Source organism: Paenibacillus sp. RRE4, from assembly GCF_031844205.1.
GTDB classification, from domain to species: domain Bacteria; phylum Bacillota; class Bacilli; order Paenibacillales; family Paenibacillaceae; genus Paenibacillus; species Paenibacillus xylanexedens_B.
Map to the genome: position 1 here is coordinate 173015 of NZ_JAUZUT010000003.1, position 57671 is coordinate 230685.

The 57671-nt window shown below is 44.3% G+C and carries 36 protein-coding genes (2 of these 36 running past the window's edge); 10 read left to right on the forward strand and 26 right to left on the reverse strand.

All coding sequences use genetic code 11. The features are described from left to right. The 4 genes from Q9R46_RS19510 to Q9R46_RS19525 form a co-directional block, all read right to left on the reverse strand. A protein-coding gene (locus Q9R46_RS19510; protein WP_311281490.1) for an InlB B-repeat-containing protein crosses the window boundary here: on the reverse strand, positions 1-1142 show its 5' portion. It extends 2620 nt beyond the left edge of the window; the window shows 1142 of its 3762 coding nt (coding positions 1-1142); its start codon is at positions 1140-1142; its stop codon lies beyond the left edge, outside the window. A 146-nt stretch (positions 1143-1288) separates the two neighbouring features. Then, a complete protein-coding gene (locus tag Q9R46_RS19515; protein WP_311281412.1) occupies positions 1289-2158 on the reverse strand; it encodes a response regulator in 870 nt (289 codons plus the stop codon). Beyond that, positions 2130-4637 carry an ATP-binding protein gene (locus tag Q9R46_RS19520; RefSeq protein ID WP_311281413.1) on the reverse strand — a complete coding sequence of 836 codons (2508 nt, stop codon included), beginning with the start codon at positions 4635-4637 and terminating at the stop codon, positions 2130-2132. Before Q9R46_RS19520 ends, Q9R46_RS19515 begins: the two co-directional genes overlap by 29 nt. 170 nt (positions 4638-4807) lie before the next feature. Beyond that, positions 4808-5353, reverse strand: coding sequence for a 50S ribosomal protein L25 (locus tag Q9R46_RS19525; RefSeq protein ID WP_311281414.1), 546 nt, complete (start codon positions 5351-5353; stop codon positions 4808-4810). 337 nt (positions 5354-5690) lie between these two features. Here Q9R46_RS19525 and Q9R46_RS19530 point away from each other — a divergent pair, with 337 nt between their 5' ends. Beyond that, a complete protein-coding gene (locus tag Q9R46_RS19530) occupies positions 5691-7163 on the forward strand; it encodes a hypothetical protein (protein WP_311281415.1) in 1473 nt (490 codons plus the stop codon). 161 nt (positions 7164-7324) lie between these two features. Then, positions 7325-8197, forward strand: a complete 873-nt coding sequence (locus Q9R46_RS19535; protein WP_311281416.1) for a hypothetical protein — start codon at positions 7325-7327, stop codon at positions 8195-8197. A 171-nt stretch (positions 8198-8368) separates the two neighbouring features. On the opposite strand, the gene Q9R46_RS19540 is transcribed toward Q9R46_RS19535, so the two are convergent. From Q9R46_RS19540 to Q9R46_RS19555, 4 genes are all read right to left on the reverse strand, one after another. Next, the gene (locus Q9R46_RS19540) at positions 8369-10234 is read right to left on the reverse strand and encodes a hypothetical protein (RefSeq protein ID WP_311281417.1); all 1866 of its coding nucleotides are present in this window, start codon (positions 10232-10234) and stop codon (positions 8369-8371) included. Between the two features lie 11 nt (positions 10235-10245). Further along, positions 10246-12537 (reverse strand): glycosyltransferase family 2 protein, encoded by a 2292-nt coding sequence (locus Q9R46_RS19545; protein WP_311281418.1) that lies wholly within the window; start codon positions 12535-12537, stop codon positions 10246-10248. Continuing rightward, entirely contained in the window at positions 12537-13631 is a 1095-nt protein-coding gene (locus Q9R46_RS19550) for a GtrA family protein (protein WP_311281419.1), read from the reverse strand. The genes Q9R46_RS19545 and Q9R46_RS19550 overlap by 1 nt, the downstream gene beginning before the upstream one ends. Positions 13632-14003: 372 nt before the next feature. Then, on the reverse strand, positions 14004-15272 hold the full coding sequence (locus Q9R46_RS19555) for an L-lactate MFS transporter (RefSeq protein ID WP_311281420.1): 1269 nt from the start codon (positions 15270-15272) through the stop codon (positions 14004-14006). 247 nt (positions 15273-15519) lie between these two features. Here Q9R46_RS19555 and Q9R46_RS19560 point away from each other — a divergent pair, with 247 nt between their 5' ends. Both Q9R46_RS19560 and Q9R46_RS19565 read left to right on the forward strand, forming a co-directional pair. After that, the gene (locus Q9R46_RS19560; protein WP_311281421.1) at positions 15520-16242 is read left to right on the forward strand and encodes a YheC/YheD family protein; all 723 of its coding nucleotides are present in this window, start codon (positions 15520-15522) and stop codon (positions 16240-16242) included. Between the two features lie 127 nt (positions 16243-16369). Continuing rightward, on the forward strand, positions 16370-16858 hold the full coding sequence (locus tag Q9R46_RS19565) for a GNAT family N-acetyltransferase (protein WP_311281422.1): 489 nt from the start codon (positions 16370-16372) through the stop codon (positions 16856-16858). 114 nt (positions 16859-16972) lie between these two features. On the opposite strand, the gene Q9R46_RS19570 is transcribed toward Q9R46_RS19565, so the two are convergent. Both Q9R46_RS19570 and Q9R46_RS19575 read right to left on the reverse strand, forming a co-directional pair. Then, the gene (locus Q9R46_RS19570; protein ID WP_090923530.1) at positions 16973-17308 is read right to left on the reverse strand and encodes a hypothetical protein; all 336 of its coding nucleotides are present in this window, start codon (positions 17306-17308) and stop codon (positions 16973-16975) included. A 142-nt stretch (positions 17309-17450) separates the two neighbouring features. Next, a complete protein-coding gene (locus Q9R46_RS19575; protein WP_311281423.1) occupies positions 17451-19580 on the reverse strand; it encodes a 5'-nucleotidase C-terminal domain-containing protein in 2130 nt (709 codons plus the stop codon). A gap of 503 nt (positions 19581-20083) precedes the next feature. Between Q9R46_RS19575 and Q9R46_RS19580 the strand changes: the two genes are divergently transcribed. Further along, positions 20084-20710 carry a hypothetical protein gene (locus Q9R46_RS19580; protein ID WP_311281424.1) on the forward strand — a complete coding sequence of 209 codons (627 nt, stop codon included), beginning with the start codon at positions 20084-20086 and terminating at the stop codon, positions 20708-20710. A 186-nt stretch (positions 20711-20896) separates the two neighbouring features. Here Q9R46_RS19580 and Q9R46_RS19585 read toward each other — a convergent pair whose 3' ends face one another. After that, on the reverse strand, positions 20897-27199 hold the full coding sequence (locus Q9R46_RS19585) for an Ig-like domain-containing protein (protein WP_311281425.1): 6303 nt from the start codon (positions 27197-27199) through the stop codon (positions 20897-20899). Positions 27200-27599: 400 nt separating this feature from the next. Here Q9R46_RS19585 and Q9R46_RS19590 point away from each other — a divergent pair, with 400 nt between their 5' ends. Both Q9R46_RS19590 and Q9R46_RS19595 read left to right on the forward strand, forming a co-directional pair. Next, complete coding sequence (locus Q9R46_RS19590) at positions 27600-28148, forward strand: DUF6199 family natural product biosynthesis protein (RefSeq protein ID WP_311281426.1); 549 nt, start codon at positions 27600-27602, stop codon at positions 28146-28148. Positions 28149-28537: 389 nt separating this feature from the next. Then, entirely contained in the window at positions 28538-29830 is a 1293-nt protein-coding gene (locus Q9R46_RS19595; protein ID WP_311281427.1) for a hypothetical protein, read from the forward strand. A gap of 188 nt (positions 29831-30018) precedes the next feature. Here the strand turns inward: Q9R46_RS19595 and Q9R46_RS19600 are convergent, their stop codons facing one another. The 6 genes from Q9R46_RS19600 to Q9R46_RS19625 form a co-directional block, all read right to left on the reverse strand. Next, the gene (locus Q9R46_RS19600) at positions 30019-31410 is read right to left on the reverse strand and encodes an ADP-ribosylglycohydrolase family protein (RefSeq protein ID WP_311281428.1); all 1392 of its coding nucleotides are present in this window, start codon (positions 31408-31410) and stop codon (positions 30019-30021) included. 1 nt (position 31411) lies between these two features. Continuing rightward, complete coding sequence (locus Q9R46_RS19605) at positions 31412-32371, reverse strand: nucleoside hydrolase (protein ID WP_311281429.1); 960 nt, start codon at positions 32369-32371, stop codon at positions 31412-31414. Between the two features lie 10 nt (positions 32372-32381). Further along, positions 32382-33317, reverse strand: coding sequence for an ABC transporter permease (locus Q9R46_RS19610; protein WP_145335079.1), 936 nt, complete (start codon positions 33315-33317; stop codon positions 32382-32384). Beyond that, a complete protein-coding gene (locus Q9R46_RS19615) occupies positions 33310-34359 on the reverse strand; it encodes an ABC transporter permease (protein WP_311281430.1) in 1050 nt (349 codons plus the stop codon). The genes Q9R46_RS19610 and Q9R46_RS19615 overlap by 8 nt, the downstream gene beginning before the upstream one ends. After that, positions 34356-35912 (reverse strand): ABC transporter ATP-binding protein, encoded by a 1557-nt coding sequence (locus Q9R46_RS19620; RefSeq protein ID WP_311281431.1) that lies wholly within the window; start codon positions 35910-35912, stop codon positions 34356-34358. Before Q9R46_RS19620 ends, Q9R46_RS19615 begins: the two co-directional genes overlap by 4 nt. A gap of 152 nt (positions 35913-36064) precedes the next feature. Then, positions 36065-37192 carry a BMP family ABC transporter substrate-binding protein gene (locus Q9R46_RS19625; protein ID WP_311281432.1) on the reverse strand — a complete coding sequence of 376 codons (1128 nt, stop codon included), beginning with the start codon at positions 37190-37192 and terminating at the stop codon, positions 36065-36067. 267 nt (positions 37193-37459) lie between these two features. Here Q9R46_RS19625 and Q9R46_RS19630 point away from each other — a divergent pair, with 267 nt between their 5' ends. Both Q9R46_RS19630 and Q9R46_RS19635 read left to right on the forward strand, forming a co-directional pair. Next, the gene (locus tag Q9R46_RS19630; protein WP_311281433.1) at positions 37460-38221 is read left to right on the forward strand and encodes an AraC family transcriptional regulator; all 762 of its coding nucleotides are present in this window, start codon (positions 37460-37462) and stop codon (positions 38219-38221) included. Positions 38222-38665: 444 nt separating this feature from the next. Next, entirely contained in the window at positions 38666-38905 is a 240-nt protein-coding gene (locus Q9R46_RS19635; RefSeq protein WP_311281434.1) for a hypothetical protein, read from the forward strand. 575 nt (positions 38906-39480) lie between these two features. On the opposite strand, the gene Q9R46_RS19640 is transcribed toward Q9R46_RS19635, so the two are convergent. Both Q9R46_RS19640 and Q9R46_RS19645 read right to left on the reverse strand, forming a co-directional pair. Beyond that, positions 39481-39732 carry a hypothetical protein gene (locus tag Q9R46_RS19640; protein ID WP_311281435.1) on the reverse strand — a complete coding sequence of 84 codons (252 nt, stop codon included), beginning with the start codon at positions 39730-39732 and terminating at the stop codon, positions 39481-39483. A gap of 70 nt (positions 39733-39802) precedes the next feature. Then, positions 39803-41605, reverse strand: a complete 1803-nt coding sequence (locus Q9R46_RS19645) for an AIPR family protein (protein WP_311281436.1) — start codon at positions 41603-41605, stop codon at positions 39803-39805. A 226-nt stretch (positions 41606-41831) separates the two neighbouring features. On the opposite strand from Q9R46_RS19645, the gene Q9R46_RS19650 reads away from it, so the two are divergent. Further along, entirely contained in the window at positions 41832-44927 is a 3096-nt protein-coding gene (locus Q9R46_RS19650) for an HD domain-containing protein (protein ID WP_311281437.1), read from the forward strand. A gap of 369 nt (positions 44928-45296) precedes the next feature. On the opposite strand, the gene Q9R46_RS19655 is transcribed toward Q9R46_RS19650, so the two are convergent. From Q9R46_RS19655 to Q9R46_RS19685, 7 genes are all read right to left on the reverse strand, one after another. Next, positions 45297-46547 carry a TerD family protein gene (locus tag Q9R46_RS19655; protein WP_311281438.1) on the reverse strand — a complete coding sequence of 417 codons (1251 nt, stop codon included), beginning with the start codon at positions 46545-46547 and terminating at the stop codon, positions 45297-45299. A gap of 163 nt (positions 46548-46710) precedes the next feature. Beyond that, complete coding sequence (locus Q9R46_RS19660; RefSeq protein ID WP_311281439.1) at positions 46711-47121, reverse strand: VOC family protein; 411 nt, start codon at positions 47119-47121, stop codon at positions 46711-46713. 258 nt (positions 47122-47379) lie between these two features. After that, on the reverse strand, positions 47380-48018 hold the full coding sequence (locus tag Q9R46_RS19665) for a hypothetical protein (protein WP_311281441.1): 639 nt from the start codon (positions 48016-48018) through the stop codon (positions 47380-47382). A gap of 202 nt (positions 48019-48220) precedes the next feature. Continuing rightward, entirely contained in the window at positions 48221-48997 is a 777-nt protein-coding gene (srtB, locus tag Q9R46_RS19670) for a class B sortase (RefSeq protein WP_311281442.1), read from the reverse strand. 22 nt (positions 48998-49019) lie between these two features. Beyond that, on the reverse strand, positions 49020-55085 hold the full coding sequence (locus Q9R46_RS19675; protein ID WP_311281444.1) for a DUF7601 domain-containing protein: 6066 nt from the start codon (positions 55083-55085) through the stop codon (positions 49020-49022). A 356-nt stretch (positions 55086-55441) separates the two neighbouring features. Beyond that, positions 55442-56932, reverse strand: coding sequence for an aldehyde dehydrogenase family protein (locus tag Q9R46_RS19680; protein ID WP_311281445.1), 1491 nt, complete (start codon positions 56930-56932; stop codon positions 55442-55444). A gap of 16 nt (positions 56933-56948) precedes the next feature. Then, positions 56949-57671, reverse strand: partial view of a 5-methyltetrahydropteroyltriglutamate--homocysteine S-methyltransferase gene (locus Q9R46_RS19685; RefSeq protein WP_311281446.1) — the 3' portion only. 363 nt of this gene lie beyond the right edge of the window; the window shows 723 of its 1086 coding nt (coding positions 364-1086); its start codon lies off the right edge, out of view; the stop codon is at positions 56949-56951.

Here is a 57671-nt window from a genome sequence, read left to right on the forward strand (position 1 = left end):
TCCGTATTATTAATCGTATACGTAGCTCCTGGTACAAACTGGGTCAGCTTCTCGTTATAAAAATTGATCACACTTTCAGGTGTAAGCTCCTGCTCCGATTCTTCTTCACTATATTGGGCATAAACGACTGTATCCTTATTGAAAATGTAATCCGTTGTGATTTTCGTACCGCCAGTTCTAGCTGTATACCAGCCCATAAAAGTTAATTCCTCATGACTTGCCGTAGGTAAAGTTTGAAGTTTACCTGATCCATTCGTTTGCAGACTTGCGGTATTCACTTGGCCACTGCCAGCATCAAACGTAATGTTACGTGGTGTTGTAAGATGATATCTGTACTCGGTATCCCCGGACATATTATGTTTTACCGTTGGGTTAAGCTCGGTTACAACGCCATCTGTCACAAAGTTTTCAATCAGTTTCAAGCTTCCGTCACTGTAGGAGTTGGACGTGAAATATCCGCCGGTAATACTCCAATATTGCGGGTCCAGTGTACTTCCACTCCAGATCAGCAAAGCTTTTGAATTATAAGTTCCGAGATAACCACCCGATACCGTTACATATGCCCCATTTCCGGCATCCAGCGCCTCAGATCCTTCAGCATCGAAATAACCGTATACAACCCCTCCGCTCATCTCGAAATGAGCTCCTGCATCATGGACATATACGCCCTGCCCCGCGCCGATGATACCGCCAGACAACAGCTTAACTGTACCGTCCTGCCCGACATTCAAGCCAGATCCGCTACTGCTACTGTTAACATATTTGATGTAACCATTCTCTTCAGGAGAGGTATCCTGAATAATTAATGTTCCTGCTTTGGCGAAAATGGTGGAAGCTTCTCCTGTTTCACCTGATACTCCAGTAGCATCCCTTGTTATGTTAAAGCCGTTCAAATCCAGTGTTACACTTACTCCAACGCGCTCATACGTAATGTTGTTTCCTGTTGAAACGTTATCAACCAGCTTGATGGTTTGTCCGTCCGACGCCTCATTCAAAGCCATAGATACATCCCAGTATTCTTGGTTGGTCGTTGTATTCACTGCAACAACGGGTACAGGCTCCGCTTGAACCCTCGTCCCCCATCCACCGCACAAGCTCAACGTCAGCACCATAATCAGGGATACGCTTAGCCATTTTTTCATTGTTCTCACGATCCTGTTGTTCCCCTCTCTGCTCTCTGAATTTGTTCATCATGTCTGATGCCCATTCTATAAGAGAACACTCGCAAAACACTCGCAAAAAAAGACAGGAATCTACATATTCTGCAGATTCCTGTCTTCAATAGGAGTTAGTCGGCTTGTTTCAACTTCTCTGCCTGCTGTCTATAGGCTTCCCTCGTAATATCCGACCACAACCAGTCTTCCCCCTCCAGATACTCCCCGCGATACACAGCCAGCGCCTGCTGTCTGGCTTCCTCGGAATATGTCTCATTGAACTGACGCACGGCCGAATCAAAGGTACGAAGATCCCAATCTGCATGCAGCACTCGCAGAATATATCGATCATTGGCATACTCAATCTCAAGCTCCGTACAACCTGCAGCTTTCAAGTTTTTACGCATGGCATATAACGAAGTCTGCAAATACGCCAGTGCTCTCTCAGGCTCATAGTGACCCCATTGATCATCACACAGCTTGTATTTGGACAACCAACGGCCTTCATGTTGCAAAAAATAGGCTAGCAACTCTCTCGACTTCGATCGCGCCCACTTGATGGACATATGGCCTTGCTTCACCTCAAACGGGCCAAAGCTATGAATAGAGCATTGCCCTTGAGTCAACCCGGGCTTCTGGGCAACCTGTTTGACCAGTTTATCTACCGCTTTACGAATTCGCTCGGGGCGAATCGGTTTAAGCAAATAATCGATGGCGTTCACATCAAAAGCCTGTGCAGCGTAGTGATTATAGGCTGTAATAAATACAATCTCCACATCGATCCCCTTAGAACTGAGTTGCTCTGCAAGCTCGATCCCGCTCATTTCTGGCATTTCAATATCAAGAAAGATACACTCCGGCCTTAGGCTTGCAATATCCTGCATCAGCAGCAGCGGATCTGTATACGCACCGATAATGTCGATTCGTTCATCTTCTTTCAGGAGCGAGACTAATTCATTTAGTATAATAGGCTCATCATCCAGCAATATGGCTCTCATTGTCATCCGTGCTGTTCTCCTTGTTCCATGGAATTTGAAGTATAATGGTTGTCCCCTCATTCGGGCGGCTACGAATCTGTATCCCTGTGCCATAATGCAGAATCATTCTGCGCTGAATATTCATCAGTCCCACACCTGAACGGGCCGCAGGCTGTCCCAAAAGCTGTTGCACCCGTTTGGGCTCCATCCCAACGCCGTTGTCCTCTACTATAATGAGTGCTGTATCCTCTTCACGTCGCACCGTCAGACGTACAACACCACCCGCATTTCGGGTCATGATGCCATGACGAATCGCATTTTCCACCAAAGGTTGGATGATAAGCATGGGAATTTTCAGCTCCACACGTTCATCGATGTCATACTGCATATCAAGCCTGTCTTGGAACCGTTCCTGCTCAATCGATACATAAGCTCGAACGGTAGCAAGTTCGCTCCCAATAGAGGTGAACTCTTCACCAGACTCGAAGCTGAAGCTGCCCCGCAAATAATCGGACAAATCATAAAGCAACCCCTTGGCTCGCATAGGGTCTACCGTACTAAGTGCCGCAATTGTACTCAAGGAGTTAAATAAGAAGTGGGGTTTAATCTGTGCCTGGAGAAATGAAAGCTCAGCTGATATTCGATTTCCTACCGATTCTTTGAGCTGCACCAGTGTCTTAACCCTCGATTTAAGCTCCAACGACTCGAAGGGTTTGGTTAAATAATCGTTAGCCCCTGCTTCAAATCCGATCTGCAGGTCTTCAGGTCTTGCTCTCGCAGTAACCATTAGTACAGGTAGATCCAGCGGTTGAAAACGCTGGCGTATTGTACGAAGCACATCATACCCTGATATTTTTGGCATCATAACATCCAGGATGACCAGATCATACGTAGGGGATTGCTCTAATTTGGCCAACGCTGCCATTCCATCCGAAACAGCGGTCACATCATACCCATCGTTATCCAAAACGTGGAATAGTGCTGCAAGACTCGCCGGGTCATCATCCACAGCCAAGATGGCATAACTTTTTCCTTTTTCCGTTTTGACTCGCTTAGTCGTTAATACATGTTTCTCCGCAATTAGCGTAGCTTGCACATCTGGTTGTTTTCCATATACCTTTTCCTTACGTTCGTTACTGATCGGAAGCGTAAACAGAAAAATACTCCCTTCACCCTGCCTCGATTTAACCCAAATAGTTCCACCGTGGAGTTCAATCAGTGTTTGTGTTATGGACAACCCCAATCCTGTTCCGCCAGCTTCTCGAGTTTCAGTGGAATCCAATTGGTAGAACGGGTTGAAAATATCCTCTAACCGATCATTCGGAATGCCCATTCCGGTATCCTGTACCCAGATCTCGACATGATCCTGCTTAAGCACAGCCCCAGTCCGAATATGTCCATGCTGCGTGAATTTCAAAGCATTGCCAACCAGGTTATAGAAAATCTGATAAAGACGCTCTTCGTCCGCATATACAGCAGGAAAATCGGTAGGAATCTGATTGATGAATTCAATCGGTTTGCCATCATTAAGCTGACTTATGACATATAATGATGCATCTGCAATGGAGTGAAGGTCGATCGACCGCAGTGTTAGCTTCATGCCTCCACTCCTCATGCTGGAGATATCCAAAATGTCGTGTATAAGGCGATCTAATCTGCGCGCTTCCGACAGAACCGTCTTAAGGTTGTGTCGCTGAGATGTATCCTCAGCCCCCGCTCTATCCTCCAGTATGGAATTTGTAATATTAATAATGCCATTAAGCGGTGTGCGCAGTTCATGCGATGTATTGGCGAGAAATTGATCCTTGAGCCGATTCAGCTTGATCAGTTCCTTATATACCTGTTCACTCTGCAAATTCAAATAAACAATTAACAAAGAAAATGCAAGGGCGATCCATAGTACGCTTAATCCAAAAAACATACTTTGCAAAGCACCGGCGACTAGTGGCGGAAGTGCTGCGAAGAGCAAGGCCCGAAACTCCTGAACAGATACATGTTTTCGTTTGAGAATAACCAGCCCAAGATAATAGAATAGATAGATATAACACATGGCGGGCATCAGCAGAAAGTAAGGGCCTCGGTGATATACATGATCTGCATCCACGTAAAAGAGATACCCTCCTGACAAGCTTCCCAAGGAAAGCACCGCATTCACCACAATTGGAAGACAGATCACAATGGCCGTTAGCCTGCTCATGCCCTTTCGTTTGTTCCGGCGTATGACCGCATCCAGATAGAATATCCAGAGTGCCTCTGGCACCGGATTCAATATGTAAAATACACATATAACAGCCGGGAGAAGTTTGCCTACCAAGGCTGCATCGCTCCCAATAAGCATGTTGAGCACCATTTCCAGCAACAGCAATGACATATTGGAGAACAGCAGCACCAGAAAAACACTTCTTAGTTCAGACTTCTCTTTATTTCGCCTGAGCATATGGAAACAAATAATAAGTGTAATAATTAAACCAATGACAGAGGTTTGGACGTAATATAGGAGCGGCATGCGGCTCCCCCTTTTCGGCTGTAGTATTTTAATAGATTAAAGTAAAAAATGAATGTAGACAAGAAATAAAAGAGGAATGAACATGGATAGATAAAAAGAAAAAATACCCCAGCTTGGTTAAGCTGAGGTACCACAATAATCTCTAACTTTATGTTTTTAGCAAACCCTCGTCAAGGTTTAATCACAGAGAGAAGTGACTCGTTGCCCTCTGAGATCACCGTTACTTCCGGCGCGAACTCGGCATCCTCAACATGTAGGGTTTGACCGATTTTCATTGCACTAATATCAAACTCGACCACGGTTGGCAAATGACGAGGTAGAGCCTCCACTTCGATAGTAGCTAACTGAATCTGTACAACCCCGCCGTACTTCGCATCCTCTGGGGTTCCGTTGAACTTGACCGGGATTTTGGTACGTAGCACCTCATCGTTCTGTACCTGCTGAAAATCGACGTGAATCAAATCTCGTGTAACCGGATCACGCTGCAGATCTTCCAGCAATACGGTAAGTGAAGGTTTTTCTTCGAATTGCAGTTCGATGAATCCGGACGCACCTTGGTTCAACCATTTTTGAAATGGTACCGACGGGATATGAATCATCTCATTCTCTGTGTTTTTGCCAAAAACAATACCCGGCAGGCGTCCAGATTGGCGCAAATTCTGAAGTCCGGACGGCTTTAATTTGATACGGGTCTCCGCTTGTATATAAGTAGTCATGCTATGTTCGCTCCTCTGTATTCTATGATTTTCTGTACACGTTCACTTTCCATCATCCAACATTCCCCTACGGGGACTAAAGAGAGAAACATAGCATCACCACCTCCACACGGCTTCATTTTAAAACCATTAAATGTAAACTCCCATAATATACAGCAAGGCACTCTACTTGGAAAAGTAGAATGCCCTTGGGATGCTTCCAGCCTATCATAGAAACCCCTGTTTGTCGATGAAGCAACTACCTGTACTACCATGATATTCATCACTTAACAAATGCATATATTTGGTATATTATAGAATTGTAGCAAAAAATTATAAGAAGAGAGGAGTTTACACTTTGAAAAAGACACTCTCCATGCTTATCGTCATGAATCTGGTTCTGACCTTTGCTTTTAGTTTCAACGCTTCGGCTAACAATGATTATGAGGGAAAAGAACTCCCTGAGGCACGCATTACGGAACAGGTCATACAGCCAGACACTGAGATTATCACTGAGCTGACCAAGGCTCCCACCGAGTTGGATTCCACTCCATTGAAGGAACACCGGCTCAAGGAAACGGTCAACCTGAATGAATCTTCTGCCACTTCCAAAACGCATAAGCAACAACGTTTGCTGGCTACTCCGCAACCGGAGGATACAGATAACACAACAGCCGCAGCTGAGACCACTACATACACTGGCTACATCCAGGAGCAAGGCACCTCAAGCTACTTGTATCCGATCTATGTACAACCCGGGCATATTCTGCAAGTACAGATGGATAATCCCGCATCCGCGCAGCTTGATTACGATCTATATCTCTATGAATTCGATATGTCCACCGGGGAAGTGAATCCGAACCCTATTGATTACTCCATATACGGGACGTATTTGAATAATTACGGTAACGGGTCCAGAACGTTATCTGAAAATGTAGGCACGAAAAATAACACTTCTGGAGCCAAAGCCTACTTAATTGAAGCCTACGGCAAGGTTGGTGCCAGCATCAACGAACCGTTTACCCTGACGGTCTCCACAAGCTCGACTTATGATGCCTTCGAGACAGACGAGAACGCGCTTCGGGCCTACCCACTTACAGTCGCTATTGGCGGCTCTACACTCGCTACTCGTTCATTAAATTCGGAGATTGATCAGGATTGGTACAAAATCACCGTTCCAGAGAACAGAAACTATGATGCGATGCGCATCACGCTGGATCAATCTTCAACGGCAAATGGTTACAAAGCTGAATTGTACGGAGCTTTAAGTAACAATCGAATGGCCTTGATGCCAACTACGAACGGTAATGTATCGTTAGGTACGGGCACTTATTATTTGAAGGTCTATACAACCAACACGTATTCCGACACCAACTATTCACTGCATTTGCAGCCTGTATTACGTGCAGACAAAATTGTCATTACGGGCTACAACTCCAACGGCGGCCCCAATGATTACCCTTCTTATGCCTATGGACGCTACTACCGAATCACGGGATCAAGCTTCACGGTGACAGGGGTTGCGGCTACTTCTGATAACTATGCCGTTGCTAATGCGGAAGTCGAGGTTATCTGGGCGAATGATGCCTGGTCTGAAAGCAGCAACAACCGTTATCGCAGTGCCAAAGTCATGACCAACAGCAGTGGGCAGTTCACTGCAACGTTGTCCCTGCCTCCTTCCGCCGGCAGCCTCAGTCAGTACTTGCCAGGAGCCATAAGCTTCACACATTATTATGATCTTTGTGCTGTGCTGGCCAGAGTGACAAGTCTTCCAAGTGTGAATACGACCGATATTGTGTATCACTTCGCCTACAGTATTTATGGCGGTTGATTGAATCAAGGAGAGCGACGAGCGGTGAAAGATAGCCGTTCGTTGCTCTTTTTTTGTCCATTTATATTAAAAATATGGAATATTATTCCGATAACATAAAGAGACATGTCTGAGATGGAAAAATTAGAGCGTTTATTTTTAACGAATAGGGGTGTTTACGAATGAAGGTTCAAAGCACAACGCCGTTTGACCTCAATGCCTACACTCATTCACAACAACGCACAGGACAAGCGAATCCATCAAATCAACCAACGATGATTACAGGGAAGTTCGATTTGTCTCATGACACAGATACCGTAGAGATCAGTAACGCTTCCCGGCAGCTTGCCTCCTCGGATGTCGTGAACCATTCAGCCGTTTACTTTGGCACCGTTCAGATCAACGAGTCACTGGAACGTCTGCTTAAGGGCCATCCTTCCGAGGTTAAAGAAACGGTGTATGGCATCATTCAATCTAATCTGATTACGGATGTAACAGATGAGGGCCATCGATCCGCTTTACTCGAACTTGGTCTAACTCAAGCACAATACATAGCGGACAACTACATGAAGGGCGATCAGGCCACCGAGTTCATGAATACGATCCGCCAGATTGGAGCGATCTCCACAACCAGAACAATTAACCCCGAAACGAAACAAATTCAGTATGATACACCACCACAACGGCCGGTTGGTGCACCGGAGGATTACGTGGATCTTAATTACATGATGCGCAAATTCCAGCCTCAGACCTATGATAAGTTGCAAGACGCCATCGTAAACAACAAGGACTGGGGCAACATTCTACAGAACTTTGCGAAACAGGCATCCACGAATCAAGCATGGATCAAAGAATACCGTGAGGATGCGACTCGCCCTGCGGGTAACCTGCCCGCCAAGAACCGATTTGAACAGGCTGACACGACTGACCTGGACTCATTTGTCCATGCGGTGAAAGAGATGATTACCCGGACCGATTCACCAAACAACAAGCTGCTGATTGATAATATCGATGCCTTTATGCGAAAACTTAAACCCGAGGGTAAGGCTACCTAAGCAGAAGTTAGGTCTTTATCCAGGATATCAAAAAGCTCCACTCACCGGTTTCATGGGAGTGGAGCTTTTTTAGCCTGTCCTCGTTACTACCATAGCGTGATCATAAGACGGGGACGCTTCCTTTTTTTGATAAAGGAAACGTGCCTTGGATCACTGGGTGGTAGGCTTCATTTAAACGGAGGTTAATGTCAGCGTAATCTGATCACCGGATCGGGTGATCTTATAGATCCCTTTTTGCATATCAATGCCGTAGTGCTTTTTCAGTAACATTTTCGCGTTGAGATCCGTCTCAATCACCACAAGGTAGTCGTAGTTACTTAGCAAGTTGTCCATATTATCCTCGTAGAACAGCACGATACCGTCCACATTGGGAGCGTATAAGAAGTATCTACCCACGTATTGCATATAATAACTTGTCACCTGCTGATCTCGGTCAGAACCATAAAACAAATACTTGCTTCGATCCTCTTTGCCGCCGGTATACCACCGATCCCCTGTCACCGTATGAACTTCGTAGGGAAGGGTTTTGTCGTACGTCCTCGTGATTGAAATCATACCGTTATATTCGGACAAGAGGGTTGTTGCCGCGAGTGCCATACACGCGATGATTCCCTGTTGATAATGCCTCTTCGTCTGTACCGTCTTGAATGATTGATAATCAGGAACCTCACCGATGCGGTAATGGAACGTACGCTCAATGTCAACAGCTGCACAGAGTACCAGTCCACCAGCGAACAATACCACGATACTTGATGCGTAACGCTCGAACCCAGCCAGTCGGACGGCTTCATCCACAGGCATGGAGAACAGATATAGTGCCAGAATCCCGGCATAGTACAGTACAACGATCACATTCAGTGCAATCAGCACTTTCCACAGATTCCACTTCTTCTTGAGCACCACGTAAGCCACAATCGAAGCAGCGATCGCAGCAACTTCAAAAAGAACAATACCCAGCACAGGTCTGGATGTAATATCCACGCTGGATTTCAAGAAAAGCACAAGAATGTCCCACTTTTGCTCTGCTGTTTTACCCGACTTTAGGGCAGCGGCTGCTCCCTCGAACTTGTTATTCACACCGCGGAATACCGTTGCCATACGCCAGCTCCAACTGAAATAAGGCAGTAACGCCCCTGCAATCGTACCAAGCACAGCGAGTCCAATCTTCCAGTTCGCACGTTGCTTATTCGTAAGCCAGATATATACGAGAAAAATCAGGCCCACGGCAGCAAAAATGATGCCTGTACTTTTGATTACCGTCAGCAGACCCGCCAGAGGCAGAATAATGATGCAAGCTCGCTTAAGATCATGACGATACTGGTATATCGCCGCCACAATTGCGAGTGCAAAAATTGGAAGCAGGAAGTCTACGAGCAGGTTGGTGATACGGATCGTCAGGTTGAAAAAGGACAAGGTCGATAAACCTAACCCGAGAAAAGCATATAACAGGAACCGTTTTTTCTCTGACACGATGCCAAACATGGCGTAGAAGCAGGAAAAGATCAGCAACCCCTGCGCCAGCAGCATAATCGGCTGGGCATGTCCCATAAATCGGCAGATATAGTAGATAAACGACGACGTGCCGAGCGGGTAATTTTTAAACTCAATCAGGTCCGAATTCGGTGTTGGAAACGCATTGGTGCTGAGCATCTCCTTCACCACAATCGCCCAATGTGAGAAATTATCGTAGTGAGTCAGCTCCGTGTGGAACAGAATGAGCAAAAATACGAAAACCCCGCTCAGAAAACTCAATTGAAATAACGAAAATGATAATGACCATGTGCCCCGTTTACTCTGGTACAAAGCTTGTATTACTCTGCCTCTAAACAACAATAAGCCTGTAATTAGCACAACAATGCTGCCCGTGAAGAGCTGCCCTGCTAATCCGGCAAAATAGACGATACAGGCGATAGCCGAGAACACAAATATCGGAATGAACTCCCACCGGATGGACATCACCTTACGGACAAACTGCATATAACCGATCATCGATACTATGAGTAAAATGCCCATCACAAGTTGAAGCAAAAACAGCATGTCTATCTCTCCTAACCCTCTTTGGTGAACCGCTCAGCTTGTGGAAGAATCAAATCACTCAGTAACTGATCAATCAAACCACGCCCCAAGATCTCATCGATATTCTCTACGGAGAGAAGCACTTCACGTTTGTTTGCCGTTGTTTTTCCCGTATGTTTTAAGACCACTTCAATGTTGCTTTCCGTGTAAAAGGTAACTTCCGACCCTTCTGCTATCTTACCTTGCAGATTCGTGGCAGAGAAGAAACGATAATTAAAGCTGAGCAGTGTGCAGCTCGCATGATTCGTAAACGTAACGGGAAGATGAAGGGAAAGCCTTGGCATCTTCCGCTGATCTGATTTGGGTCGCACAATCCGTTTTTTCACATTACGCAACATATCGTCATATGCAGTGTCCCATAGATTCATTTGCTCCGGCAGTGAATGCTTCCGGTCATAGATGAGCTGCATGTATTGCCGATTATCCGTCTCACTGAGCGGTTTAACCGTTGCGGAATAGCGCCATCCTTCGCCATCTGCCTTGACATATACGATAACCGCATCCAGATTAGCTTCGTATCGACTCGATTGCACGACCAGAGAGATCGTCTTCTTCTCCGGTAGATAGATCGGGTACGGCACATAAAACGCGATGCCATTTTCCGAAAGATCCACTGTCTTGGCCTCGTAACGTAGCGTGCTGTCTGGATAACGGATGATTACATCCTCTTGCGCCCGTATCCGTTCATTCTCCCGGTATGCTCGCCGCCCGATCATAAAGAAGAGTGCATAGAACAAGGCAATCATGTTGTGAACGAGCCAGAAGATGATAATACTGCTGAAAAATAAAGCAATGCCGTACTTGCCGTTCACGTACCGAATAATCGCAGCGATGGACAGGATCACCAGAAAAATATGCGGCAGTGCATATTTCATCGAGGCAATCCACTCGCGTCCGGTTGAACGATTTTTATTCGTCACCTTGAACTTGCGCTCACGGATACCTACAGTCTCCAGAATAACCGGCCAGATCAGATACGGCATGAAGATGGTATCAATGACCTGACTCCAGCGCTGGTTCCGTATATTACTGGACAGATAACGCATCGACAGACTGTAGAAGAAATACGATGGCAACCAGAAGATCAGAATCTGCCAGAAGGTCGTATTTACGATCTGGAAATCAAATAAAGCGAACAGAATGGGAGACAAGATAAAGATCAGCCGATTGAAAAAAGACCACCAGTATAAAAAACTGCTCACATAGGTCACTCTCGTCCAGAAAGGCAACTTTCTGGAGATCGGTGCACGCGTATTTTGCAAGCTCTGAATGATGCCCCTCGCCCATCGTATCCGCTGTTTGATCATGCTCGGAATCGTGGTCGTCGTCTGTCCTGCAGCTTGAACCTCCTGCGTCGCATACGTGATATACCCTTCTTGCTGCAAACGGATGCTTGTCTCAAAATCCTCCGTAATGGTGTTCAGTGGGAATCCACCGATATCCACCATCCCTTGCCGGGCAATCACTGTATTACTGCCCGTATACGCAACCGCATTGGACGCATTGCGCAGAATGTTAACCTCGCGCGAGAAAAAGTCCTGTTCATTCGGAATACCTTGCTCCGCATACAGATTGAACTGGAATAGATCCGGATTGTAAAAGCTTTGCGGGGTCTGTACCAGCCCCAGCTTAAAGGTTGGATCGATCTCCTCCTCACGGCGAAGGCGCCATTCCCCATTTTCTTCGATAAATGTGGAGAGCATGAAATAGGGTACGGTTTTCATCAGAAACGTATGCTGCGGGATCATATCTGCATCAAAGGTTGCAATGAGTGGAGACGATGTCTTGCTCAGTGCATTGTTCAGGTTGCCGGACTTCGCATCCTTATTACCAGGAAACCCTAGATAACCGATGCCGAACTGCTTCGCCAGTTCCTCTACCGCAGGCCGTGCGCCATCATCACACAGGTAGATATGTACCTTCGACTTGTCCGGGTAATCCATAAACGTACAGGCATTCACTGTTTTATATAAAAGGTCAACGGGTTCGTTATGTGTGGCAATAAATACATCGACGTGCGGGTAATATTCATCCGGGATCACCGGAAAATCGAGCTGCGTCCGTTTCTTTTGCATCTTTTGAAAAAACAACTCAAAGGTCGTGCCGACCGTAACCGCCTCCGCCAAAATGAGCAGCATGCCAAAGATGACATTCAGCATTCCTTCTCCCCATGGCAGCGTAAAGAACATACGCCAGATCAGATAAATGGTCATGAGAATCATGGTGATGATAAAAAATACATTTTGCCTTTTCTCGTTTTGCACTACAGCTGCTTCCTCCTTGCTGCAAATACCCACTTCCGCTGCAGTTGAAAGCTTAGCAGGAACAGGATGGCATCACAGACGAATTTCGCTGCCTTCTCATCCACGAGGAATAGGGTATGGAATAAATAAACGCCTGTACTCGACAACAATATAACCATGCCACACAACGTTAAGTAACGCCACAGACTACCCTTGCTGTCTTCCTTGCGGAACACAAAATATCGATTCAGGACATAATTCACGACAATCGAGATGACTCGGGCAATCACGGTTGCGAGCAAAATTCTTAAGTAATGCTGATCCCCCATCATGGGGCGCAGGAAATCGATCAAAAACCAGGCAATGCCCAAATCAACGACAGAGCTGGCTACAGACGAAGATATAAAACGAAAGAAATTCGAGAACAGCACCCCCATCACACGGGCACTATCCTGAATCGCTTTGAAATGGGTACCCGCATTGCCATTCTCATAGATGACCTGAATGGGTACCGTATGAATAGCGATACCCGACTGAATACAGGAGATCAGCATCTGCAGTTCATATTCAAACCGCTTGCCGCGTACATCCAGCATAAATGACAATAGCCCTGTGCCGAAGGCACGAAGTCCCGTCTGGGTATCCGACAGTTTTTTTCCATATAACAGCGCAAAAATAAACGACGTCATCCGATTACCAAACAACGATTTAGGCGGAATATCGCCCTCACTGAAATTTCGCACGCCGAGCAGTAAGTCATTCGGACGACGCTTGGCTTCCTGAGCAATCCGATACACATCTTCTGCAGCGTGCTGCCCATCTGAATCCGCAGTAACCACGTAGTGAGCCTGCCCATAATGCTGTGCTATGTACCGAAATCCGGTCTTCAGCGCCTCGCCTTTCCCTTGGTTCTGTGCGTGTCGCAACAAAGTGCATCCATTATCTTCTAATTCTTCGAAAATGTGCTGGTATTTCTCGCCAGAACCATCATCTACAATGACCAATTTCGTAAAACCGTAGTCTCGCAACTGACGTACATAGGATAAAAGTCTATCATCTGGTTCCAGCGAAGGAATGAGGATGATCGTTTCGTCCTTTTCTTGTGCTATAATCATCCGAAATGAGCCCCAATTCGACATATTTTCATGAAAATTTGGCGTATATTAGCGTTAATATCTTCCTTGAATATAGGAGAGTATACCATCGAAAAGGTGGAGCGTAAACGAGAATTTTTGTAATCTAATGGTAAAAAAGTTTTACATTTTCATGTACATATGTTAGTCGTAACAGACTATATCACTCTGATATATTAATCAATCAGCTACCTTAAAAATAATAAAGAACCCCCGTCTATTAAACGGGCGGTTCGGTTTTTGTCATATGGCCTACACAACAGCAAATTAATAAGGTTTTATTACATATCTAGTCCAGCAGAATCCCCGTATTCATCGCCGTAAGAATCATAAATACCAAGGAGTTGCCTTTGCTCAAACGGTCACTTTGTGGTTGTTATTCACATTTTTACTCTGATATCTGACAGCCCACTTGTATACGAAAGTCAGAATAAATCCGGTCAGGCCACAGACTGCTGCAATCACAAAGGCTCTCTGATAACTGCCATCTGCGCTATACACACTTCTCATGATTGACGGTCCAAAATAGCCCGCCAGCGCAAATCCGATAAACATAATCCCGTAATTCACACTGTTGTTTTTGGCTCCAAACTGATCCGCCGTGAAGCCGGGGAATACCCCCATCAAAGAACCAAAGCTTAAACCAATCATGGAAATGCCCATATAAAATGTACCTACACTGTTCTCTCCTGAAAAATAAAGCAAGATCAGGCCGGCCACAGATAAGAGAGACGTAATGGCCAGTGTATTGATTCGGCCAATTTTGTCTGATATATAGCCAGCCAGAATCCGTCCACCTGTGTTAAACAATGCCAGTATAGACACGACTGTTGTTGCAGCCGCTGCCGACAAACCAACCATTTTTTGAGCGATAGGTGAGGCTTGAGAGGTGCACATCAGTCCGGCAAAAGCTCCGCTGATCAACAGCAGGATCATCACGTAGAAGATCGGGCTCGCAAGCATACCTTTCCAGTTTTTATTTTCTTTTGGCGCGCCGCTGATATGGGCAGCATTAGGTGTCCATCCTGAAGGTGCGAAATCGGCTGGACATTTTTCAATAAAGAACGAAGCCACACAAATAATAAGAAGAAAAGCGACCCCTATCATCATGAATGCTGAGGTTACACCAGAGTTGCTGATCAAAATATTGGCTACCGGAGGAATGATCACAGAGCTTAACCCGTAAGCAGCTGTTGTTACGCCACCAACCAATCCGCGTTTGTCAGGGAAAAACTTGATGGAGTTACTGATCGTACACCCGTACACCATTCCCGTTCCCAGACCAAGCACAATCCCGTAAGCAAATACCAGAAAACCTACAGACGTTGCAAAGCTGGATAAAATCATACCGCCCCCGAACAAGATTCCTCCAACCAGAATGACCTTCTTGGGTCCGAACCTGTCATTAATCCATCCGCCCGATATCATCGTGATGGGCCCAACTGAGTTGCAGATGGTAAACGCAATAGCCAAATCTCCGGGTGTCAATGTACGCCCTGTGAGACCACTGAGATAAGAGGCCATCGGGGCAGCAAATACACTCCATGCATAGATGGAGCCAATACATAAATTAATAAAGCAGCTCGCAATCAGAATAATCCATCTCTTCTTTGTCAGTTCCACTGAGATCTTTTCCCCTCATGTTGTATTGTGAAATTATTCACTAACTTATGCGATATAGTGTATCACAGCTTTTTATATCTATCTATGACAACACGTATAGCTTTATAAAGTTTTTTTGTAGCTGGTGAAAAGGACAGCGATTCTCATTTTTAGACGAATGGCGGCTTATGCCAGAGACAGGTTTGAATTAAAATAATAAAGAGAGTCGTAGACCCTGATATGACCCTGAACAAAGGCTGTGATGTTAATGGTATTTCAACGGGACAAATGGCTGCAGTATCGCGCCTTTCGCAATGTACCTTTACTCGCCAGGCGACTACCCGAAACACAGTTGCTGGAAAATGAAGCATTGCACCATATGCTGTTACAACATTCAAGTGTCGTGCTGAAACCCTGCGATGGACGTTATGGCAGAGATATTGTGTTCATCCGGCGTCTGAAGACAGGCACCTACCAAATTCAAAACGAGAATAACATCATTACCATGCAAAACAAAGATGAATTACAGGATTGGTTTGATCAACTAAACAAGGATCGTGAGTATATCATCCAGCAACGTCTATATTTAGCTCGCATTCAGCAAAGGCCGTTCGATCTTCGCATCATGGTTCAGCGTCAAAAAGCAAACTCGTCCCCTTGGAAAGTAACCGGTTCCTACGCCAAAATCGCCTCACGCGGATATCTGGTGACTAATGTGACCAACCGTACCATTCCTGTGCTCAAAGCGTTGCAATTAGCACGTGTAGGTGGGCGGAAACTGCTCCTTCAAATCGAGCGTACAGCTCTGCTGGCTGCCCGGAGTCTGGAAGTTCAATACCCTGATCTGAGACAAATCGGTTTTGATATTGGCATCGATAAAAAAGGCCGCGTCTGGATCATTGAAGGCAATTATCGCCCTGACCTGCGTCCTTTCAGGCGCTTGAAAGACTCTGCGATGTATCGCCGAATCTTGTGGTACCAGAAGCATTAATACGAGGATTTACACGAGCCAAGAAGCGACTCCCCGTTGATCTGGGCAGTCGCTTTAACTTTTCGATAGAGACTGAGATGCTTTATAATATGAATAGTAAAATTGCGATTCAAATAGGAGAATACATATGAGAATTATGGAAAGCCACCAAATCCCGGATACAAAACGGAATGATTTTTTTGCTGAGCATTGGGGGAGTCCTCAGATGGTCATCTCAACAGGGGTCTATCACAGTGATAAGCTGAACGGGTACGCAGTAATAAATGAAGATGGAGAAATCAGAGGCTATATTACGTACGTTATGCATGAAGATCATTGCGAAGTGATCTCTCTGGATAGCCTGGACGAAAATCAGGGGATTGGGTCAGCCCTTTTGGCGAAAGTAGAGGACACTGCCAGGCAAGCCAAACGGAAGCATATTCAGCTGATTACCACAAATGACAACCTTCACGCACTCCATTTTTATCAGAAAAAGGGATACCAGATTATTCAAATCTACCCGGATGCAGTAGCAAAAGCAAGAGCTTTGAAACCAAGCATTCCTCTCGTTTCTGAACAAGGCATCCCCATTCGAGACGAATTGCTTCTGCAAAAGATACTGGTTTTTACTAGCTGATCCGTTAGTGATGTGATGCATGCAATCAAACGCTAAAAGAAGCGACTCTCCATAGTTTCATCGGAGAGTCGCTTCTTAACATCTTTTTCTTTGTTCAATGGGATGCCGATATCGTTAACATTTCCGGCGGCGTCTAGCCGAACTTACTACACGCGTGACCCGGAACTGGTTCGGGCCCACCTGGATAATGGCAAACTGGCTATAGGATGTTCCAGATGACGTGTACGGTTCTGCCTCAATATTTCCACTTGGTGTGATCACAGTAGCAGTAATCCGAGTTACCAGACAAACACCACGCCCCGAAGACTGCCAAGTCCCTTCACGTTGAACACTGTAACGGTCATTGCTACAGAAAATAGACGCATACTCGACCGTTCCATACGCATTAAACGAAGTAGAGTTATAGATCTGAACCGGATCATACCCACCTGTTGGTCTACGATTTCCCATTCTCAAAACCTCCTTATTGTTGATAGTTTATTAGATGCAATAGAGTGATTTTGGTGAGGGATAGACGTGGACAAGGCTGAAAAAGTGTTTTTGTCTAACAAAAAAACCACCCGCTGGATAAGCGAGTGGTTTGCGGTGAGAATTAAGAAGCTTTCGCCGCAGCTGCTTTTTCAATGATTGCTTTAGCATCATCCATCGAAAGACCTTGCTTAGGCTCCAGCATTTTTTTGTCCGTTGCACTGAAAATGCCTTTATCGATCAGTTTCGCCAGTGGCTTCACTGCGTAAGCAGATACGGATTTTCCATCCTCAAAGCCAGCAATGGTCGTTGCCGCTTTCGCTTCGGATGCCGGGCTGTTCACCAATTTTGCCAAAATCGTTGCTACCTCTTCCCGAGTGATATCACGCTCAGGATAGAAGTTACCGCCGTAGCCTTGAATAAATCCGGCTTTCGAAGCTTCTGCAATAGCATCGGCATATGCAGCATTCGCAGCAACATCTTTGAAAGCAGGGGCTGTCGATACCGCGTTAAGCTTCAGCATATCCACGAGTGCAGTGACAAATTCAGCACGAGAAATAGGTTCATTGTTTACTGGTGCCGGTGTTTCTGTTGGTTCTGTAGCGACACCGATGTTTGTAATACGGGCTTCTTTTTTAGCTTGAATATCGCCGCCCTTGAATGTATCTGTGATGTATTTGTAGAATACATCCAGGTCAATTGGGCCAGCCAAAGATGATTTCGCATCCAGTAGCACTTTGTAGTTATCTCCACCTGCAGCCATAAAGTTGTTCACAACAGCGGTGTATGATTTTTTAGGATCAACCGGTGTGCCGTCTTCCAGTGTAAGGGCCGTCACACGTTCAGCAACCGGCTTGCTGAAGTCGGCTGAGTATTTCAAACCAGCGATTTGCAATGTTTTTGTGTTTGGTGTGCCGTCAGCATTGGTACCCCATTGCTGTTGTAGCAACGTTTTTACTTGCTCACCTGTGAGTTCCAGCTTCACAAGTGTATTGCCGAAAGGTTGGATTTTAGCCAGATCTGCAAAGGTCACATCCCCTTTTGGCAGGTCTGCACGGATACCGCCTGGATTCATGAATGCAAAGTCAGCCTTGCTTGCTTTGTCTGCAAAGTCTGCTTGACGCATCGCATCTGCAATCAGATTGCCCAGCGGAGCTTCGTTATTGTATGCATCTGTACGCACAACAGAGCCATCCGTTGTACCTACTGGCTTCGTCAGCTCAGGGTGCTTGTCCAAAGATTTTTTAATGATAGCAAGTGTTTCAGGGTCTTCTTTTACACCCTCTTGGAACGTTGTTGTTACGGTAGCCGACTTTTCAGTTACATCTCCCGTAACAGGGTCAATCATCAGCTTGATATCTTCAAACGCTGTACCATAAGAGTACGCTTGCACGATCAGCTTGCCATTCACGACACCATTCGCCAGAGCGTGATTGTCACCCGCAACGATGACATCCACAGGAGAGTTTGCAGGCAAAGCTTTTGCCAAGTCAGCCGCTTCTCCAGTTGTTGCACCTTCTTTGGTCGATGCTGGATCATGTGCCAGGACGATGATCGTTTCTACGCCTTGGTCTTGCAATTCTTTCGCATATTTATTAACAGCTTCAACTTCTTCTTCAGCACTCAGGAAACGTACGCCTGCTGTACCTGCTGGAGATACTTTGTTTGGCGTTGATTTCGTCACGAGTCCGATGAATCCGATTTTGACGCCACCTACTTCTTTGATCACATACGGTTTAATCAGGGGTTTACCTGTGGAGTTTTCGATCACGTTTGCGTTCACATAATCAAATTTCGCACCGGCATGGGTTACTTTACCTTCTTTTGGATCTAGACCACCAAAAATTTGTGCCTTCAATGCAGCGATCCCTTGGTCGAATTCATGGTTGCCCAGGGAACCCACATCAAATCCCATCATATTCATCCATTCCATGGTAGGCTCGTCACGATCCATAGATGAGACTGGAGCCGATGCACCAACCGAGTCGCCGTTATGGAACAGCAAGGAATGCTCATATTTGGCCCTAGCTTCTTTGAGATAGGTTGCTAGAATTGGAGCAGAACCCGCCTTCTTATCACCAACCACGGATGTTGTATCCAGTTGGCCGTGGAAATCGTTGATTCCGATCAAATGTACTTCAACATCCTTGCCTGCGGCAGAAACGGAACCCGCTGCACCGAACAGTTGAGTGAGTAATAATGTAGCAGCAGCCACACGAATGGTGCTTTTCCCCAAAACTTTTTTCCAAGACATGAGTAAACAAAACCCCTCTCCAATTTCAGATCCTGAGATATTTTACCACAGTTCAATTCAAAAAAGTGGTTAAATCTATTAAATCTATGTAAAAAAAATTACAAAAGAATACAGAACTCTTTATATTGAAAATGTTGTATTTTATATTTTTCTCTTGCTATAGTGGAATAAAATGTTATATATTCTCTTTGTAATCAATTTCCAACTCTGTTAAATGAATGAACTATCCTCTTTCACTACCACTATGCCTTCCTGCAACTTCTACCAAACATATTGAAGATCACAACGATAAACCATCTATTCTAGCATTTGATTTCCATTAAAGGAGGTGACCCTGAGAGCACTGTACATATGGATGTCCCATGAATCACCACTGGGGGATGTGTTGATTGCTCTTTCACCACTTCTGACCGAACGCTATGCTGCATTACGCAATACCCGTAAGCGTTTGTTGTACTACGCAGTTTGCATCAACCATTCTAAGAAATATAGGAGAGTGTCCAATGAAAAAGCTATTTTTCCCTAAATCGTTCCGCATTTTTATCGCGTGTTTGCTGATCCTGGCCTTTGCTGTACCTGCGACAGCTTCCGCAGGCTACCTTGGCGATAAACTTCTAATCGGTCAGAGCATGCAAAAGGGGGACTACCTCACCTCGCAGGATGGCAGGTTTTCGGCGATCTGGCAAACTGACGGCAATTTTGTAATCTATCAGAACGGTTCTTCGATCTGGAGCACGAGTACGAATAAAAGCGGGGCCATTTCATTTAAATTCGAGCAACAATACGGAAAGCCTATCATCTATCAGTACGGAACGAAATGGCAAACCGTATATCAATATGCATATCGCTGGGGAACTAATCCGGCCACAGGTAAATATGAATATTATTGGGGACCAGGCTGGGATACGATTTTGGTAACCGATACGACTAAACAGGTAGCTGCTTGGTCTGCAAATACTGCGGCATGGATTCCAGGCCATCACGGAAGTACACTGTCGGCGGATACACCAGGAGATACTTTCGTCATGCAAAATGATGGAAACCTGGTTCTATACAATACAACCTTGACCAACGCATATTATCCGAATAGCTGGATTCCTGTCTGGGCTTCCAATACAGGGGGACGTTAAGAGGAATCGGCCATGCGGATACTTATGGTGAATGATACTCACCATGAACATGAATATGTGAAAAGCCGAAGCAGGCGTGTATCCCTGCTTCGGCTTATTTCGTTCCTCTTTTTGACGCTTTTTAAAGCAACGCTATTGTTTTTGAACATCTGCTCCATCTACTCTATTATGGTAGTAAAGCGAAATTTACCACAGATCTTCCGGAATGTATTTTAACATCGTTTCGGAGCCATCTGGATTGATCTTGTACGTATGCGTTCTTGTTGCTTCCTCAAGATCTCCGAATGACCATCTGCCCAAACGGTTGTCCGGATAAGAAGCTTCAACCCCGGTTAATGGGCCTCTGTACAACATCCCATTGATCATTTTGACAGCTTCCTCTCTGGTAAGCTGACTGTTAGGTTGGAAGGAGCCATCTTTGTAGCCTGATAAGAACCCGAAACGGTAGGTTTCATCGATGGACTGCTCCGCCCAGCTCCCTTCAATATCGGTAAACGAGCTGATTCTCAATACATTGTTCATCTTCAGCTCTCTTGCAACTCCTAGATAACGGGCAATGGCTGTTGCCAGTTCTGCCCGTGTGATCGGTTGATCTGGCTTGAACGTGTTATCTGCATAACCTTTAAATATCTCTTTGTTTACAACTGCTTCGATGTAATCGGCTCCCCAGTAACTTGTAGCAACATCGCTGAACAGCTGAACGTGGTGAACCTCATCTTGCAATTGCAGTGTACGGGCAAAGATGGCAGCAATCTCTGCACGGGTAATGAGTCGTCCGGGTTTAACGTTACCATCTGGATATCCCATAATGTAACGGGCATGCTTATGTTCATAACGGTTAGAATACAACATCACTTTGATCAAGGATGCATCATCTTGTGTATTCGTAAGCGTAAGCTTGTGATCCGTGCCTATACTAGCCGTTATGGTCCCAAAATCCTCGCCTTCGTTCATATCGTTAACCTTGAGTTTGAATGTCAGCTTGCCTTGCGTTCCTCCCGTCAGTTTACCAACATTCCACTTGAGTTCTTGGCCTGTCAAAGCACCGCCGTTCGCATCAACCAAACTTAGCCCTGAAGGGATCTTAACTTTGATGTACACACCATCGGCATCGACCGAGGTTTTATTGGCATAGATCACGGTGAAGGTAAGTGTATCTCCTTCGCCACCCTTCATTTTGTCAACCAGAATCGCTGTAGCGAGATCGATAGACCCCGAAGGCGTCGTAGTTGTTGGGACAGTTGCTGGTGGAGTTGAAGTTGTCGGTGAGTTTGATGCACCCGTACTCGTTCCTGTTCCTGCTCCTGCTCCCCCTCCATTCGATGTTGGCAGAGGTGTCATGCTAAAGTTATACAGCACAATATCCGTACCCACATGAATCAGCGGTTGGTTTGGATCAACAGCTCTGCTATCGAAATCTTTATATCCTGCCCGCTTCGCAGTTAAATAATAGTCCGTATGCGGAAACACCATAAAGGCGTACTGCCCTGTCGCATCACTTGTCTGCGGGTTGGCATTATCCGCTGGAGGGAAGTTATTCACCGGAGGCAAGTTAACAACCGTTCCGTTACTGTAATGAAGTGTAACAACGGCACCGGTTATCGGCTGACCTGTCACGGAATCCGTAATCGTACCGTACGGGTCAATGAGTACTTCACTGATGCTGATCTGTCCGTCTGCATTAATCTCGGCATTCATGTGCCCTACAACGATAGGTTGTGTCCCGCCTCCTGGAAGCGGAATGTTATAGATGACTTTCGCCGTATAGCTGCCCTTGAGCACACTATCGATATTAAATATACCGTTGTGGTCAACTTGACCTGTATGATCGCCATTGCCATCATTGATCAATACGTTGTATCCACCGCCCACAGTCCCATCGAGCGTTGCGGATTCCCCTTGCGTTTTTCCTACCAGGACAATACCTGATACAGTTTTATTTCCGTCAAAGGAATGGCCATCCACACTTCCGTTTACGGGGACGTTCTGATTAAACGTGACCGATTTCTGCTGACCGTTGATCTCAACCAGCTTTGTAATCGATACATCGTATGTCACATTCCCCTGCGGTATAGCAATGGTGTATGCTCCGTCAACTCCTGTAATGGCAACGGCGTGAAAATCAGCAATGCCATCTCCGTCAAAGTCTTTACTTACTACAATCGAGGAATCTGCTAGCGGGTGTCCTGCTTGGTCTGTGACAACACCTGTAATAACCCCAGGGGTAATCGTGATATAGATTGTGTCACTAACCTGGATACCCTTTTGGCTATCATCTACGGTTGCCGTCAGCGGTATGGATACCGATCCCGCACCCCCAAGAACCGCTGCAGTAAAGGTTGTCTTAGCAACGCCTTGTGAATCCGTCAGAACCGTTATCGTATTGGTATTTCCGGTAAAATGACCGTACGTTGTATTCGGTACTTCAAACACAACTTCAACGCCTGCCTGAGGACGCCCCTCTTTATCGGTGATCACCGTCTTAAATTCGGATGTAGCCGTACCATTACCTAGTATGGATGAGGGGTTGGCTGTTAATGTTATCTCGTAATCCACAAGTTCAAAATCTTCGGTGATACGTCCGTTTCCATTCACATTTGCTGTAGACACAGAGACTTCTCTATGCGCCGGGCTATATCCATCACGCACAATTTCCAAAATATAATTATTGATGATGACATCTTCGAAATTGTACTTCCCATTTGTATCGGTCGTAGTACGCCCCTTCTCTTTACCTGCAAGGTCGCGCAAAATTACAGTAGCACCAGATACCGGATTTTGGGTCTCTTTATCTCTGATTGTTCCATCAATGCTAGGGTTGATAAACGTGATTGTAACCGTAGCTTCGTTGGAATTACCTACTCCATCAAAAGCCTGATAAGTAAACGTCACACTGCCAGATATTTCTCCAGCAGGCACAAACGTAAACGACCCATCGGTGTTAACATTCAGTGTGCCCTTGCTTGGATCACTCAGGGAGCTGATGTTCACGGCAGTAAGCGTACCGTTCCCTACAACGGTATCATTCGATAGAATACCGGTTGCCGCAGGAACGTTCAGCGTACGGCCCTTCACTACCTGATAGCTGTCATTCTCAGCTGTAGACAGCTTACTGAATTTTGCATAATAGTCTCCCGCTGAGGAAACCGTCAATGGATAAACTTTATCCGTACTTACAGGTGTACCTGTACCTTCCTCGTTGTCGTACCATCCTGCGAAGGCATAACCGGAAGCTGGATTTGCCGTAATCGTTGCCGATTCACCAAGTGCGTAGACACCGTCACCGTCTGTTACACCACCAACATCACCAATGACATGAGTCGTGATCGGCACTTTGATGGTGATGGTAACCGTAGCTGAACTTGAGTAGGCTGTCCCGTCATAGGCCTCGTAAGTAAATGTCACATTACCCGACGCATTTGCGTCCGCAACAAACGTAAACGAACCGTCCGGATTCACATGTAGCGTACCTTTGCTCGTATCACTGAGCGAACTGACATGGTCCACTGTGAGCGGATGAAGCTCATCATCGGTATCGTTATAGAGCAAGCCCGTCTCAGCCGGAACGTCCAGTGTGTCTCCGCTCCTAACGTTGTAGCTGTCGTTTTTCGCGGTTGGCTTATGTGCAGGTGGTGTAATGTTAATCGTCACCGTCGCTTCATTCGATAGGGCAGAGCCATTACTAACTTTATAGGTAAATGTCACACTGCCCGATGCTTCTGCCTCCGCCACAAAGGTAAATGATCCATTTGCATTTACATGCAACGTACCCTTGCTTTCATCACTGATTGAACTGATGCTTACAGCGGTAAGTGTACGCCCCTCGCCATCCGTGTCGTTAAGCAATAGGCCCTCTTCCACTGGAACACTGAGTGTTTCTCCTTTCACAACGCTATAAGTATCGTCATGAGCTACGGGTAGAGATGTGAACTTTGCATAGAAATCCTGATCAGTCTGAACATTGAACTGATAAGTTGCATCCGTACTTACAGGAGTCCCTGTTCCTGATTGGTTGTCATACCATCCTACGAATGTATAACCCTGATTCGGACTCGCTGTAATTGTCGCAGCATCACCAATGTTATAGGTGGCATCGCCTACAGATGTACCCCCAACAGCTCCAATAACATGCGTATTGATGACAGCAGTGGTCACGTTGGTTACATTCGTGGATACCGTATTGGATACAAGGTTAATTCCCGAAATGACAGCAGTGTCACTATCCAACGTCTGTGGTGTACCCGGTGCAGTTTTCGTAAAAGTAAGCACCTTGCTGTCATTGGCCGGAACATCAATCCCGGTTTGGGTTTGGCCATCGCTAACGACGCTGAGCCCTGTAATAGCTGTATTTGTATAGTTATAAATGGTCACTTTATAATCGATAGACCCGTTAATCGGAACGGTTGCCGGACCGGTCTTCATCATTCCCATCTGCAAATCAAGCTTCCCGTTGTTTCCAAGTCTCATGATGGCCTTGCCATTATTCAGCGATTCCTCGGTTACATACGTTGCGCCAATTCCACCCGTTTTGGAAATGGTCTGTTTACTTGTTAAAGCCTGATAATAGGGACTGTCTGCAGGTGGGTGGAAGTACGCTGCCGTCTTGGCTCCATCACTCGCATTGCCCGCATTGATGTAACGGGATGTGTCACCCACCTGATCAGGTGCTACCTGAAAAGTCGGTTTTACTTTATAACTGATCTTAAAAGAACCGCCTGTTGGCGCGCTATAATCTCCAGGCTGCGGACTTGTCCGGTTCTTGAAGCGGTAAATATGCGATTGCATATCATCTGCGTCAATATACCATGTAAGACTGCTAACGCCTGCGACGGTTTTAATGACCGCCTTACTTCCATAGCCCGCGAATGCATACGCTGTACCACCGTTTATATTCGTATTTGTGTCTACTGTCGCAACAGCATCCCCGATTTTTAACGTGGACAGATCCACAGCAAAATCATTGCTGATATCGTCTGCAACAACGATAGCACTGGCGATATCCGCCGTTTCCGCACCGTTCCCCAGATCCGTGGTTTCCGGTATGTTGAGAAGCGGAAGTATCGTTGTGGTAGCTTCGACATCATTGGTTAATCCAGAAAAAGCTGACTTCACAATGTCATACGTTGGGGCAAATGTGTAATAACTACTGTATACAAATGAATTGGCATAGTTAAATCCATTAGGCCCCTGAGATGCATATGCACTCAGTTTGTCATATGTGTTCTTGGCGGTACCGTAGTTATAATTACTATCTTCCTTATTCTCGTTGACTCGTTTCGGGTCAAGTCCTGCCCACGCATACACAGGTTCGTTACCGTTATACGGTCCATTGATCGCCGTTGTGGAACCTAGCCCCACAGTATACACTTTGGCCTGAGTGGCTTCTCCCCCATTGTATTCGGTGTATTTACGATCCAGGAGATCCTTCATGTACGCACCGGTAAGAATGGTTAACGCAGCAATTTCCGGATCACCTGTATTTGCCAAGCTAGTACCGGCTGCAGCTGGTACATACTTGCTTCCATCCGTCCCACTCTGATTGTAATTAGCAATCGTTGTAGCATCCGCTACCGCATTGGCAAAGTCGGTCTCAAATGATTTGCCCTTTGGCGAAGAAAACCATGCTTTCTTGGCATGAATGGCTGCCCCGTCAGATAGAAGGAATAAGTATGGCTGGCGCTTCGGGCCTGTTCCCTTTGTTCCCACTTTCCCCATCGTCTTCGAGACACCGTACATGATGCCGTCCTGCGTTGGGGTTCCTGCTCCCAGAGAAACTGCAGATTGTGCTCCAACTCCACTGCCATCCCTGGTTAAATTACTGTTCAAAGTGACCGTTTGGTTGCTATCTGTATATTTCAGATAATCTTCCGTTCCGTGACCCGAACTAAACTCGTAATGTCCCAGTTCCATAAACGTGCCCAGGTGGCTGGAGGAAGCGGACCCGCCAAACCAATATACCGCAACACGGTTGTTGGGATTCGCATTCATAACTGTCCGGATGGCTTCATTTGCAGCATTAGCCATGGCTTCAACACGATAATAGATACCTGGATCGCCTGCTTTTGCAGCAATTTCTCTACCACTGCGGCTACCCATAGAGGAACTCATATCCATAATAAAAGTTACATCTGCCGCTGAACCGTTCGCGTTACTATTGCCCCCGACACCTGGATTGGTCGAGTTGGATGTCATATACTCTTGTGCCAGTGCAGATAACTGAATATTGAATGTACCATCATTCTCTGCCGTAACACTCTTGTCTGTCCAGATCCGTCCATCTGAGGCAGCTGTACCGAAACCAGCAGGTGCTGTATCTGTGACCGGATCGGCCGTTAACTTCACACGATATTGCTTGTAGTTTGCCTCTGCTGTGGTTGGAGCGTTATCTGCATAGGCTACTGAACCTAATAATGCAGATAGGCCACTCCCCCCCAGGATTAAGCATACCGTGAGCACAATAGAAATGAGTTTTTTGATGCCTTTGGTCATATCCTTTTTGCCTCCATATAAAATTGAAATGTAATTGGTTCTTTTGGCTGTAGATGATCCTGAATCCCCTTTCATATATGCAACCCAGTTGACTTGCTATAGGGGATTCTTGTGTCCGATCAATAAACGTGTATTAACAAAGCAATCTACTGAATCTATTATTGTCTATGACCTACTTTCTATATCAAAATGATTAGCGAAAATTAGTATAACCTTTGTCTCTAAACAAATACTGAACAAGCATTTATTGAGGTTATTCCGTTGTTGCTTCACTCGTTTTAAATGTTTACCGCTTCAAAGGAATGGTTATGGTTTCAGTAACGTTGGGATTCGACTTTAACAAACATTAATGAGATGCACGTTCAATTCAGATGATGAACACAATTAAGGATGTGATGATTTGACAGGAGTTGTAGGCGTACTAATGTTAATCATAGGTCTAGTTATGGCCATATCACCTTACTCCTTTTGGTATTTCAGGTTAGGATGGAAACTTAAAAATGCAAAGCCTAGCGATTTAGCATTACGTGCTGAGCGGTTCTTAGGGGTAATTTTCGTCATTGTTGGTTCCATACTCATTGTCTCAAGCTGCTCATCTAGTCATGGGACAGACCACGACTGGGCAGACCATTTCAAAGAAAAACTCTCTGCTGGGCAATTACAAGAAATCAACATCGGCCTATTTAATCCAGTAACATTAACGGATGAAGAGACAAGAACAGTTATTGGCATGATGCAGCATGCAGAGCTGAGGCCTATGGATTTTGAGGAAAGTTCTGGAGCGAATAACATAGGGGAAATGATTTTTAAAGATGGTACCCGCTTGGAATTAATCATTTTTGGATCATCTGGTGGTATTGAATTGCAATCCGTTTCTACCGATGCACATTATGAAATCGTAAGTGATGAAATAGAAAATTGGTTTCGTTCAAATTATACAAATCAATAACAAGAGCCCCATCCTGCTGGGGCTCTTTCTTCTTGTATAAAAGATTAGATTGGCTGTCAAAGTATACATACATCACTTCAGATAACTCGTTTTAGATCCTTCTTTTATAAAACCCAACTTTTGTATCATATAAATTTTTTTTTTATATCTGGAGTCCGTGTTTATCTGGCTCTAATCTAGCCCCTGCGTTAATTCTAGTCCACCTTACCCGATGCTCCAGTATAGTTTTCAGTTTAATGTACTAAATTTGTTGTTATACGAACTACTTCTGGTGTAGGTAAAAATAACTACTATTTATTCCGAAAAAAGGTACTACATTTACAAATCATATTCATTTTGGTATCTTTAAACCTCGACAAATTAAAATCCAATATTTAGGAGGTTTTATCTTGAAGAAGTTAATGTCTTTGTTCCTTGCGACTACATTACTCACTTTTTCTCTAGGTACTAGTGTCTCTGCATCCGACGAAGTATCTAAAGATCGTATCCAAATTCCAAGTAATACCGTATATGATTTAGATACTAAGGGTGAGAAATTAGGCAAATCAGCCAATTTTGATTCCAGTAGTGTAGATATCAAATCTATGGAGAGTAACGGTGCAGATTCTGTTTCCTTATCCGGTAACGTGAAGACTAACACTGGAGAAAAAGAATTCCAACTTACAGGCGGGTTAAAGAAGGCTGGTTATACGGACAGTCTAATTGTAGGAGAATTAAAGGATAACAAGGACAATTTTGAAGTTGTCTACTTCGGAATTGATCGCAAACCCAACAGCAATCTAGCTTTATTACGCGATAAATTCAAGAATGATGATACTGTTGTTAAACTGTATTTGCTTGAAAAGAATACAAGAACCTTTACGTTTTTGGAAACCGATCAGTTAAATGATAAACTTCATACAGATCAGATGTTTAACAATTCGGGCTCTTTTGAAGATGCAGAACATACAGACATGTTTTGGTACGGGAAAGTATTTGAACCTGTTCGAGAAGAAACCAACGATGGATTAACAACATTTGCTGCGTCTCTGGCAAGTGGTAAGTCGGACAAAACATATACTGCGGTATACAACGCGGGTGTTGCTACAATAACAGAAAAAATGACGGTAAGAGCCTATGTTGAGGGTCCCTCATCTCTTAGTGGAGGTTCTGGGGACTTTACCACAAAACTTTATCCCCTGTCCGTAAGTACGACATCTAGCGTAGGAACCGTTAACTCCAAAACCTCAGGCTGGAGAATGGGAGTTCATCAAGATACAACCCTTGAAGCTTATACAGCTCCTGGGGATGTAATACGGTCTATTATGTGGGATTCATCTTATAGTACCCTTGGTAAATTAAAACTGAATGTAGCTTGGGGACTGTCGGTTCCTAATACAGGTTTGTCTTTTGGAGTAGGGTATACGAATTCACAGAACATCGCAGCTGGAACATTAAAGGTATATGACAATAGTGGTAGCAGTAAAGTAAGAAGATCAAAATTAACGATTCCGAAAAGTCAAAAGCTGGAGCTTCCGAGCCACTCCTTTGATTCTGTTATTAAAGTTGGTCACTACAGTACACCAAAACAGAAAACATTAAACCTCAAATTCACTTATTATATCTCAAACATTCAGGATAATTACAACGCAGCTACAGGACCACAAACGCATAATCTATCTTTCTCTTACAACTCGAAATAATTCATCAAATCAGGACTACCCGCTATGCGGGTAGTTTTTTTGTTTCGTGCGTTTCACGTATTCAACGGGCTAAAGCCATTACAAAAAAGCCTTAGGAAAGATCCTAAGGCTAAATCGTTTTAATTTAAGTAATCCGAGTTCTTATTTTTAGACGGGATAAACTAAATATTTCATCGTCATCTTTTGCCCTAGTTACGCACCTTGTCGCGAAGCTTCAAAAACACCTGATAGCTGCGTTCAGCACAGGAAGAGATCGACACCGGATCGAATCCAACCAGATCGGCGTACAGCGTGTCGTTTAGTGGAGATATCCAGGAATCGGGCAACTGTGCCGCACCAAGGCGCGCACCCATAATCGAGCCAACCGTAGCTCCATTACAATCGGTGTCCAGCCCGCCATAAACAGACGTGACAACTGCCTTCTCAAAATCATTGCCAGCATACACCAGTGATGCGGCTACCAGTGCAGCATTGTTATTGGTATGCACCGCATCATAATGACTAAACGCATCCCAGATCCGGCTTACCAGTTCTCGCTCACTGCGAGCCGAGAGTCCGATCTCCATACCTTGAAGCACATCTGCGGCCAGTCGGCTTGTGTGTGGAATCTCGCTGAGTCCGATTTCCACAATGCGCTCGCTATTATTTTCTACAAACGCCGTAGCGATCATCGCTGCATTCAACATCTCACCATAAATACCATTCTTGACATGAGAAAAGGAGGCATCTCGCCAGCCAAGTTCGGCTGCCAGTTCAGGTCGTCCGGCTACACCATATGCCAATCCGTCCGCGCGGATTGCAGCTCCGATCCACTCGCGGTATGGGTTGAGATGCATACGTACTCGTTCCTTGCGCTTCGCCCAATCCGCAGGTTTATCCGATTTCAGATGCGAGGTCTCCTGGGCAAAGTTCATGTAAGCTTGTGTCTCCGCCGTACATACCTGACTGTACGTGAGACGGTGATGCCACAGTTTTCCGATATCCCACGAATCCCAGTCCAGCCCTTTTTCCTCCAGCAACAGCAAGCCTAGTATCGTGTAACGAATATCATCATCGCTCTCCATAAATTGAATTTTCTCCCGGACACTCCAAGGGCCCAGCTCGGTCAAACTCAAGCCATACTCCTGCTCTGCACGGGAATGTTCAGGAGTATACCCTCGAATGGGCCAGGCGTCAGCTCCCTTAAACCAAAGCTCGATATTTTCCCAGCCTGGGCGTCCATCCTTACCGTAGAGATAATCCGGGTGCTCCAGTGGCTTCCCTAGTGCACATCCAACACTCCGCCCAAGCCAAGCCCCGTAGAATTTATCCCGCCATACTTGCTCACTCCAGTCAGCTTGAAGGTCACGTGGCCCCTCTGGGCGCAAGGCACGAATATCTTCGAGATCCGAAGGTTCTGCAAAAGGAAAATCAGCGGATACCTGGAGTTCCGTCAGTTCTTGGTAGAGTTGCAGCAGCGTGCTCTCATCATCAGCGGCCTCGTCCCACTTTTGCATAAATCCCTGAGTGTCACAGCCTTCCTCACCACGTTGAAGCAGTTCAAGTCGCACCGTCTCTCGCAGGTCAGTCCAGCCTGCCATATTACGAATCCCCTTGTGGAGATTGCTGCACACGAGCGTCCAGGATAGCAAGTGCATCATAGATAAGACGAATGAAAGCATCACGGTTAACATCCAGCAGCACATTCACGTTAGGCTCACGTTCTGTCTTCGTGCGCAAGTCTCCCACCGTCATCCCGCGTGTGTACGTTCCCTGTGTTTCAATCGTCACATCCAGCATTTTGCTTTGGAACAACTCAGGCTGCAGCAACCATGCAATAGCACACGGATCATGCAGGGCATTGCCATGGTAACCCATCTTTTTACCGTAAATCGAGTAGAAGTCCAGCAGCTCCCCAACCATAACTGATACAGGGCCGCGTGTTTTCAGAGCTGCAATCTCTTCGTCAAAAATAGCCGCTTTATCCGTCACATCCAGTCCACTCATCGTAATTGGAATCCCCGATTCAAATACAATTTGGGCTGCTTCCGGATCAACGTAGATGTTAAATTCTGCTGTACGTGTCACGTTTCCATAAGCAATGCCTCCACCCATCATAGAAATGCCGGCAATCCGTGATTTCAGTTCAGGATATGCACGAATCAGAGTAGCAATATTGGTCAACGGGCCAATGGGTACAAGGGTGATCGGCTCCTCCGAAGACAGCAACAGATGACGTATAAATTCTACAGCACCTACCTCGATGGCACGAAAACGACTTGGCGGAAGTTCAGGGCCATCCATTCCCGATTCGCCGTGAGCTTCCTCTCCGGTCACCAAGGTACCCAGCAACGGCCCTTTCGCACCTTTCGCTACCGGGACGTCAGCCCCGACAAAACTGAGAATTTTGAGCGCATTATTCGTGATTTTCTCTAAGGTCTGGTTACCGCCCACCGTGGTGATGCCCTTAATCTCCAGCTGCTCAGGGTGAGCCAGCGCCAGCAAAATGGCAATTGCGTCGTCGTGTCCTGGGTCACAGTCAATAATAATAGGTTTTGTCATCGTTATCTCCTCAGTTCGTTTTTTGTGCGAGCTTGCGTCTCTTTTTGCGTGTCTCAGCAATCGCATACACAATTAATCCGATCACGGTAGCCACATAAGGCAAGGTGCCGATTAGCTCGGCTGGTATCTTGAGCACTTGAAGTGCATTGGCCAGCGCCTCCGCTCCACCGAAGAGCAGTGAAGTCAAGGCTGTGCCTACCGTTGTACTGCGTCCCATGGACTCTGCTGCAATGGCAATCCAGCCCCGGCCAGCAATCATATCTCTGGTGAACAGAGACAGATATCCCATCGACATGTAGGCCCCGCCCAGACTGGCGAAGAATCCACTCAACAGCAATGCCATGTATTGAATTTTCACGACACTGACACCGACCGATTGTGCCGCATGCGGATTCTCACCAACGGAACGAATTTGCAGACCTAATGGGGTACGTTTTAATAAATAATAGACGGCTATCACGGCTAGAATGGAAGCATACGTCAAAATATGATGACCTGACAGAATCGGGCCGAGCACCGGGACTTGTTGAAGCAGTGGAATGTCTATACTAGGCAACACTTTGCTCGGCAAGGAAGTAGATGAACCTTTGTCTCCACTAAGCAAATACAGTAGAAACACCGTTCCTCCTGATGCAAACATATTGATGGCAACACCACCGAGAATAATATGCGTCTTGAACTTAAGCGTAAAAAAAGCAAGCATTCCGGCAATCGCCGTACCCGAGAGGACAGCACCGAGCAATCCAATCCAGGCGCTAGCCGTATAGGAACTGACCACAACCCCAGCCAGCGCAGATACTAGCATAATGCCCTCCATACCAATATTGATAATTCCTGCCCGATTGGAGATCAGGGCACCTAAAGCCGCGAACAAGATCGGTGTTGTAACCCGTAGGACAGAGAAGGCAAAATCCGTCGTTAAAATGACGTTCAGCAGGCTATTCATGCAGCTTGGCCTCCTTCAACAACATGCGATTCTTCCAGAATTTCAAGAACTGCTCCGCAGAGATTAGCAAAATAATGACTGCTTGAATAATGGAGATCATCTCGGAAGGCACATCCGACAAACGAGCCATCAGATCCGCACCGATACGAATATAGGCCAGGAAGAGTGCAGCACCAATGACGGAAAGGGGATTGTTCTTTGCAAGCATCGCCACAAGTGCGCCATCCAGTCCATATCCCGGCAATGCCGTCCACTGGAAGCGATTATACATGCCCAGCACTTCGACCGATCCACCCATACCGGCGATAAAACCTGCGATTAAATGCACCAGAATGATGACTTTCGCTGTCTTCATGCCGGAGTACCCGGCAAATTCGCGGTTGGCTCCCGTCATGCGCAGTTCATATCCCCACTTCGTGCGATACATGAAATAATGAGCAAGAACAATCAAGACAAGCACAATGATAAGTCCGGTATGCAACCGTGTGCCTGGCAATATTTTATCCAGCTGTGCCGTCTCGGCAAATTTATAAGATACATTCGAGAATGCCTTGGCATCCCGCAGGTGATAGTTCAACAGATACAAGCCGATTCCAAAAAAGATGCTATTGAACATCAGTGATGTGACCAATTCATTGGCATTCCATTTGGCCTTGAGATAACCGGGAATTGCCGAGAGTAGTGCACCTACAATCGAACCTGCACCAATCGCCACAATCGGGTGCATTATGCCGTTCATACTTAGATGAATAGCCAGAATGGCTGCAACAATGCCTGAAATATAAAAGATACCTTCAGCGCCCAGATTGAACATGTTCGTTTTGAACAGGAGTGATACCGACAGTCCTGTAAACATGAGCGGGATTGCCATTTCGACAACATTGCCCATGCGGCTTAAGGTGGACAGCGGCTCAAACAGGAAGATACGAATGGTCTCTACAGGCTGGCTACTCACCAAAGAGATAATAATGAATGCAATAGCTAAAGAAATAAGAATGACTGCTGCCGTGCGGTATACTTCAAAATATTTTAATCGGATCATGGGGATGCCTCCTCCTCGTACTGCTCCTGCTGCTCACGAATCCCAAGCATGTAGAGACCCAGCTCCTCTTCGCTGACACTTGACGGAGAGTCCAAGCGGGCGGCAATCTTGCCGTCATATAACACAAGCAGTGTGTCGCTCATTTCCAGAATTTCATTCAGATCAGCCGACACAAGCACAATCGCAGAGCCCGCATCACGAAGCTCCAGTAACTTCTGATGGATAAACTGCGCCGCTCCAATGTCCACCCCCCGCGTAGGCTGCTCTGCAATGAGCAGATCCGGGTCGGTGGAGCATTCACGGGCAACGACCACCTTCTGCATATTGCCCCCTGATAACATACCGATTGGTTGCGATGGGCCGGAGCAACGAACCTTGAATTCCTCCACCAGAGAACTTGCCAGCTTTTGAATGGAGGACATGCTGAGAAGTGGCCCTCTATTAAGCGATTTCGAACGATAGCGGGTAGAGATCAGATTATCTGCAATACTCGCCTCACCAGCCGACCCCTGACGCATCCGGTCTTCCGGAATGTAGGAGACACCCAGTCCACGAATCTCTCGGATGTCGAGTGAACGGATATCCCTTCCCTTCATCTCGACCTTACCGCCTGCATAGCGGTTCCCCAAACTTCCGGTTAGTGCTTCAACGAGCTGACTTTGCCCATTGCCTTCCACGCCCGCGATCCCGACAATTTCTCCTGCACGAACATGAAAGCTGATATCTGACAACAGTGCCTTGCCTTCCGGATCAACTGCCCCTAAATTCTGTACAGACAGTACAGGTTCGCCATAATTCTTCTGCGTCTTGTCATACTTGAGCACAACATCCCGTCCAACCATCAGCCGTGATATTTCCTGTTCTGTAACATCTGCAATGTTAAACACACCCTCTGTACGTCCACCGCGCAAAATGGTGATTCTGTCGCAGATCGCTTTCACTTCTTTCAGCTTGTGCGAGATAAACACAATCGTATGTCCTTTTTCTTTCAGCAGCTTCAACTCTCGGAACAACTCTTCTGTCTCCTGCGGAGTTAATACGGCTGTAGGCTCATCCAGAATGAGTATTTCTGCACCACGTAGCAGAGCTTTCAAAATCTCTACCTTTTGCTTCATCCCTACGCTCAAATCCTCAACCTTGGCCCTTGGATTCACGGATAAGTTATACTTGCGAGCCGTTTCCTCCGTCATGCGAACAGCTTCTGCATAATGAATGCCAACACCGCGTCTCGGCTCCATGCCAAGCACCATATTCTCTGCGACGGTGAAGGAAGGAACGAGCATGAAATGTTGATGCACCATACCGATTCCAAGCGCAATAGCATCCTGCGGGTTGCCTAGCTTGATCTGTTTTCCTTTTAACAAAATCTCGCCTTCGCTCGGTTCTTCCATGCCAAACATCATCTTCATCAATGTCGACTTGCCCGCCCCGTTCTCTCCGGCAATGGCATGAATTTCTCCCTCCTCCAAGGAGAACTGAACATTCTTGTTAGCGACCACCCCATTGGGGTAAACCTTTGAAATATTTCGCATTTCCAACAGTGCGCCGGACATGTCGGGTTGCTCCTCTCTACTAGCAATGTGCACAAAAAATGTACAGCCGAAAATGCATCAATGATCATGACTACATCTCCAGCTGTACAACATACACTCGGTTATTTCACTCCGATGATCCTATCAAGTATAAACGAATGTTTATGCTTATCTTAAGGCTTCACGCTATTACGGATCGCTTCGATCTCCGATGTCTCCATACCCATCGCATTGGATACGTTAATCTCTTTATTTTCAAGCTTCTTCTTGATCTCTTCTACTTTCGCTTGCAGATCAACAGGGAATACACTTGTATAGATATCGTTCTCCGCAATGCCAACACCGTTCTCTACAAAGCCCATCACCTGGCGTTTTCCGGTCTCCAGCTTGCCCTCTTTCGCCTGGGTCACGGCTTCCAAAATCGAAGTGTCGATCTTTTTGATCGCAGAAGTAATGATCAGATTCGCTTTGGCAGGGTCTGTCTCTTTGAGCAACGCAGCCTGGTCCGAGTCCACGCCGATCGCATATTTGGTTTTTTCCTTGGCTGCATCAAAAATCCCCAGCCCCGTTCCACCTGCAACGTTGAAAATCACGTCAACTCCCGAGTTATATTGAATAAGCGAGAGCTCTTTTCCTTTGGCTGGATTGACGAAATCACCAGCATAAGATACAGCGACCTTAATATTCGGGTCTACGTATTTAGCTCCCTCGATGTAACCCACGAGAAAAGCATTGATTCCCGGAATATCCATACCACCCAGAAAGCCGATTAGGTTCTCCTTGTTCGCGTTTGGCATGTCCGACTTGGTCGTGAGCGCCGCAACCGCTCCCGCCAGGAAGGATACTTCATTAGTAGAATAGGACATATTATAAACATTGGCCGGGGCATCCTCGATGTCTGTATCATAGTTGATAAACGTTTTGTCAGAATGCTGCTCCGCAGCCGCGTTAAACATTTCTGTAATCTCAGAGCCACCAGAAATGACGATGTCCCAGTCCTCAGCAGAAATATCGTTAAACGTTGGCTCCCACTTCGTTTTGTCTGTACCCATTTCAATAACCTTGGTCTTAGCACCCAGTTCGGACTTTACTAACTCCAGACCATGGTTAGCAGCGTCGAAGAAGGATTTATCACCCAGTGTGCCTGGAATTAGCAATACCACTTTCAATTGATCGTTCTGCTCGCCGCCATTGTCCGTTCCCGCTGAACCCGTTTCACCTGTTGCACCCTTCGTACCTCCACATGCGGACAGAAGCAACAACAACGCTACCATACAAATTACCAACGCATTCTTCTTCATCTTCTTTACTCACACCCCTGTTTGTTGTTAAAATCATGGATAATCTGTCGTGCTTACAGCCCAGCTTTATAAATCAGGTGATTCACAGCCTAGATCTGAATTGTAATGCGTTTTCTTTACTGCTATAACCGAACGTATAAACTATTAATTCCGTTTAACATTCGTTTATTAGTATGATCATAACAAAATCAAGCCATTATATTTATATGATTTCGGTCGCTTTTTTGTACGATTCGGCTAATTGTCGAAATTAGGGGGAAAATATTAATGGATCAAGTTCTATATGTTGTCAGAGCCGAACATGCCCGGTTCACACATATCATCCCTCATCACCATGAATGTTATGAGTTGGTCTATTATTTTAAAGGAAACGGGACATCCATGATCGGAGAGCATAATTATCATTTTCAAGCTGGAACTTATGCGCTTATTTCACCTCATCAACAGCATGACGAGGACCATCGCGGGGACGCCGAGGTACTTTTTGTAGGATTTCAGACAAATATGTCTGAAATTGCCGAGCTGCAAGGCATGCATCAGGATGACCGGGAACATAGCCTCCATCATTACATGCTGCAGTTGAACACGGAATATACGCGGCGGGGTGAAGGCGCTCAGGACTACTTGAACGACCGTCTGCACCACATGCTACTGCACTTGCTTCATCGTGGAGGTAACAGCATGTATCCTCTGTTCTCCGGAGACCGTCTCCAGCATGTGCTTGCTTATATGAATGAACATTTCACACAACGTCTCTCTATCGAGATGTTAGCTGACATGTCGGGATATAGCTATGATCGCTTCCGGCATTTGTTCAAAGAGAAATACGGAGCCTCTCCTTCTCGATATATGTTGATCAAACGGTTAGACTATGCGAAGCATTTGCTTGCCAGCACACAGATGTCCATCTCGGATGTCTCAGCCGAAGCCGGATTCGTGAACGATGCTCAGTTCTGCAACATGTTCAAAAGAGAAACCGGTACAACCCCGCGTTCCTATCGCAAAAACTTGCAGATCAAGAACATCTAGCACCCTTGATTCTTGCTCTGTGAGAGAGTGAGGGTGCCAGATGCTTTTTTTCGTTGGATGTTGAATAGTACTTCCTCAAATCCTTAATTTCTGTGCACTGTGTGCAAGCCTATTCGGGTTGGCATCAAGCATGATGCTACGCCCAACTTAACATACCAAAAAACGCCCTATCTACTGGTTTGTTTGATAACCGTAAGCAACGCGTGAGAGCGTTCTTATTTTTATCGATAGACCTTGTAAAAACCGGCACGTTATAATACTCCCCAAATCCCCTCTCGTCAAGAAATAATGTGCGAATGAGCGATATAACGAGAGATCCCCCCTCTATACTTTCTATACAGTAATGAATTTCCGCGTATGCAGAGCAATATCGCTTTTTCCAACTCATCCGGTATCACGTAAAATATTGTTCAGATCGATGAGGAATTAAGAAAGGAGCTCTACATGAACAGCGTGGATAAAATCCAATTTTTTCTCTTTTATGGTAAAGTGCCTGAGGCAACTTGTTACGGGTATATGGAGATAAATCAGGATGGCAATATGATCGCTCTCTACAACAGTTACGGCGAGGAGATCGACCTGTTTGGCGGGCATGAAATGGTCAAGGTGCGGACACTTGGCAAATTCGACGATGAAGACCGCGATAATTTTTACTCTCTGTTAGAAAGCGATGGCGTAGGATAACCTGCACAATATTTGCTTTACTACTAACTGTCTAGGGTTCTCCTATTTTTATTCGGGACTTGAACCCTAGAGATCGTAGTCATTCCGGCCGAAGAACAAACCACCCTTAGAGCGGGAGGTTTGTTCTTCGGCTGAAAGCCCTAGTTACTAGCCGGCCTTTCCAATAAATTCGATTACGCGCTTGGTCGCGAAGCTTCACAACACCTGATAGCTAGTTTCAGCACAGGAAGACATTGGCACCGAATTGAACCCAGCTAGATCGGTAGATAGCTTGTCGTTTAGTGGAGCGGAGCTGTCCAGAACTCAGGCAACGCCGTAGGCACCCTATCCTCCGTAATCTCCAGACGTTCTGCACGCCTGACTTTAGCTTTCTGAATTACCTCGGTAATCCTAGGATTACTTAGTAGCCGGTGACCTTCAACCCCTTAAGCCTTTAATGCCCGCGTGGCATTGAGGTCAATCAGTATTCATCTACAAAGCGTTGTTACATGGCCGTCAATGCCATTAGGATCAGCTCCTTTGTATATTTTGAGTAAAAAAAAGCACCCCGAAGGATGCTTTTTTTACTCTTTAATTTAGTTGGTGATTTCGATGTAAACTAACGCAATATCTCTTACACCTTCTTGCCAAATGCCTACTGAACCAATAGCTTCACCTGGTGCCGCATATGGATTTTTTAAAGCTCTTACAAAACCTGTACTCGATACACTGAAGTAAGGCCCGTCACTACCATATTGAAACGTCTGGTATTTGTAGTTACGGCCAGAAGGCAGTTGATATGTCTCGCCTACTTTAAGAGTAACTTGATATTCCAGAAAATTAGACAATGCATCTACAATACTGCCAGGTTTTTCAACTTACAAATATTTGAAGCGATTATTGGCAAGTACAGTTAGTTTATTTAATAATTAGATTTTCATTTTGGACAAACTCAATTAAACCTTGGGTTGTCTCTTTCCGCTCAAATATCTTTCTGTCTTCTGAAATATCATCTATTCCATGAGAGACAAGGTATTCTTTAATATAAGATAATGCTTTTTCGATTGTTTTTAAAGATTTTGTATCATCAATCATATTTTTTTCAATTATATTTGATAATTTCTCTGATTGTTTATCAATGCTCCTTATAGTATTCTTATCGGTATCTAGAATATATTTAAGCAACATAATCAAATGCCACCGAGCTCTTCTATACTTTTTACCCTCTTCGTTATTTCTTATAAATGCTTCAACTCTGTACCAACATAATCCACTAACATAGTAACTGTTTAAAAATTTTATATTTTGAAATAGTTGGCCTCTAGTACTTTGTTCAACCTTACCATACTGACCAGACACCTCATGAGGTAAATCTAAGAATAAAGCTGATGTTGCTTTAATCTGGAAAGGAATATTAATTATTTTAGTTTTTTGAATATCTTCATTCCTATACTGCTCAGTCCTTCTCTCATAATATAAATCAAATCTGTTTTGAGTCCTTTTTGCAGAGTAATACTCTTCTATTGATTTTTGTTCTTTAGTTAATGCAATAAGCTGTTCTGGTTTTAATGCTGTCTGACTATTTGTTGCTTTAATAATTGCATTTTTTGTTTCTTCATCCGTTGTGCCAATTAACTTAATTGGTATATATATGCTATTAGATGAAATTTCTGACACACATTCATAAATAACGTTACTGGTTTGGCATCCATTTACTATTTGATAATTTGTTAGGGTTACTTCTGTTGTTACAATACTTACCTCATCAGCGATAATTGTAATACCATTGTTTAGAAGACCGAACAAATGTGCCTTTTCACTGGTTATTTGTTCTCTCATATCAGCATTAACTTCAAACTTTTCACTAGATCCTAAATAATCTCGAATATTATCCTCGAAAATGCCTTTTCTTAGTTTCTTTTGTCCATTTATATCATCTGAGAGTACAACTAAAAGATCATTTAAATTTATTAAACCAAAGTATCCAGATGTTATTCGTCCGGTCGGATCTTTAGGATAAGGAACCGGCTGTTTATCAAGATTAAAATTTATTTCTAAATTATTTGAATTCTTCTTATACAAATCCATTATCTCTCTTAATCCTAAAAATTCAATATCTATACTTTTTTCATCAAACATTACTTTATTTCTCAGTTTTTCAATACCAATATCTATTTCGGCTCTCATATGTACATCATCGTTTTGGATTTTCTCTGGAGATAAAGTCACAAAAAATAAAGAGAGTTTCGGGTGTTTTTTAAATTTCCCACTCATGCTGTAGAGAAATTTTGTGTTTTCCCACGCCGCCTTTAGTTCCTCAATTTCACAATTTTCTAAATTAAAAAATCTATTTACTCCTTGTAAGAAATCAGATATCTCCTGCCTATCAAACTTCTGAGACACTTTAGACTGTGTGAAGATAAATTCTACTTCTATTTTCTTTGTGCTTTTACTTGCATAATTGATATCTTCTATGCTAGTGACCATTTTATCGTTAACAAAAATAGCCACTCCATCAATGCCAAATGCAGTTCCTGTTTCCATATCCTCATAATCTGCATTTATATCATTACCATATATTTTTAAAATGACATCATTTGTAAATTTTTCAAATAAATTATGTTCATCTTTAGACAGATCACTAGATATTTCGTTTGATTTCGCAAAGGCCTTTAAATATCCAGATATAATTGGATTACTTACCTTTTTCATTTCTCTCATTTGTTGATCCCCTTATATTTATTTTTATAGATTATATTATACTCTCGAGGAAAAACCTAGGAATATGTGCAAAGTCAGAAAATCTTTGACTCTCTCCTTTCATAACGTAGGTTCACCATATATCAAATAGTTAAATTTTATCTCATGGTAGTGGATAAAAAAGGTAATCGCATGAATTTGTCGAATTATTGATCTGTAATCATAATTATAGAAGAGGTGCTGACCATTGATTGACCTTAATACAGATGCTGAAATTTTGGCTAAACAAGCGGAATCATTACAAGCTTTTAGCGGGTTAAACTTACTTCATATTAAACGTGAAGTCTCACAAATGCTAAATCAAATAGGAAAAGGGGGTATTTTTGACCAATATACTTTACATGATATAACACATATAGACGAGATGCTGAAGATACTAGAGTGGCTTATACCTCAAGAAACAAAAAAACTAATGACTCCAGCAGATTGGTTAATAACAGTATTGAGCATTTATTTCCATGATTTAGGTATGGTTGTGACCAAGAGAGAATTCGAAAACAGAAATTTATCTTCGTTTAATCAATTTAAAATAGAGTTACTTACCGGTAAATCCGGAGAAGACTACAAAGACAAAATTGAACGAATGTCTTCTGATGATTCTGAAAAGTTTCTATATCAGGAATTTGTACGACAAAAGCATGCTGAGAGAATTAAGTGGTGGATTACTGGTAGCGCTCCAAGTTATTTAGGAATTGCTACTGAGATAATAGAAAATTTGAATGTTTTACTCCAGAATCTTGATCCACTTTTCAGAAGAGATTTAGCTATTATATGTGAAAGTCATCATCTTGATGATCTTTATGATATTAATAAGTATAAATTATCTCAGCCATATGGAAATTCACAATCCGAAACTGCAAATATGCAGTATGCTGCGATTCTACTTCGTAGTGCGGATCTGCTCCATATAACGAAAGACAGAACACCTTCAACAGCATTTTATATAATAAATCCAAGCGACCCAATTAGCCAGACTGAATGGGCTAAACAAATGGCAGTGAGAAACGTCAGACCCAAAATTGGAGTTAATAAAGAATTTATTCCCGACTTAGATGCACCTAAAGACACAATCGAAGTATTTGCCCATTTTAGAAAAGAAGATGGTTTTTTTGGTCTCACTTCGTATTTAACTTACGCTGAAAATGAAATTAAAAAAAATGCTAACTGGGTAGAGAAATCCTCCAAATTAAATAGCCCTGGTTTCAAGTATCCTTGGCGGTATATTGATCAATCTAATATTGAAACTGAAGGATTTTTACAAAAAACTTTCAATTTCACTTTCGATCAAGCAAAGATTCTGGATCTTCTTACTGGACACACTCTTTATAACGACACTAATGTAGTACTTAGGGAACTGGTTCAAAATGCCCTTGATGCTGTAAGAGTTCAGTGTCGTTTAAATGGACAAGATCCATATGATTATGGTGCTGTACATATTAAGTGGGACAATAATGACCGTATCTTAACTGTTCAAGATAATGGTACAGGAATGACCCAAGAGATAATTGAAAATCATTTGTTAAAGGCGGGTTCGTCTAGATATCAAGACTCAAATTTCAAAAAACAATTTCCTGATTTTTCTCCTATAAGCCGATTTGGTATTGGTATTCTATCTGCTTTTATGATCGCTGATTTTGTTGAAATAATTACTGTGCATCCTGATGAAGAGAAGGCTCGCCATTTAACTCTTCGTTCTGTACATGGTAAATACTTAATTCGTTTGCTCGACAAACAAACTGATACTGAAGTTAATAACTTGTTACCTCACGGAACAATAATAAAAATAAAAGTTCGGCCAAGTGCAAAGATAAGTAGCATGACAGAAAACGCAAAAAGATGGATTGTTATTCCTAACTGTAGAGTTACAATAACTGAGGATAATGGCGAAAAGGAGAATATTGGGTATAAGGATTTAAAAGAAGCTCTAACAAATTATTTATCATATCAAGGTTACAATCTGAATGAGAATAGTAATATACAGGTCCGACAACAGGAGATCAACGGAGTTTCAGTTGCCTATGCCTTAAAATGGTCTGAATATTTCAGAGAGTGGACATTTTTAGAGCTACCTTCATCCAGAAAAACTCATAATATTAACCCGGCAGGTGTTTGTATTGAGGGAATTCGAGTTGAATTTGCTTCACCAGGTTTTTTAAATACTACTATCGCTGCTTTAGCTAACGCATCTGGAATGACTGCACCTAAGACAAATGTGGCAAGATCAAACATTGAGACAACTCCTGAAAAAGAATCATTTATACGGGAGATCTATAGAATGTATTGCAGACATATATCATCAGAAATTGAAGAACTACATGAGAACAGAAAATTCTCCTTAACATGGGCAACACAGGAAGCATTTATTCTCCTCTCCCCATTTAATGATCGCCAAGAACTAGTATCTCATGACTGGTTTGTTGATGCTGCGAACGACATAAGAATCCTCTTAGTCGAGAATGGAGGCAGTAGGAAGAATATATCTCCTAATGTATTTATGAAAGAACACTCCTCATTTTGGACAATTGATGGCCGATTCTTCTCTTCAGCTGAGTTACTGTTGAAGGAAGTTCAGGCTAACGCTTCTCTAACTAGTATTGTTAGCTCTCTAAACATGAGCACACAATTGCCTGATGAGCCTATTTTCTGCATTACTTCATCAACTGGTTTCTACTCTACTATTTTTAATAACAAAGAGGTTACGAAAATAGCACTGTATAAGGATCAACGACGTGTTGACCTATTGTGGAGTGATCGTCAAGAGACACCTAAATGGTTAGCTCTATCAGAAAAAGTAATAACAAAACTTAGGGCAGAGAGTCAGCATCATGAATCATACAACTTAGTTAGAAAAGCACAGAATTTATTCTGTGCAGTTGATAATGTTGATATTATTAATAGTGACGAAGAAGTTTGTATAAGAGCTTCTGGAAGGTATTTCTTACTTCCTAATAACGAAATAACTCACTATATATCTGAACTATTTACTGTAGCAAATAACTCAGAAAGCCCTGAAGATATGCTTAGTGCTTTGTTTGCTACTTTATTTCTTACTGATATATCATTTGAATCAAATATATCCTCAGATCTCATATCAAATACTATAAATAGATTATCAAGAATATTCCTGGAGTTTTACCGAGTTAAAATAGAAGATATAATATCTACAAAAGACCTGGTTAGTCTTGTTACAGGGTTGAAAACTTTTGATCCTTCTGCTTGGGACAGGAGAGAGAGTATTACTTATAGTAGTTTTGATTTTGATTCGTTCTATAACTTTTTTTGATAATCATTTTACTTAAAAACTAATCTTATTTCCACTAGATGTGGACCTAAGATTAGTTTTTTATTACGCTCCAACAACCCTGATTGAAACTATGTTTCCCATTACTTACTACGATTCAATTTGATGACCTTAACAACTGATGGAGCTAATCATCTACCTCCCGTATAGTCCTATAAAATTTTGGCACTAACTAAGTGAGATATTATAAAGAATCAAATCTATTTTAGTATTGACAAGCTCATGATCCATGGTAATTAAACACTTAATTATTCAGCCAGGTTACATTATGAATAAAAATTTAAAAACAAAGCCCAAGCCACTTTCCTGCTTGAGCTTTATCTCCTTACCCACACTTGAACGAACCATTAACTACTTATAGTCATTCATCGGCCCTTTATCCATGATCACTTCTACCATTTTGGACGATCCCACCTTGAGCTTGGGCCTGAACTCTGAATTCGGTTTACTATAAAGCTCCAATGGGCTTATGATTACACCGTCTGGTGTGTTATACAGTATTCCTGGTACACAGGTATATATCTTATCATTGTTATTAGCATTCTTAGCCGAGATCGTAACAGAGGTTCCCTCATGATTATCTATACTCATCGAGACCTTGTATCGGTAAAAAGAACCGGTCCCGTTGGACTGAGCTGAATAAACGACAGGAACAACCGCAAGAATATCATCTCTTAATCTTAATTTGATAACCTCTGTTTTAATGGCTTGGTTACTTCTCCCCACATCGCCTTTATGTTCCACGGCCCCGTTACCAAAACTTTGAAGTGGCGGTACGCCCTTTGCACCAAACATCGCTACATCAATCTGCTTACCATCCTTGGTGTAGACCAAAGCGTAGATATCATAATCTGTTCCGGTTTCCCAAGATACCGTAGCCGTAATCTCTGGTGTTTTATCAATGAGTACTGACTTTTGCCCTTTTTCGAGATTAATCTTGCCGGATACCTTATGAAGGTTTAATGATGACTTGGATGGTTGCGTATTTTTATGATCGGTTGCAGCACCACTTGTTGAATCAGGGGCTTTTGATGATGGATCGGGAGTAATCTGCGGTTTGGCAGGTTTACTTGGTTCGTCTCCTTCAACCTCAACGCCATAGTTTTTACATAATCCTTCAAGCCCGGAATTAAATCCGCGCCAGATTGATTTTGCCTTGGTTTGCCCATTCCTTAGATATAATTCCAGAACTACGATCCCATTTTCGGTCGTGAATAGGGAGGGCGATAACTGAATAACTGTATTATCAGTACATATTTGGGCTGTCAGATTTTTTACATTTGAAAATCCCGTGTTATGATCCTCTGTCAGTGTTATCGCTATTTTGGTTATCCCTTCAGGAACTTTATCCATATCGAAATCAATTCTATGTACTTTGGTATTACCTGCTTGCTCGGAGGGTAAAAGCGTGGCTACACCTGTGGAACTTGTTGGTTGATTGTAAAAAATGATCCCGCTATCGCCTTGTACCTTGTCGGACTCCGTTAAAAGGAAGGCCGTTAGTGAAACATCGATGAGAGTCGAAATCTCGTGGCTAATCTTGATACTCCCTTTTGCCGCACTTAAAGTTGTATTTGCTCCCATCTGAAGAAACTGACTCATTTAAAATCACTCCCTACCCATTGATGTCTCGTATTCATGTTGCTCTTTTCATTCTAAAATTCAGAATATGTACTGACTCACTTATATTACCACAAGCAGGGAATACTTAGGAGCTGAATTGCTTCCAGTAGATATGAGCTGTTTTTATGCGTATACTTATGGATCAATGTCTCTGATTAAATCTTTGAATGGCTTCTTTGGTTATCGGTTCAAAGAAGTTGACCAAGTTGCCATCCGGATCACGAAACAGCATGGAGCGGTTTCCCCACGGCATGGTAGTTGGTTGCTGCACCCAAGAATGAATATATGTTTTCAGACGCTCGTATTCCGCTTCGATATCAGCAACACGGAACTCCAAAATGACCGGATGGTTCACGGCCCAGGATGCATTTGTAGCATCCACTCCAAATAATGCTGTAGTCTGGGTGTGCCCGATGGCAAGTGTACATGATGGTAAAACGAGCTCTGCGGATACAGGTGCAGGGCGCTCCGCCGGAACCCCAAGAACGTGCTCATAGAACGCCACCAAGCCATCTACATCGTCAGTAATGATACGTACAGAAGCAAAATTCATAACAGATCATCCTCCCTAATTTTCTTCATTATATCTCCCTAAATCTTGTTACTTACCTTTCTACCTTGCTGTACTGATCTGATTATAAAAAAACGCCACTGACAACGTTATGTCAGTAGCGTTTATAGACATTCTCTGAATTTACATATCACGAAGCAACGAGGTATCTAATTCCCCTCTCCCCAAATAACCGCTGCCGAGAACAGGACGGTTAAGGATTTCATATATTTTTTTATTATTCGTTGTATGATCCCGCACTTAAGAAAACTGACAGAAACCGGCTACAGGGTGTTCTAATTCAGTACCCATTTTGGCGAAAATATAAAGCGAACCATAACCAAATGGATAATCCCCATCCTCTCGGATCAATGTTTCGGGATAACCATCTTCTTCGACTTGGAAAAAGAACGATAGTGCCCCTTTCTTGAGCTCTGCAAAATAATAGTCTTCATCCTGAATCAGTCTCGGATTACCGCCCACCTTAATTAAAAAGGGCTGCTCCATGGATTCTTCGTCCTTGCTTCGTTCTCCGTGTGAGATGGAGTGTTTTATCAGATCCTTGTGAGTAAAGGAATCCCGCATGCTTTCTGCTGAAACAGGATGTTCAATCACCTTGATTGGGCAATGAGGATAGATGTTATTTTCCAAATAGGTATGACGCTCTTCAGGGATAAAGATCGAGATCATGCGCTCTGGTTTGAAGGGATGGTTAAGGCTCAGATAAAAAGCATACTTTTGGTTACCTTCGTGGATGAGTTCTGATTGGTCATCAAAAAACTCGGGTGCATTTCCGCCGATCCAGCCTGCTCTATGTTCGTTGTTTAAGAACGGTTTGGCATAATAAAGAATAGATTCTACTCTGGTCGTCAACATATTCGCTTGATTCTCTATCGTCACTTTACAACTCCCTCTCCGGAATCTGATATTCAATTGTTATTCGTAAATAGCACTCATCTCCATTATAAAGAAGACCTGTCTCTAATCCACCTGCGTTTAACCTCATTCCTCGACTTCATTAAAAGTCAGGGGACAAAAAAACGCGCTCTCTACAGAGAGCACGCGAGGTGAAACCCATTCATTTGGTGTTTGGTCATCGACCTTAACGCTTTTTAGCAACTACCGCTAGCCGGCCATTTTCAGTCGAATATTCACATGTGGACAGCACAACAAGTTTATCACCATACTGAGCGGTTACACCTGTGTCGTAAAGAGCGAGTTTTTTGATATTCTGAACATATGAATCGAACTCAGTGGACGTCTGTACATCCCCAATTTGATAATATTTAAACACGTCATCTGATTTACGATACACTTTGGATAGAATCACAGCAACGATCTCGTACTCTTCCTTTTCGTAGAGCGTGCTAAACTCGAATGTAGCGTGCTCTTTATAAAAGCTTTCACTCTTGTATTTCATTAGATCTTTAAACATCCAGCCACTCTTCATATGATGTCCGTGAATCAGCAAAATATCTGAACCCCTGATCTGGCTATGCCTGTCCAAAAAAGGAAGGCCACCTTGGGTTTCCTTCTTATCGAAATCATGATCCAGATAATAATCCGCATTCTGTGGATTTTGCATGACAGGATATTCGATTCGAGTACCGTTAATCTTCAGCCAGCCCACAATGTCCGAGTTCCGCTCGTACAGGGCTTGAAATTCAGGAAGCATGACTCGCTTTTTATTCTTATTGAACAAAAAAGAGGGGATTGCATCCCCTCCGTTTTTATTCGACCCTTCCTCCCACATGCTGGCCAACTCATCTATTTTCTGTTGCTCCGCATAATCTCGCAGCAACGTTCTCGAAATACCGATGAGAGAGAGTACCAACACAAGGGAGGAAATGGCGATAAGAATTTTTTTGGTTTTGCTCATGTTCTTACCGCCTTTCCGGTCATTAAATGTGCTTTTTCTTCTTGTTACCGAGCAGACAGAAAGCGATCGTAATCAAGGACATCAGTGCCAAGAGCATATAGAACATTGGCGATATACTGTTGTCTCCTGTTTTCGGAGCATCGTCCAACTCGTTGCTAACGTCATCCGTAACATGGTCACCCTTGCTCGCTCCACTGTTGCCATTATTGGTTCCTGTGTTGCCAGTGTTTGTCCCTGGAGTACCGTTATTGGTTCCACTGTTGCTGTTGTTCGTTCCCGGAGTACCGTTATTGGTTCCGCTGTTGCCAGTGTCAGTTCCTGGGATACTGTTGTCGGTTCCTGGAACACCATTATCGGTTCCACTGTTCCCATTGTTCGTTCCGGGAGTACCATTGTTGGTTCCTGGAATACCATTATCGGTTTCACCGTTCCCATTGTTCGTTCCTGGGGTACCGTTGTTGATTCCCGGGATACCCGGATCGGTTCCATTGTTGCCATTATTGGTTCCTGGAGTACCGGTGTCGGTTCCACTATTGCCATTGTTGCCACCGTTGTTGCCGCCGGAGCCACCACCTGAACGGATCGGCTTCATTGGCACGTCGTATTTGACAATGTCAAAATCTACAGAAATCGTACCGCTAGTATGCGTTTCGTATCCATCCTTCGTTACGACCAGATAATAATCTGCTTCAGGAAATACCATGTACGCATAGAATCCGTTGGCATCGCTATCCTGCTCTGGACTCTTGTTGTCGTGCGGCGGGAAATTCGGAACCGCTGGGAGGGTTACTTTTGTACCCGGAATGCGGCCTTTATCTCTATTCCGCTGTGTATCCGCATAATACAGTGTAACTTTGGCTCCTTCGATTTTCTTGCCCGTGCTCGCATTTCCTGTAGATTCATCATAGACCGTACCGTAAGGGTCGACTAATTCTTCAGAAATATTCAGCTCTCCGTTAGCTTTCACGTCAAGTTGCGTCACTTTGAGGAGTAACTCCTCACCAGTCTCCACTTGATAACGAACTTCCATGGTGTACTTCTGTTCGCTTAACCCTTCCACGGAGAACGTTCCGTTCGAAGCCATTGGAAAAGCCTTAGGGTGGCCATTTTCCGTAATATAATTACCGTCTCTGTCTTTCAGGTAGATATACATATGGCTGGTATGCAAGCTGTTAAATAGCTCTGTTGTTCCGTCCATTTGTTTGAGCATAATGATACCTACAGCCGTGATATCCGCTGGAATGGTCTCGTCTGTAACACTGCTGTTTACATTTGCTGTTTGCGTAAACTTAACAGGTACATCTCTCCCGCCTACCCGGTACAACTTCGTATATGTGATCGTGTAGTCCGTATCAGCTACGGCTGGGACTGCATATTCACCCTTCTCATTGGTCTCAATCTGAAGCTCTTCGCCTGTCTTCAGATCAGTCACTGTGATGGATGCGTTGGGAATGACTTCTCCCGTATTGTTGTCACGCAGTACACCTTCCAGATAAGGGCGAGTATTTTTAAATTTAGCTTCAGCCGCTTTTTTCTCCGGAATCACACCCGTGCGAACAAAACGTTCAGGGTCTGTCACATAACCATCTTTCGTATAATCGTCCTGCGTTACCGTATACTCAAGAGATGAAGGCAGTCCTTGCACGACAAGTGTCTGGCCATCGGTAAGCTCGAAGCTATCGCCGTTCTTGATCGTGCCCTTGCTGCCATCTGACTTCTCATAGGCGTAGGACTCCTCTGACCCCTCACCTGTGAAGGTGACTGTGTACTTAAACAGCTTGCTCTTATCTTCTTCTTTGCCTTTCACTGTGTTGCTGATGAGTAGTCCGCCCTTCAAGACGCGCACGTTCGTGAATGGAGCTTCTTCATCCATGCCTTTCATCACTTCGGAATAATATCGTTCCTCAGGAGTAGTCATGTATTCATCGGTTGTGTAATCTTTTTGGCTAACTGTGTATCTCAGATGTTTAGGCAGGCCTGAAATATCCAGTGTCTCTCCGTCCTTGAGGCGGAAGGTGTCGCCAGACTTGATCGTGCCTGTACTATTATCCGACTTCATGTAAGAGTAGCTTTCATCTTTGCCTGTTTCTTCAAAGTGAATGGTGTACTCGAACTCCTTCGTCTTATCGCCACCGTTGCCCATGACCGTATTACTAATGGTCAGCTTGTTAACGATTCGTTCGTTGATGAAGTCCGCTTTATGATCACCTTTGTTCACAATGGAGCCGGACAGCTCTCTGGTATCAGGTGTGGTCGTATAGCCATCAACGGTCGTATAATCGTCCTCCGTCACGGTAAAGACCAGATTCGCAGGCAACGCCGGAAGTATTGCAGATTCCCCATGCTTGAGGATGATCTTGTCTCCATTTTTGAGCGTTCCAGACGTATTATCCGATTTCTTATAGACATACGCTTCGTCCTGACCTTCACCAGTGAAGGTCACAGTGTATACAAATCCTTTGTTCGGATCACTGCCGTTGCCTTCTACCTTATTGGTAATGGTCAGCTTGCCTTGGGCAGGTGTAGGTACAATCAGCGGTTGATCCGAAGTTACTTTTACCCCGTCTACCCAGAGGGGTTTTCCCGGTGTATTTCCTACATATACTTGATAAATTCTTGTCGTAGGCAACCAAGTATTTGTGTCAATATACGTTTCCTTCAGCTCATAGTAGCCCGGGTCAGGGAATAGCAGATTAAGTTTACCTAAACTATCCGTTTTCCCTTTGGTAACTGTAGTTCCAGTGTCTTTTTTATAGAGTGTAAATTCTACGTCTTTCAGCGGATTTCCATTCGGATCTACTTTTCGCAGAGGTAACAAAGCATTGGAGCTTGAACTACCTGCTACGTCCGAACTGTCCAGTGTACTTTCACTTCTGGCACTGACAGTACTCAGACTGTCATCGCCCTTCAGTTTTACCTCGTTGCCCATCTTGTCTCCGGCTTTCGCTTTGGAAGGATCAACTTCAGTTTGGTATACAAACTGGTAAAACTTATTCGGGTTGTTCATTTTGAATTTGAGAACGGTAGTCCCGTCTGCACCTGGTGCAACTTCTACTTCTACTTCAGCGTTGGGGTTGCTCAGGTCGAGGGCTTCGCCTCGTTCCAGCGTACCACTGGCTGTTAGCTTAGCAGGATAGACGGCCATACTAGGTGATGTCAGCACAAGTTTGCCGTTAACTTCGTAACGTAAGTTCATGCCTGCACCCAGGGTATCCTCCAGATAAAGGCCCTGCTTCATGTTAAATGGCGGAGTATAGTTTACTGTCCATTCCAGCACACCTGGAACAGGTTTAGTTACCGACTTGCCCAGAGTCTGGATCGGTACGATAATCTTACGCTGTTCAGAGACAGTCTTTTCTACACCACCCCAAGACATATGGAGGTCAGCTTTGTTATATACCACTTGCTTGTCCGTGCCATTCGTCGTGTATTCGTTCAAATATTCCTCTAAAGCTTCGTTGGAAGGTCTTGCCTTCACCAAGATAACATAAGGACTTTCCAATTTAGAGAAAGTGAACGTTCCTACGTTGCCATTATGGGTGAAGGAGCTTACGACATGAGCATCACTGCCCGGTTCAATAACGGTTTTGGCATCGTTTCTTGTACCGTAATCTAAACCTGCACCATTGTCGGATAATCCTTTCCAGAGTTCATAATCTTTACCTTCCGAAAAAGGAACAAACTCCCAGCCCTCAGGCAGTGTGTCCACTAGCTTGATGTTGCTAACGACTCGATTACCGCCATCTTTAGCCATTTCTTCTGTGTTATATCCAGGCATGTTTACGCCTAGACGGAAGGTGACTGTCTTGGTTGTCCGGTCATAAGCAGAAATCGTCCATGCATCATTACTATCGTTTCGAATGTAACTGTTAACGTTATTAGGGCTAACATTTTCAAGTGTGCCATCTTCTTTCAATGGCCTCGATGCAAAGAGCAAATCCTTATTCAGCATACGAAGGTGAAGATTGGCGTTGTTTTGCGCTTGTCTTACGTTTTCACCATCAATGAGCAAAGCACGATTCGAACTTGTTTTCCCTGCGTTGATGTCCTGTCTAAAAAGGACGTCCGGGTTGGTCTCCAGTGCACGGAAGCTGAAGGACGCGGAACTATCCGTATATCCAGTCACCTTGATCAAATCTGCCACCACTTTACCATCCACCGTTAAAGGGATCGCCTTCGTTGTCAGATTGGCTGCACTCGTATTCAGCGTTCCTGCCTTATACTGCTTCCAAAGTTGCGCGGAAGTTACATTTGCTTTGATCTTCGCAATGGTTTCTGCACTCACTTCACCAGTTACATCTACGGCGTTGTCCAAGACGTCCAAATTACCGCCATGTACGAGGACATCATATACCGCCGCATTTGGCAGAGCATATTGTGGAGCAAGGTTAACCGTCCATGTGATGCTGCCTTGGTTATAATCCTCTGTAGAAACAGCTCCTGATTTGGTGAAATTATGCGCACCGATGTTGACGGTGGCCTCGTCCGTTACTGCTGCGGGTCTCGTACCCGCCTTCACATCGTTATTCTGTATATCAGCCGGTGTATCCAGATTCCAGTTGGCACGAGGATCGATTCTGAAACTGGAACCGCTGATTACTTTGCTTTTAATAAACAAATCCACTTTACCGTTAATATTGCCAAAAGAATAAACGCCGTTTGCGTCCGGTGTAATGGATGTTAGACCAGATTCGGTGCCAGCTTCTTGCCATTCAGCCGATACAAAGTTCAACCCGGCAGGTAAAACGTTAGTAATCGTAAAGTCCTTTAACCCTCTTTTATTATATTGGTTAACTGTGACTTTCCAGAGAATGGTCTCACTCGCATGATCATAAGAGGCACTGGATTGAATCCAGTCGGGAGCAAAGGATATCTCCAGTCCAGCCTGTACCAGCATGCTATTGTCTTGTCTTAGTTCCACTTTACCAGTCGTATCCCGGTGGCTACGCCCCAGATTGCTTGGCGGATTCCGATACTCGTAATAATACGATTCCTTAGGAATCCAGGTTTTATATTCCACTTTTGGCTCTGGACCTGTTCCTGATGGGAAAATGTAAGTCAGCGATCCGTCTGCTCCAACGACTGGCGACACGTTCTGATCGTTAACTTTGAAGGAACCCTCCACATAAATACCGCGCGAATTTCCAAAGCCTGTATTATATGCTGAGGGATTCGTATAAAACGTCTTCCCGTCTAATGGCAATTTGATCGTTTTATCGAACTGGTCGGACGCGGATACGGTTGACTGCCAAGTAATCGCGCCTTCAACGAATTGAGCCGGTTGAATTCCACGATAACTATACTGATCCCACCTGATCATTCCAGGCGAGGTTAACGTGATACCATACTCTGCTGTAACGTTTGGATTCTCTAGCTCATATGTGCTACCGAAGATGTTAACAGGCTTTTTATCGCCATAATTCAATCCCGTTACATCTGCATCAGCTGTCGTTTCGAAACTGAAAGTAATACCTCGTCCTACCCCATTGAAGAAGTTATCATCACCATCGAAGACAACTCGAATGCTATTTGGAGTGAAATAGGTCGTACCCAGCTGTTTGGTGCCTGAGTCAGTCTGTGCATACAGGGGTCTCGTTGCTGTCGGAAGCACGACTTCCTTGAAGTAATCCTCCCTTTTCAGCTCAATCCAGTCACCCTTTTGAATGTATTTCTCAGGATTTGCATCCGTTGGATTGGCGTCATCCCCATTGACGGGTACCTTGAGCCCTTCCGATTTGAGCGTAAATGGTTTACGCCCCTGAATAATACCGTTCAGGTCAATAACCACATTCCCTTGCTTCAACTCCAGTGGGAAGGATATATTAGACTCCATAAATACTGCTGTTTTGTCCATTGGGACTGCTGCTGCCCTCATTATGGAATTGTTGGGTACATCATATACTGCCTCGGATACTGAAGTTGGTTCTTCCATACTCAGCGAGTCAGATTCGCTAACTGCTCCCATTCCAGTATCGTTAGGTACACTCTCCGCATATGCAGCAGTGGAGAACATCACTGTCTGGATAACAAGCATAATTGCCAGAAATAACGACAATAACGGTTTACCTACATTGCGTCTTTGCTTCAATACGAGAATCTCCTCCATTTCTAAAATTTTGGGGCGGTACCCGGAAACTTTTTCTCTCCCCTTACCCGCTCTTCTCCTTACAACAGGACATTGATGAACAATCTCATCTAATTTATATGGCATACCTGACCATTATAAATTAGAGGTCTAACCAAATTCTGACCACAGGTATTTTTGCTCTTTAGACATGATTCGTACGGAATTGTCTCCCTCGGATATGTGCTGCATTTATTGCGTTATAATATTGGTTGCGAATCTTATATGTAAGCAAAAAAGCGCCCTGTCTACTGATTAACAATCAGTAAACAAAGCGCAAATCTAGCATCTACATTCTATTTTTTATTCTAATTTCACATCTATTCAGGTATATACGGAAGATCCAGCATCTTCGGAACGTTAATCACATGTTTTTCCGTATACGTGAGAATACCCTCTGCGCCGTATTCACGGCCAATACCCGATTGCTTGAAGCCACCAAAAGGGAAGCGAACATCAAGCCCCTGCACAGCTGCTGTATTGATCATGGTTGTTCCAGCTTCGAGTTGACGTGCCAAAGAGATGGCATCTTCTTCTTTTCCCCACACAGAACTCGTAAGTCCATATATGCTCTCATTGTGCAGTTTAATAACCTGCTCTTCATCATCAAATGGCAGAACCGGAACCGTCGGGCCAAATTGCTCCTCCACGACAATCGGATCATGAACATCGCAATCCAAAACAAGTGTAGGTTGCAGGTAGTAGCCTTGTTCAAACCGCTTTTGATCGAGGATTTGGCCGAGAGGAATGATCTTGGCCCCGCGTTTCTGCGCATCTTCAACCAAACCATGCACGTACTCTCTCTGTTTCAGGTTATTAACGGGCCCCACCGTCGTGTTTGGATCAAAAGGATCACCAATTCGAATCCAACGATTGGCCGCCTCTATATATTTTTCCACAAATTCATTATAAATCGAACGGTGTACATATATGCGTTTGGCAATCATACAGATTTGGCCTGTTGTCAAGAAGTTAGAGATGACAATCCGGCGCATGGCTCGCTCATCATGAACATCAAAGCTTTCCAAGAAAATCGCCGCGTCATTCCCGCCAAGCTCCAGCGTCATATCTTTAATCGTTTCGGAAGCGGCTTTGATAATATGCTTCGCTGTTGCCGTTCCACCTGTAAAGGCGATCTTCGTCACAAGGGGATGACTCGTCAGTTCAACGCCCACATCCGCATCACCGTATACAACATTGATTACACCTACCGGGAACTCACTCGCAATGATCTCTGCCACCTTCGCCGCCGCCAGTGGTGCATATGGACTTGGTTTAAGCACGATCGTATTGCCCGCAAGTAAAGCTGGAGCGATCTTGATTGTAGATAGAGCAATCGGGTAATTCCATGGACTAATCGCTGCTACCACACCGATCGGATCATAGGATACAATCGTTTTACCATGGTCATGCTCATGGATCTCTTCTGCCAGAACGGATGCAGCTTCATTACAAGCATATTCCATCCACATCAGAGAAACAAAAATCTCACCATGTGCATCATACAGCGGCTTACCATGTTCTCTAGACAGCAATTGCACAATGTCATTCTCTGCTACTCTAATTTTCTCTATTGCCTTGCGCATCCGAGTAATGCGTTCGTCAATGGAGGTCTGCTTCCATGTTTTAAAAGCGCCTGCCGCCGCTTCAATGGCAGTGACCGCTTGTTCTTTGGTCGTGACAGGGAAATAACCTACGATTTCAGCTGGATTAGCCGGATTCTCTTTTGCTAACTGTGAAAGGGATCTTACATGTTGACCGTTAATGAAGGCTTCAACTATAACTGTCTCTTGATCTGCTTGAATTGTCATATGAAATCCCCTCCGTTTAATTCCATACTTCCTCTGCAATTTCCTTAACATAACGAAGTTTACGCCATTGTTGTTCTTCAGTTAGAATGTTGCCTTCCTCGGTGGAAGAAAAGCCGCATTGTGGGCTCAAACAAAGCTGATCCAGAGGAACGTAGGTTGCCGCTTCTGCAATCCGGGCTTTGATCTGCTCTTTATTTTCTAACTCGCCGGTTTTCGATGTGATTACACCAAGCACGATTTTCAAATCTGTTCGATTCACATATTTTAATGGCTCGAAACTACCTGAGCGCTCATCGTCAAATTCTAAAAATAACCCATCTACATTTAAGCCTCCAAAAATAACTTCAGAAGCATAATCGTAACCACCGGTTGAGAAAAAGTTGGATTTATAGTTACCCCGACAAATATGCATCGTCACAACTAAATCTGCCGGTTTACGAGCCAAAGTTTCATTAATCATGCGTTGCATCGTTTTCAACTCTACTGCCGGTTCCAACCCTTTAGCGCGCAGTTTATCATGACCAGCCTCTGAGAATAGGTCTGCCCAAGCTGTATCATCTAATTGTAGATAACGACATCCTGCATCATAGAAGGCTTGAATGACCTTTTGATATGCTGCAATCGTATCCTGAAGGAATTGCTCCCGATCCGTATAGCTGTTGGCGCCGTTTTCCAATCGATAGAGAAGCATATTTGGACTTGGAATAGTTTGTTTTGCCACGGCGTCCCCTGCATGTTT

Excerpts from the sequence above, each read along its gene's own strand:
- Q9R46_RS19515 (WP_311281412.1), bottom strand. The coding sequence starts at position 2,158 with ATGACAATGAGAGCCATATTGCTGGATGATGAGCCTATTATACTAAAT.
- Q9R46_RS19520 (WP_311281413.1), bottom strand. The coding sequence starts at position 4,637 with ATGCCGCTCCTATATTACGTCCAAACCTCTGTCATTGGTTTAATTATT.
- Q9R46_RS19525 (WP_311281414.1), bottom strand. The coding sequence starts at position 5,353 with ATGACTACTTATATACAAGCGGAGACCCGTATCAAATTAAAGCCGTCC.
- Q9R46_RS19535 (WP_311281416.1), top strand. The coding sequence starts at position 7,325 with ATGAAGGTTCAAAGCACAACGCCGTTTGACCTCAATGCCTACACTCAT.
- Q9R46_RS19540 (WP_311281417.1), bottom strand. The coding sequence starts at position 10,234 with ATGCTGTTTTTGCTTCAACTTGTGATGGGCATTTTACTCATAGTATCG.
- Q9R46_RS19550 (WP_311281419.1), bottom strand. The coding sequence starts at position 13,631 with ATGATTATAGCACAAGAAAAGGACGAAACGATCATCCTCATTCCTTCG.
- Q9R46_RS19560 (WP_311281421.1), top strand. The coding sequence starts at position 15,520 with ATGGTATTTCAACGGGACAAATGGCTGCAGTATCGCGCCTTTCGCAAT.
- Q9R46_RS19565 (WP_311281422.1), top strand. The coding sequence starts at position 16,370 with ATGAGAATTATGGAAAGCCACCAAATCCCGGATACAAAACGGAATGAT.
- Q9R46_RS19570 (WP_090923530.1), bottom strand. The coding sequence starts at position 17,308 with ATGGGAAATCGTAGACCAACAGGTGGGTATGATCCGGTTCAGATCTAT.
- Q9R46_RS19575 (WP_311281423.1), bottom strand. The coding sequence starts at position 19,580 with ATGTCTTGGAAAAAAGTTTTGGGGAAAAGCACCATTCGTGTGGCTGCT.
- Q9R46_RS19580 (WP_311281424.1), top strand. The coding sequence starts at position 20,084 with ATGAAAAAGCTATTTTTCCCTAAATCGTTCCGCATTTTTATCGCGTGT.
- Q9R46_RS19585 (WP_311281425.1), bottom strand. The coding sequence starts at position 27,199 with ATGACCAAAGGCATCAAAAAACTCATTTCTATTGTGCTCACGGTATGC.
- Q9R46_RS19600 (WP_311281428.1), bottom strand. The coding sequence starts at position 31,410 with ATGGCAGGCTGGACTGACCTGCGAGAGACGGTGCGACTTGAACTGCTT.
- Q9R46_RS19605 (WP_311281429.1), bottom strand. The coding sequence starts at position 32,371 with ATGACAAAACCTATTATTATTGACTGTGACCCAGGACACGACGACGCA.
- Q9R46_RS19610 (WP_145335079.1), bottom strand. The coding sequence starts at position 33,317 with ATGAATAGCCTGCTGAACGTCATTTTAACGACGGATTTTGCCTTCTCT.
- Q9R46_RS19615 (WP_311281430.1), bottom strand. The coding sequence starts at position 34,359 with ATGATCCGATTAAAATATTTTGAAGTATACCGCACGGCAGCAGTCATT.
- Q9R46_RS19620 (WP_311281431.1), bottom strand. The coding sequence starts at position 35,912 with ATGTCCGGCGCACTGTTGGAAATGCGAAATATTTCAAAGGTTTACCCC.
- Q9R46_RS19625 (WP_311281432.1), bottom strand. The coding sequence starts at position 37,192 with ATGAAGAAGAATGCGTTGGTAATTTGTATGGTAGCGTTGTTGTTGCTT.
- Q9R46_RS19630 (WP_311281433.1), top strand. The coding sequence starts at position 37,460 with ATGGATCAAGTTCTATATGTTGTCAGAGCCGAACATGCCCGGTTCACA.
- Q9R46_RS19635 (WP_311281434.1), top strand. The coding sequence starts at position 38,666 with ATGAACAGCGTGGATAAAATCCAATTTTTTCTCTTTTATGGTAAAGTG.
- Q9R46_RS19645 (WP_311281436.1), bottom strand. The coding sequence starts at position 41,605 with ATGAGAGAAATGAAAAAGGTAAGTAATCCAATTATATCTGGATATTTA.
- Q9R46_RS19655 (WP_311281438.1), bottom strand. The coding sequence starts at position 46,547 with ATGAGTCAGTTTCTTCAGATGGGAGCAAATACAACTTTAAGTGCGGCA.
- Q9R46_RS19660 (WP_311281439.1), bottom strand. The coding sequence starts at position 47,121 with ATGAATTTTGCTTCTGTACGTATCATTACTGACGATGTAGATGGCTTG.
- srtB (WP_311281442.1), bottom strand. The coding sequence starts at position 48,997 with ATGAGCAAAACCAAAAAAATTCTTATCGCCATTTCCTCCCTTGTGTTG.
- Q9R46_RS19680 (WP_311281445.1), bottom strand. The coding sequence starts at position 56,932 with ATGACAATTCAAGCAGATCAAGAGACAGTTATAGTTGAAGCCTTCATT.